Origin of the sequence: Martelella alba, from assembly GCF_006516955.1 — a bacterium.
Lineage (GTDB): Bacteria > Pseudomonadota > Alphaproteobacteria > Rhizobiales > Rhizobiaceae > Martelella > Martelella alba.
Window position 1 is genome coordinate 115343 of sequence record NZ_VHLG01000004.1, and the last position, 57105, is coordinate 172447.

Sequence of the window (57105 nt, forward strand, 5' to 3'; positions counted from 1 at the left end):
GGCTTCCGCGCCGAAGACCGTGGTGATGGCGCAGGCCATGAGGTTTTCCAGCTCCAGCGTTTCCACCAGATCGGAATTCCAGATCATCGAACGGTCAGTGACCTTGACATCCGGCAGTTCCTTCCAGATCTCGCTGATCCGGCGGCAGCCGGCTTCCAGCGATTCCTGGGTACGGAACACGGCTGCGTCTTCCTGCATGGCACGCTGCATCTTGTCGCGCAGCACCGCAGTCGGCTGGGAGCCGGCGGCGAAGCGAATGCGATCAAAGCGTTCCATGATCCTGTCGCAGGCGTCAACATTGAGCGCCGGAATGGGCGCATCTTTGTCGATCACCTGACCGGCGCGGATGGCGGCGGCACGGCCGAAGACAACAAGGTCGATCAGCGAGTTGGAGCCCAGTCGGTTGGCACCGTGAACCGATGCACAGCCCGCTTCGCCGACGGCCATCAGGCCGGGCGCGACGCGTTCGGGGTTCTCCGGATCAGCGTTCAGCACTTCACCCCAGTAATTGGTCGGGATACCGCCCATATTGTAGTGAACGGTCGGCAGAACCGGGATCGGCTCGCGGGTCACATCGACACCGGCGAAAATCTTGGCGCTTTCGGAAATGCCCGGAAGACGTTCGGCCAGAATTGCCGGATCAAGATGATCGAGATGCAGGAAGATGTGATCCTTGTTCTTGCCGACGCCGCGGCCCTCACGGATTTCCATCGTCATGCAACGCGAGACAACGTCACGCGAAGCCAGATCCTTGGCCGACGGTGCATAGCGTTCCATGAAACGCTCGCCCTCGGAATTGGTCAGATATCCGCCTTCTCCGCGTGCACCCTCGGTAATCAGGCAGCCCGCGCCATAAATGCCGGTCGGATGGAACTGAACGAATTCCATGTCCTGCAGCGGCAGGCCGGCACGTGCAATCATGCCGGCGCCGTCGCCGGTGCAGGTGTGCGCAGAGGTCGCCGAGAAGAAGGCGCGACCATAGCCGCCGGTGGCGAGAACCACCATCTTGGCGGAGAAACGATGGATCGTGCCGTCGTCAAGATTCCAGGCAACAACACCGGTGCAGACGCCATCATCGCTCATGATCAGATCGAGCGCGAAATATTCGATGAAGAATTCGGCATTGTTTTTCAGCGACTGGCCATAAAGCGTGTGCAGAATGGCATGACCGGTACGGTCGGCTGCAGCGCAGGTGCGCTGAACCGGTGGGCCATCGCCATAATTCTGCATGTGGCCGCCAAAGGGACGCTGGTAGATCTTGCCTTCCTCGTTACGCGAGAAAGGCACGCCGTAATGTTCCAGCTCGTAGACGGCCTTTGGCGCTTCCATGACCATATACTGCATGGCATCAACATCGCCGAGCCAGTCGGAACCCTTGACGGTGTCATAGAGATGCCACTGCCAGCAGTCCGGCGTCATGTTGGTCAGCGAAGCCGCGATACCGCCCTGAGCGGCAACCGTATGCGAGCGGGTCGGGAAAACCTTGGTGATGCAGGCGGTCTTGAAGCCCTGTTCGGCCATGCCGAGCGTGGCACGCAGACCAGAACCGCCGGCACCGACCACGATCACGTCATAGGAGTGGTCGACATAGGTGTAGGCCTTGCCGCCCTGTTCGTCAGATTTAGGTGTAGCCATTTGTGATCACCCCATAAATGCAATCTTCACGATGGACAGCAGACAGAGCGCGCCGATCAGAACCATGAAGCAAGTGTTTGCCATCAAGAGAAGAAACTTGATGAGATCGTTGTGAACGTAGTCGACGATGATTTCCTGCATGCCGATGTGAACGTGAAACAGTCCGGCAATAACCATCAGACCCATCAGGGTCGCGACAAACGGATTGGAAAGACCCGCAATAACCTCGGCATAGGGTGCCCCGGCATAGCGGATCAGGAAAATGAAGAAAAAGACCGTCAACGGCACGAGAGCCAGCGCCGTCATGCGCTGAACCCAGAAATGGTCAGTCCCCTTGCGCGAGGTCCCCAGACCGCGAACCTTTTTCAGCGGTGTGCGCATATCCATGGATAGATCCCCTCACTCAGATGGCCAGGCCAACGATCCAGATCACCAGGGTCAGACAGACCGAAGCAACCGGAAGCGCAACCGCGACCTTGGTGGAAAAATGCTTTTCAAGCCCGTAGCCCATATCCCAGCCGAAATGGCGGAGGCCACCGAGAAGATGGTGAACCAGAGCCCAGGTGTAGCCGAACAGGATCAGCAGTCCGAGCCACGAACCGAAGAACCAGTTGACGATGTCGAAAGCCCCCTCGCCCGACGCCGCGGCAATCAGCCAGGCAGCAAGCAGAATGGTGCCGAAATACATCGCCGCACCGGTAATGCGGTGCAACGTCGACATGATCATCGTCGGGATGAATTTGTAAACTTGAAGATGCGGCGACAAAGGCCGATTGCTGGTTGGACTGGCCATCAAAACCTCGCGGCGTTTTTAAAAGGCGCATTTCCGGGCATTCGCTAGCCAGATCAGCCGAACCGGACAGAACCGGGTGTCTTGGCGCGCGGTGCCAATGCTCTGTGGTGGTTTACTCATCACAAGCGCCTGCGACAAGCCCAATTGCCCCCCTCTGGCGATTTAATCGGTTTGACGGATGCCAGTTTCAGCTTGCAGGTTGGTACGGAGACGCGAGTTGAGACCAAAGTTGCACAAAAAAACGCCGAAATCCATGCGCATCGTTAAGTTTCAATGATTTAAGTTGCCTTTCGAAATCAAGATAAATCAGAGACTTGGATTGCCCATACCGACAATGCCATTTCTTTAGCCACTATGCGGAATTGCCCGCGACTCAGTGCCGATCCGGTCCAAACGCTCCGCCCGGCAGCGAAATCCAGGCGACGCAGACTGGCATTCGTCATTTCGGCCTCTCAACGATATCAGTGAAAGAATCCGATCATGATCCCCATGATCGCCGCCGAACCGAGCCAGTGACCGGCATCGAGCAGAAGCAGAAAGACAGGCCGATTGTAAGGAACAGGATGCGCGGCCATGGCCGTGACACCAAAACCGAAACCGACAAAGACCGACCAACCGATACCACCATAAAAGGTCAGCGCCGCAGGGCCCAGCCTGTAGAGCAGCATCGAAAGAAAGATGGCCATGACCAGTTTGGCGGTGAGATCCCGTATGAGGGTGACGCAACCAGTCTGCGTTCCACCCGCCGCCGAACCGGCCAGACGTGCCCGCAGGCGGCCGAAGGCCAGATGGTAGAGACAGCCGAACAACAGCGTTGCAGCCGTGGCCGCAACAATGCCGATGATGATCATGAAAAGCAGAGCCGCCCCCTTCAGAAAACAACCTTAGGACTACATTAAACCAAAGAAAGCAGCAAGTCATGCGTGTAATTCAAGTAAGGTTGCCCTGATCACAGTCCTGCCTGAGACGTGAATGCCCATACGGTGGTCTTCTTGATCTCGCTGTCCTCCAGCACCCGCGTCACCGGCACCTGATAGCTGGCAAGCGCGACCAGCCCTGTCTTTGGCAGATAGGCCCGCCCCGGATCGCCGATCAGCACCGTCATGCCGTCCGCCGCCAGATCGCGGAACCAGGGCAGAAGCCTTACGGCAAATTCCCGATCATAAAAGACGTCACCGGCGAGCAGGACGTCAGCGTCGGGACGCGTGCCGATCAGATCCATTGTGCAGATTTCCAGCGTGACAGCGTTCAGCGCGGCATTCAGCGCCATAGCGGCAGCGGACCAGCGATCGATATCGGCAGCCAGCACCGATGACGCCCCGGCCCTGGCCGCAGCAATCGCCACAAGCCCTGAACCGGAGGCAAAATCCACCACCCGCTTGCCTTCAACCGCTGCCGGATGATCAAGGATATAACGCGCCAGCCCCTGCCCGCCGGCCCAGGCAAAAGCCCAGAATGGCGGCGGCAGGCCGATTTCCTGCAGTTCCTCTTCGGTTTTCAGCCAGAGATCATGCACCTCACTCGCCAGCCGCAACCTGATCTCAGGCACATGCGGCGGGGTGAGGATCTCAGTATTGTCCAGAATGAAGCGGCCAGTGTCGCTCATCAGGGCATGAAACCTCAGTCACGATCAACGCGCGGCCAGCGCGTCGTCGCCATGACCCAAAGCCCGATAATATTGCCGAGCGGCACGAAGCAGAGCAGCACCCAGAAGCCGGAAAAGCCCATGCGCCGCAGGATCTTTGCCACCGGCCAGCCAAAGATCAGCCACCAGAAGACAAAGACGATTGCCAGCTGCCAGAGGCCGAAATGCGCCAGCATCCAGAAACTGTCGGAATATCCATGTCCGTTCACGGCCTTATCTCCCTGTCCGTCAGACTGAAAACCGGATCAGACGCTAGTCCGCCAGCGGCGGGTTGTCGAGACCGCCCATACGGCAGACTTCCAGCCATTCGTCCCTGGTTACCGGCTGTACCGAAAGCCGCATCGAGGTGACCAGCGACATCTCGGAAAGCTTCGGATTGGCTTTGACATCCTTCAGCGTCACGGGTTTTGGAACCTCGGTCACCGCGCGGATATCGACGCATTCCCAGCGCGGGTCATCCGTCGTCGAATCGTGGTGTGCAAGTGCGCAGACCTCGCAGATGCCAACGACTTCCAACCCCTCATTGGAGTGGTAGAAGAAGCCCTTGTCGCCGATTTTCATCGCTCGCATATTGTTGCGCGCCTGATAGTTGCGCACGCCATCCCATTCCTCGCCGTCAGCCCCCTTGGCCTTCAGCATCTCCCAGGAAAACTTGAACGGTTCGGATTTGAAAAGCCAGTAGGCCAAGAGATCACGCCTCCTCGGGATTGTTGTAGAGCCACTTGAAGGGGCGCACTTCCGTCTTCGCGAAAAGACCGGCCCTGGCATAGGGATCTTCAGCGGCAAGCGCTTCGGCATCGGCCTGGCTACCCGCTTCGATCAAAAGCATCGAGCCACAGGATTTGCCCTCATCATCCAGAAACGGCCCGGCAATCTTCAAGATGCCATCGGCATTGAGCTTATCAACCCAGGCGAGATGGGTCGGGCGTGTTTCCATGCGCATGGAAAGATGGTCGGGCTTATCGGTGCAGATAACGGCATAGATCATGACTGTTCTCCCTGATGCCTCATTCGGTGGTGATCGGGCGCGCCATCAATTCTTCAAGCGCTGCCGGAATGGACAGCTTGCCGTCGAGAATACGGGCGACCGCATTGCTGATCGGCATCTGGACGGAATGGCTGGCGGCAAGTTCGGCCGCGACAGAGGCAGAAAAGACGCCTTCGACCAGCGCAGAATTCTCATCCGTCCGCCCTTCGGCCAGCTGGACGCCATAGCGGAAATTGCGTGACTGGCGCGACGAGCCGGTCAACACCAGATCGCCGAGACCGGACAGGCCGCGCACCGTCTCCGCCTCGCCGCCCATGGCAACGGCAAGCCGCGACATTTCCGCAAGTCCGCGTGAAATCAGCGCCGCACGCGCCGATTCCCCAAGCCCTGCCCCTTCGACGATGCCGCAGGCAATGGCCAGCACATTCTTCAGTGCTCCTCCGATCTGCACACCAACCGGATCGCCGGAACCATAAATCCGGAAGGTCTTGCCTGACAGGATTTCAGCCGTATCACGCGCAATCTGGCGCGAGCGGAAGGCCAGCGCCATGGCGATCGGCTTGCCAGTGGCAAGATCACGGGCAAAGCCCGGCCCCGAAAGCGCTCCGGCGCTGTGATGCGGCAATTCTTCATTCAGAACATCGGTAATCAGCCGTCCGGTGGACCGTTCGATCCCCTTGGATGCTGAAATGATCACCGCATCTTCTTTGTAATAAGGGCCATAATAGCGAGCCGCTGCGCGCTGCGCCTGGGCCGGTACGGCAACCACCACCGTGTCGGCCGTGCGCAAAACCTCGGCATCATTGGTGAAGATCAGCGCTTCCGGCAGCTGCACGCCCGGCAGGGAGCGTTCGTGAATGCGGGTTTTCTTCAGCGTTTCGATCAGCGCCGCATCCCGGCCGAGCAGCGTCACCTGATCCTCGCCCTCACGCGCGAAAACCGCCGCCAATGCTGTTCCGAACGAGCCGGAACCGATCACCACAGTCTTTTTTGTCTCATTCATGCCTTGGCACCTTTCCGGCCGCTGCCGATCAGCGCAACCGCCTTTTGATCCAGCGGCCAGCGCGGACGCGGCGCAATCTTAAGCCCATCGGCGGGCTGCCCCGCCGCTTCCCGTTCCAGCCCCGCCCAGGCAATCATCACCGCATTGTCGGTGCAGAGCCTCAAGGGCGGCGCCACGAATCGAAAACCATATTCGCCGCATAATTCGGTCAATGTCTGGCGCAACGCCCGATTTGCCGCAACCCCGCCAGCCACCACCAGCGCCGGTTCACGCTGGCTATCGCCATATTCGGCCGCAAAACGCCTGAGCGAACGCGAAATCCGGTCGGAAAGCGTGTCGGCAACGGCCTTTTGAAACGAAGCGCAGAGATCCGCCACGTCCTGATCGCTCATCGGGGCGGCGGCCTCGGCCGCCTGGCGCACCGCCGTTTTCAGGCCGGAGAAGGAGAAATCAAGCCGGTCCTCGCCACGCATCGGCCGCGGCAGGCGAAAGCGGTCGGGATCGCCCGTTTCGGCCGCCTTTTCCACCGCCGGACCACCCGGATAGGGCAGCCCCAGAAGCTTGGCAGTCTTGTCGAAAGCCTCGCCCAGCGCATCGTCGATCGTGGTACCCCAGCGCTCGTAATCGCCGACACCCTTGACCAGCACGATCTGGCTGTGACCGCCGGAGACGAGCAGCATCAGATAGGGGAAAGAGACCCCATTGGTCAGCCGCGCCGTCAGCGCATGGCCCTCCAGATGATTGACGCCATAAAAGGGTTTGTCCGCGGCATAGGCGATCGCCTTGCCACTCATCGCACCGACAATCAGCCCGCCGATCAGCCCTGGCCCGACCGTTGCAGCAACACCATCGAGATCGGCAAGCGCGACGCCGGAACGCTCCAGCGCTTCAGCGATCAGCCGGTCCATCGCCTCGACATGGGCACGCGCGGCGATTTCCGGCACCACGCCGCCAAAAGCTGCATGTTCATCCAGCTGGCTCAGCACGACATCGGCCAGCACCGCGCCGCTGCCATCCGGCCGGCGCATGACAATAGCGGCTGCGGTTTCATCGCAGCTCGATTCGATACCGAGAAAGAGTTCGTTTTTATCCATGGTTCCAAGCGATGGTTTGCGGTCCGTCGCATTCCGGTTTACGAAACCCTCCGGTAACAACGGTGAGTGCAGGATGCAAATGAAACCTTTCCGGATCGGCACACGTGGCAGCCCGCTGGCGCTGGCGCAGGCCCATGAAGCCCGTGACAGGCTGATGGAAGCCCATGGCCTCGGCGCCGACATGTTCGAAATCGTGGTGCTTTCGACCAAGGGCGACCGGATCACTGACCGCGCCCTTGCCGAAATCGGTGGCAAGGGGCTTTTTACCGAGGAACTGGAAGCACAGCTTTCCTCCGGCGCACTCGATTTCGCCGTTCATTCCTCCAAGGACATGCCGACCGTCCTGCCGGATGGCCTCACCCTTTCGACCTTCCTGCCGCGCGCCGATCCGCGCGATGCCTTTATCGGCAGGACGGCAAAGCGTCTGATCGATCTGCCGCAAGGCGCCGTGGTCGGCTCGGCCTCGCTGCGCCGTCAGGCGCTGATCCGCAAGCTTCGCCCCGATATCAAGGTGGTGATCTTCCGTGGATCGGTGCAGACAAGGCTCGAAAAGCTGGCAGCCGGCGACGTTGACGGCACCTTCCTCGCTTTTGCCGGGCTCGCACGGCTTGGCCTTGGCGACAGGGCAACTGAAGTCCTTGATGTCGATGAATTTCCGCCCGCTCCAGCACAGGGCGCGATTTGCATCGAGCAACGTCAGAACGATGAGCGCGTCGCAACGCTTCTGGCAAAAATCAACGATCCCGCCACCCATGACGCGGTCATCTGCGAGCGGGCCTATCTCGCCGTGCTAGACGGCTCCTGCCGCACGCCGATCGCCGGTTATGCAACGATTTCCGGCGACCGGCTTGCCTTTTCCGGCATGATCCTGACCCCGGATGGCACCATCTACCATGAGGTCGCCACTGACGGCCCGCGCAGCGACGCCGAACGGATCGGCCGTGAGGCAGGCACGGAACTGCGCCGCCGCGCTGGCCCCGGCTTTCTTGACGGCTGGAGCTGACCGCCATGCGCGTGCTGCTGACAAGGCCGGAACGACGCGCACAGCAATCGCTTGCCCAACTTGAGGCCACCGGCCATGCCGGCAGGAACATCGCTCTTACTTATCCGCAGCATGATCCTGCTGCGGTGAGACTTGCGCTCGCAGCACCCTTCTCAGTGCTGGCTGTCACCAGCGTCGAGGCCATTCGCGCGCTGGCTCTGGCGAATATCAACAGCGACATCCTGTCGCGCTCGCTCTTTGCCGTTGGGGCGGCAACGGCTGCAGCGGCGCAGCAGGCCGGTTTTCACCGGATCATCACAGGGCCGGGCGACGGCCGCGGGCTGGCCGAAGCCGTTGCGGCAAGCGGCCTTGTTGCTAAAGACGGCCCGGCTCTTCTGTATCTTGCCGGTGAACCGCATACAAAAACCTTTGAAACAACACTGGAGCAAGCCAGGCTTCAGGCCAGAACAGTGACTGCCTATCGCATGATGCCTGTCGATTTTGGCGAACAGGACCTGATCACTTTACTTGATGGGTTCCAGCCCGATGCCATCGCCTTTTACTCGCAGGCAACTGCCGACCGCTTCTTTACTTTGTTCGGTCAGGAGATCGCAGGGCCAGATATGCAGAATATAATCTTTGCCTGTCTCAGCGCGACGGTCGCCGCCGCAATCCCGAAAGATCTGCCAAATCGGGTTCTGATTGCCGAAACACCGCACGAAACGGCGCTTTTTGCGCGTCTTTTCAAATGCGGATAAGCGGCGCTGCCGGAAACCAGGTCTGGAAAGATTACAAACAAAAACCTTTCTTTAACGCCAGTCGGACACTAACTTACAACCGACCAGCGCGAGAGAGGTTATCATGGTTCCGGACAATTCATCGCGACCCGAACAGAATGAGAAAAATGAGACGGGCGCCGGGCCCGCCCCGATGAAGCCGCGCGACAATGAGGAGGATGTGAAGGCCGCCATGGCCGATATTGCCGCAGCGATCCATCGCCACGGCAATGGTGATCTGGAGCCTTCGCCGACAAAACCTGAAACGGAGGAGACGGACATGCCCCGCCAAGCCGATGCGCCCACGGCAGATGAAGCCGCATCCGAACCGGAAAAAGCTGAAAGCATAGCGCCCACACCGCCTATGCCGGCAAGAGGGCCGGGTTCCGCCGGCTATCTTGCTGCAGGCATTGCCGGCGGGATCGTGGCTCTCGCCTGTGCTGGCGCCCTGCAATATGCAGGTTTCCTTGGCATGCCAGGCGGACGGCAGGCGGGAAGCGAAACCGCTGCCAGCATTGCGGCACTCCAGAGCGATCTGGCTCAGATGAAAGCCTCGCTTTCGGCAGCACCGGCCGAGGCTCAGACCGCCCTTTCCTCTCTTGGCAGCCGCCTTGACACGATGGATGCGAAGATCGCCGACCTATCGTCGCGCCCAACCGGGGAAAGCGGTGGTTCAAGCCAGGCTATCGACGCACTGAAGGCCGACCTCGCCACACTATCGACCACGGTTCAGGCCAATGCGACCAGCCTTGCCAATCAGTCTCAGGCAGAACAGGCACAGGGCGATGTCCTGAGCAAGCTTGAGGGCCAGGTCGCAGCGCTTGACAAGAAGGTGAATGATCCCGGCAAGGAACTGATGATCGCCCGTGCCATCGCCGCAGCCGGCCTCAAGGCCGCGATTGATCGCGGCGGCAGTTTTGCCAGCGAATTGCAGACCTATGCCAGCGTCGCGCCGGATGACCCGGCACTTGGCGCGCTGAAAAGCCTTGCTGCCAGCGGCATTCCCACCCGAGACGCGCTTCTCGCCCAGTTCGAAACGCTGGCAACGCCGATCATCAATGCCGCCGACGCACCGCCTGCCGATGAAAGCGTGACGACGCGGCTGTGGAACTCCGCCCGACACCTCGTCAGCGTTCGCCCTGTCGGCGATGTCGAAGGTACATCGACCGGCGCGATCGTCGCACGGATCGAGAATGATCTTGAAACCGGCAAGCTTCAGGCTGCCGCGAAGGAATGGTCGAGCCTGCCAGAGGCCGGTCAGGCCGTGTCAGTGGATTTCAAGACCGCCCTTGATGCCCGCATCAAGGCGGAAAGTCTGCTTGGCCAGATGCTGAGTGATGCCGCCACTGCCGGCCAGCCGGTCGATACCAGCGCAGGAGGCACAAACCCATGATCAGGCTGCTCGTCTTTGCCCTTGTTGTCCTGGGCTTCGGCCTCGGTTTTTCCTGGTTTGCCGATCGCCCCGGCGAATTGTCCCTGACATGGCAGGGACAATTGTTCCAGACCCCGTTGACGACAGCACTTGCCATGCTGGTGGCGCTGATCTTCGTCATCATGCTGATCTGGTGGCTGATCCGCGCCATATGGACCTCGCCGCATTCCGCGCGCCGCTACTTCCGCGCCCGAAAGCGCGATCGGGGTTATCAGGCGATTTCCACCGGACTGATCGCCGCAGGCTCCGGCAATCTCGTCATGGCGCGCAAGATGAGCGCGCGCGCCCATGCCCTTCTGAGCGCTGATCAGGAACCGCTGATCCACGTTCTCGATGCACAGGTCGCCCTGATCGAAGGAGACCACGACAAGGCCCGCAGCCTGTTTGAAGCCATGGTCGACGACCCGGAAACGGAAGAACTCGGCCTGCGCGGCCTTTATCTCGAAGCCCGTCGCGCCGGCGCCGATGAGGCAGCCCGCCAATATGCCGAACGCGCCGCCGACAAGGCGCCCTATCTGACCTGGGCCGCCAAGGCGACGCTTGAGACCCGCTCGCGCCAGGGTCGCTGGGACGACGCCTTGCGGCTGATCGACCAGCAGCGCGTCGCCAAGGTGATGGAAAAGGATGAAACCGCACGGCTGAAAGCGGTGATCCTGACGGCCCGTGCCGAAACGAAACTGAATGACGACCCGAAGGCCGCCATAGCCGATGCACTGCAGGCGCTAAAGCTCCGGGACGATTTTCATCCCGCCGCCATCATCGCCGCCAAGGCTTATCTCGCCCAGGATAATCTGCGCAAATCGGCGGGCGTGCTTGAAACGGTCTGGAAAAAGGAAGCCCATCCGCAGGTCGCCGCCCTTTATGTCCGCGCCCGTGGCGGCGACACGGCAACCGACCGGCTGAAGCGGGCAGAAAAGCTGGAAGCGCTGAAACCCAATAATGCGATTGCGATGATGGCCGTCGCCCGTGCAGCCCTTGATGCACGGGAATTTTCCAAGGCCCGTGAAAAGGCTGAAGCCGCTGCACGGATGTTGCCACAGGAAAGTGCCTTTCTGCTGCTTGCCGATATTGAAGAGGCAGAGACCGCTGACCAGGGCCGGATCCGCCACTGGATGGCACAGGCGCTGAAAGCATCGCGCGACCCGACCTGGGTTGCCGACGGGCTCGTATCGGAAACCTGGCGCCCCTTCTCTCCCACCAGCGGCAAGCTCGACGCCTTCCAGTGGAAAGTGCCCTATGGCGAGATCGATGGCCCGGTTGAGGAAGGCCAGGCATCGCGCCTTGATGCAGCGCTCAAGACTTTGCCGCCGGTCGGCGGGATCAGGGCCGATGCGGAAAAGGCCGGTGACGCTGATATCGGCGCAGCTGCGACAACACAGGAAGCCCTCGAAGAGACGCCCCCCGTTAGCCCGGAACCGCCAACAGAGCCCGTGCCCACAGAGCCCGTAATTGTCGAACATGAGAGCGAGGCAGAGGCTGCGCCCGCTCAAACCGCAGTGCAGAAGCCGCCGTTAACCATCGACGACACGCCTGCCAGTGCAACCCGGGCAGCCGAACCGTCAGCACCCGATATCGCGGGCGAAAAACACATTACCGACGATCCGCCGACAACGCCCTTTGGCGGCCGGGCACCGGATGACCCGGGGGTGAGGGCCGGGAAACCGCCTGAACCGGCGCCAAAGAAGAAACTGGGACTGTTCTAGTTTGACGAAAACCAAGAACTATATGAGAGAATGACAGGGTGAGAGCCGCTTTTTCGGCCCAATCGCGCTCTAGTTGATGAAAAACGCAGGACATGACCGGAATGTTTGAAAAGATCAGCCGCTTTCTCCAGGAAATGACAGGCGATGAAGGCAGCAGGCAACAACAGCCCGACGACGCCCGCATTGCCGTGGTCGCGCTGTGCTTTCAGGTCATGGAAGCCGATGGCCGGATCAGCGACAGCGAGCAGAAGCGGCTGCGCGATCTTTTGTCAGAAAAATACGGCATTGACGGCGAGAGCCTCGACAAGCTGATTGAAGCGGGTGAGGCAGCCGGCAGCGAGGCCGTCGATTTCTACCGCTTCACCTCCGATGTAAAACGCCATCTCGACGAAGAACAGCGCATCGGCTTGATCAGCCTCTTGTGGGACATCGCCTATGCCGATGGTACACGCAGCGAAATCGAAGACAATGTGGTCTGGCGGATTGCCGAACTGATGGGCGTTTCCGACCGTGACCGTGTGCTGGAACGCCAGGCCGCAAAGCAGCGCGCCGGACTAGAGACCGAAGGAGATATGCATGCCGGGGATCCCGGAGACAAGTGAGCATCGCCGACCGATCCTGATCGTCCTCCACCAGGAACGTTCGACGCCTGGCCGTGTTGGCCAGATTCTGATGCAGAAGGGTTATGCCCTCGATATCCGCCGCCCGGCGCTCGGCCAGAGCCTGCCTGACACGCTGGAACGCCACAGCGGCGCAGTGATTTTTGGTGGTCCGATGAGCGCCAATGACGGCGACGATTTCGTCCGCTCGGAGATCGACTGGCTGTCCGTCCCGCTGAAGGAAAACCGTCCCTTTCTCGGCATCTGCCTCGGCGCACAAATGCTTGCCCGCCAGATCGGCGGCACCGTCTGCGGCAATGGCGATGGTTCGGTGGAGATCGGCTGGTATCCGATCCGCCCGACAGAGAAAGGCCGGTTGATGATGAAATGGCCGAAAATGGTCTATCAGTTTCACCGTGAAGGCTTTGAGCTGCCCCACAGCGCAGATCTTCTGGCCGAAGGCGACATCTATCCCAACCAGGCTTTCCGCTATGGCGAGAAAGCCTATGGCGTGCAGTTCCATGCCGAACTGACCCGGATGATGATGCATAGCTGGGTCGTGCGCGGTTCCTCGCGCTTCACCCTGCCCAAGGCACAACCCGGCGCTCAGCATCTGGAAGGCCGCATGCTGCATGACCGTGCGCTCAAGGCATGGCTGTGCGATTTTCTCGATGTCATCTTCACAAAAGAAGAGGCGCCCGCGCAAAAACCGGTCCCGCTTGCCGCCTCCTCATAGCCAATCAGCATTATTGCTGGTGGCTGTGATCCGGGGCATCGAGGCTGTCAATGGTTCTGAGCTTGGTGAAATGTGCAGCCCAAAGCCCTGCCACGACCAGCGAGCCGATACCGCCGAAGACAACCGCAGGAACCGCACCGATCAGCGATGCCATGGAACCGGCGCGGAACTCGCCAAGCTCGTTTGACGCGCCGACAAAAACGGAATTGACGGCGTTGACGCGGCCGCGCACCTCATCCGGTGTCCACAATGCGATCAACGTTTCGCGGACATAGACCGACACCATGTCGGCAGCCCCCATGATCATCAGTGCTGCAATCGACAGCCAGACACTGTGCGACAGGCCGAAGACCACAGTCGAGGCACCGAACAGCGCGACACCGAAAAACATGAAGTGACCGGCATGATGGCGGATCGGGAAGGACGCAAGCATCAGTGCCACAACAATAGCACCGATGCCGGGAGCTGCCCTGAGCAGACCAAGCCCCCAGGGTCCAAGATCGAGAATATCGCGGGCAAAGATCGGCATCAGCGCGACAGCGCCGCCAAGGAGCACGACGAAAAGATCGAGCGAGATCGCCCCGAGCACGACCTTCTCCCCCCAAATGAAGCGGAAGCCCGCGAGAATGGTCTCCTTGGTCACAGCACCGGCAGCGGAACGCTGGACCGGCTTTTCAACGAGCAGCATCAAAAGCGCGGCACCACCAAAAAAGGCCAGCGCCACACCATAGGCGACAGAAGCTCCAATGCCATAGAGCAGGCCGCCAGCCACCGGACCGACAATCGATGCTGTCTGCCAGGAGGAGGAATTCCAGGCGATCGCATTGGCCAGATCCTTCGCCGGCACAAGATTGGGCGCCAGCGACTGCACCGCCGGGTTCATGAAAGCGCGTTCAATGCCGAACACCAGCAATATGGCAAAGACCAGCCAGGGCGAAAATGTCCCCGTCAGCGTAATCGCAAGCAGCACCGCAGCGCAGCCGGTTGAAACGGCAAAGCAGAGCGCGGCGATGGCGCGGCGGTTATAACGGTCGGCCACCGTTCCGGTGACAAGGGTCAGCACCAGCGCTGGCAGGAACTGGAACAGGCCGATCAGGCCGAGATAGAGCGCACTGCCGGTTTGGTCATACATCTGCCAGCCGACCGATACCGAAACAATCTGGATCGCAAAGGTCCCGAGAAAGCGCGCGAAGAAAAAGCGGGCATAGGATTTGTGCCTGAAGGCGGCAAAACGGGCACCTGGTTCGGAAGAATGCATCACATGGTCCATCACTGTCGGGCCAAAGGCGGCCGGGGCTGTTGCCGGGCGCACAAAAGACCAATCGAAACGGAATCGAAGCTAAAGGAACTGGCAACCCTTGTCCGTTAAGTCGCTAATGTCTAAATGACTGTCAAGCTGGAACCGGAGACCGATAAATGTTTGCGCTATTCAAGACGATTGATCTTGTGCTGAATCTCTACACCTGGATCATTATCGCCAGCGCGATATTGTCCTGGCTTTACGCCTTCAACATCGTCAATGCCTCCAACGGTTTCATCAACACCGTCGGCCGCATGCTCTATAATCTGACGGAACCGGTCTATCGCCCGATCCGCAATATCCTGCCCAATCTCGGTGGCATCGATATTTCACCGGTGATCGTGCTGATTGCCATCTATTTCATCCGCGTCTTGATGTGGAGCTCGATCTGGCCGATCTTCGCACGGATGGGCTGAACGCCATCACGCCTGCCGAAAACCATGTCGACATCACCATCCGGCTGACACCGAATGGTGGTCGGGACGAGCTTGCCGGTATCCGAGAGGATGCTGCAGGCTCTGCCTATCTGACCGCACGCGTCACGGCCGTAGCTGAGAAGGGCAAGGCCAACAAGGCGCTGATCGCCCTTGTTGCCAAGAGGCTGGGTATTGCCAAATCCTCCATCAGCATCATCAGCGGGGAAACAGCGCGCATGAAAAAACTCCGGATCGCGGGCGATCCGGAGTTTCTGATGGAAGCGCTGAACCGCGCAACGCCGTGACCGGCGGAAGGGCTCAGCCCTTGGTCTTGGCACGCTCAATTGCGTCAACGATCAGCTTCTTGGCTTCCTCGGCACCGTGCCAGCCGAAGATCTTGACCCATTTGCCGGGTTCCAGATCCTTGTAGTGTTCAAAGAAATGCTCGATCTGCTTCAACTGGATTTCCGGCATATCCTGATAATCGCGGATCTTGTTGAAACGGGCACTGACATTTTCCGACGGCACTGCAATAATCTTCTCGTCCTTGCCGGAATTGTCTTCCATCATCATCACGCCGATCGGACGGACATTGATGACGCAGCCGGGAACCAGCGGGCGCAGATTGCAGATCAGAACGTCGATCGGATCGCCATCATCGGAAAGTGTGTGCGGAACGAAGCCATAATTGCCGGGATACATCATCGGCGTGTAGAGAAAACGGTCGACGACCAGAACACCGGCATCCTTGTCCATCTCATATTTGATCGGCTGGCCGCCAAGCGGAACCTCGACGATGACGTTGATATCTTCCGGGGGATTTTCACCGATCTTGATGGCATCAATACGCATTAAGCTTCTCCATAGGGGATTGGAAATTTTGCCACTTGGATAATCAAAATCGCCCTATAAAGCAACCAGCCGAACTGACTTCGGCAAATTTCACCAAAGCGTCATCAGCAGCAAAAGATCAGAATTCCGTTTCAAACGATTAGCAGCGATCAACCCCAGGCGAATCCAACCTTGTCGAGGCGTTTCTCGCCGAAACGCTCGACGCTGAGCGCCTGCCTGCGCCCGCCAAGTGCGGCGAAAAACCCGGTCGCCTGATCGAGATCTTCCAGACACCAGGCGATCACGCCCTGGCAGCCAAGCGAGGCCAGAAGACGCTGAGCCTCGCGAAACAGCCGTCGCCCATAGCCCAGACCCTGATAGGTCGGCAGCAGATAGATCTCGTAGATCTCGCCTTCCTGCGGCAGCGAACGCGCACGGCTGAGCCCGACGGTCGCGTAACCGACCACGCGCGCATCGACTTCCAGCACGAGCAGTGTCGCCGGTCCGTCTATTGCCTTCAGCCACCACTGACTGTTGCGCCGTGTCAGCATATGCTGCAATGCAATATGCGGAATAATCCCAGCATAGCCATGCTGCCAGGCCTGCCAGTAAACACTGGCAACGGCTTTGGCGTCCGCCTTTTCTGCACGACGGACGTCACTCGAAAGGATCGTCATCGTTTTCCACCGGATCTGATACTGTTTCTGCCTTTTGATAATACGGCAATTGGCCGCAATTGCCATTCAATTTGGATTGAAACCGGTCTTTGAAGCGCCCATACGCCGGGAAAAGCGCTCAACTGCTGTGGCGACAAGCTCTTTTGCGGCTTCAGCTTCAGCAAAGACCATGTCAATCTCAAGCACATCTGCTGCAGTCGCCAATGCCTGCAGGGCCGGATCGGCTGCCCCTTCAAGACGCGCCATATCCTTCGCTGTCGTCACCACAGCGAGCCCGGTCGCTTCAGCATCGGCGCAAATGGCCCGGGCTGTGTCAGGCGCAATCGCCTGGTGATCGGCAAGCGGCACCGCTTTGACAATCTCAGCACCTGCAGCGCGCAGCGTATCGAAAAATTTCTCCGGATAGCCAATGCCGGCAAAGGCAAGGACCCGCCTGCCCGAAAAACGCGCGGCATCACGCGGACGGATCGCCGCATCAAGCGCGGCAAGCCCTGTCTGCGCGACAAGCGCCGCCGTGTTGCCCGTCTGGTCTGCCCCGACAAGGATCAGCCGGTCCGTCTTTTCCAGCTGGACGGCAAGCGAGGCCCGGAGAGGGCCGGCCGGCAAGACAAGGCCATTGCCAAGGCCGCGCTTTCGATCAATCACAGCCAGGGCCAGATCCGGCTTCAGCCGGCCGCTTTGCAACCCGTCATCCATGATGATCATGTTAACGCCGGCCTGAACCAGCAGATCCGCTGCATCATGCCGTCGAGGCGAAACCGCCACGGGTGCAACGGCGCTCAGCATCAAGGCCTCATCCCCGACATCGCCGCTTTTGTCACGGCCGGCTTCAACGATCTGCGCGGCACCGCCCTGCCCGCCGAAACCGCGCATGACAATGCCGGGCTTATGCCCGAGCGATCGCGCTGCATGGACCAGCGCTTCAACAGTTGGGGATTTTCCCGCACCACCGGCAGTGAAATTGCCGACACAAATCACCGGCACAGGCAGACTGGCTCCTTTGGCAGCGCGCATGCGCCTGTCAGCAATCGCGGCGTAAATCCACGACAACGGCATCAGCACCACGGTGAAGGGGTGATAACGCTTCTGCCAGAAATCGGGAGCCCTGAGCAGCGATGTCACATCCGCTCTCCCGTCACCACCAGCCCCATGCTAGCGCGACGCGCGCATGCGGCCATGCATCGGCGTATCCAGATCGCTGCCAGCCTGCGGTGCATTGCCGCCCTGCGCGGAGAGCCGCGCACTCAGCCGCGCCTCCAGAACCAGCGGCGAAAGATGCCGGTCAAGATGCTTCATCGTTTCGGCAAGCGCACCGCGCATGGACTCTACCGTGCGATAACCGGCGACAACCATCTCATCCCGGGCTTTTTCCACACTGAGAAGCTGGTAGACATTGCGCGCCAGCTGTTCGACCGTATCAGCCGTGCGCGCCGCGCCGGCTGCCCGCAGTTTCTGGTAGGTATCCTGAAAATTCTGCACATGTGGGCCGCTGATAATGGCAGCGCCCAGCATGGCTGGCTCCAGCGGGTTCTGCCCGCCCGTCGCCGTCAGTGACCGACCAACAAAGGCAATTCTGGCGAGACGCAGGTAAAGCCCCATCTCACCCATCGTATCGCCGAGCAGGATATCGGTCTCAGCGGTGATGGCCGCCCCCTCTGATCGGCGAACGACATTCAGCCCCTTGGCCTGAAACAGCGCAGTCAGCTGATCACAGCGCTCGGGATGACGCGGAACGATCACCGTCAGCAGGCCCGGCACGCGGCTTTTGAGTACGCGGTGCACGTTGGAGACCGCCTTTTCCTCACCCTCAAAGGTCGAAATGCCGGCCCAGACCAGCCTGTCGCCAATTTCACGGCGCAATGTCGCCAGCACCACCTCATCGGCGGGCGGCGGGTCGCGATCAACCTTCAGATTGCCCGTGACCGAAACGCGCATGGCGCCCAGCTCACGAAACCGTTCACCGTCAAGATCGCTCTGCGCCAGAACGCTTGCAATCTGGGAAAACAGGCTGCGGGCGAAATCGCGCCGCTTCAACCAGCGATCATAGGACTTGTCGGAAATCCGTCCATTAACGAAAATCTGCGGAATGTTCCGCTTCGATAGCTGACCCATAATGGTTGGCCAGATCTCGCTTTCGACATTGATGGCGACGTCAGGCCGCCAGTGATCCAGAAAACGGCTCACCGCACGCGGCACATCGAAGGGAACATATTGGTGGATCACCTGATCGGGAAAACGCTCTGCGGCAAGCTTTGCCGAGGTGACCGTTCCCGTGGTCAGCAGCACGTTAATGCCAAGCGCCGCGATTTTCTCCATCATCGGCGCGACGGAAAGCGTCTCGCCAACACTTGCGGCATGAATCCAGACCAGTGGCCCATTCGGTCGCGCGACGCGCGTGCGACCGAAGCGTTCGGCCTTGCGGGCCCGTTCTTCCTTGCCCCGGCGCGCGCGTCGGCGATAGATGAACGGCAGCAGTGGATAGACCGCCACCCCGGCAAACCGGTAGCCTTGCGTCGCCAGCCATGTCGAAATACGCGCCGTCATCGTCAAAACCAGATGCACTCCAGAAATTCGTCCGTCCGAAACGAACCGCTTCGTCAGGTTACCACTTAATCAGCTGATTGCACACGCAATGATGGCACGGCTGACTGAAGGCCCGCACCACGAAAAGAAGAGGCGTAAAATCAACAATTTACGCCATCATATTGCGGGCAGAAGAACCTCTAGACTGCTCTTAGCCGTAAACAGCGGCCGAATTTGGACCTTTGATCGCACGAATCAGTCTTCGGGATCGAGCAGGCGATGCAGGTGGACGATGAAATAACGCATATGGGCATTGTCGACAGTCTGCTGAGCCTTGGACTTCCATGCCGTATGCGCCGCAGCGTAGTTGGGATAGATGCCGACAATGTCCAGCTGGTCAAGATCGGAGAACTTGACGCCGTCCAGCTGCTCCAGTTCGCCGCCGAATACCAGGTGCAGAAGCTGTTTGTTTTCAACCGTATCGATCATGAGAAACCTCGCTTGCAAAAATCGTTGCAGATGCGTCCACTCGTGTCGCGGTAATTGATGCGGATGTCAAGCAAAGGGTTTGCGATCAAAGTGCCGCAGCAGCATATCAACCAGATCCGATGATCCGGCAAACAGCGTTTCTTTGGAGACATCCGCCAGATTATAGCGCGGCGCGACGCCGTCTCCATCGACCAGCTTTGCCCCGGCACAGCGCAGGATCAAATCAGCAGCTGCGATATCCCAGTCATGGGAATCCGTCCTGACCAGCGTGCCGTCAAGCCGGCCCTCTGCCACCATGGCCAGCCGATAGGCCAGCGAAGGAACATGGCCGGCGCGGTGAATACGCTTTTGCATGGCAGGCGCAAGCCGTTCCACCAGATTGCCCGGCGCAGCAAAATCGAGCATATCCCCGGCGCCCGCGAGGCGGCAGGCAATATCAGCGCCGTTTTTGGCGGCGGGTCCGCCCTTGCAGGCAGTAAAGAGCTCGTCCAGCGCCGGAGCGAACAGAACGGCGGCAACGGGCTCCCCCCGGTTGACCACTGCAACCGACACGACCCAACGCTTGTCTCCGGCCAGGAAGCCACGGGTTCCATCGATCGGATCGACAACGAAAGCGCGTTCACAGGAAAGCCGGGCCGGGTCATCCTCGCTTTCTTCGGAAAGCCAGCCATAATCGGGCCGGGCATGGCGCAACAGTGCTTCAAGCCGGCGATTGGCGGCGAAATCCGCCTCGCTGACCGGAGAGGCGCCATTATTCTTCCACCAGGTCTGCGGCGCCTGACCGAAATAGCCAAGCGCGACGCCGCCAGCATCGCGGGCCGCCGCTTCAATCAGCGCCAGATCATCCAGCCAGCGGTCATGCTCCGTTGCGTTGATCATCGTGTCAGGCACCATTTCAGCGCCCTGCCAGCGTCAGTCCCTCGACCAGAAGGCTGGGCGCTGCAATCGAATAGCGACGATCAATATCGCTGGCCGGCGTCATGTTGAGATACATGTCCTTCAGATTTCCGGCGAGCGTCATCTGCGAGACGGGATAGGCAATCTCGCCATTTTCGAACCAGAAGCCGGACGCGCCGCGCGAATATTCACCAGTGACCATATTGACGCCATGACCGATCAGCTCGGTCACCAGGAAACCCGAACCGAGCGCCTTCATCATGGCTTCCGGCGTGTCCGCACCCGGCTCCAGAATGAGATTGGTACCCGTGGCCGAGAGCGAATTGCCGGATCGCACCCCGCGACCATTGGTCACAAGCCCCAGCTCCCGCCCGAGTGCTGTCGACAGGAACCATTGCTTGAGAACGCCATCACCGACCATGGTCAATTTCTGGCTTGCCACGCCTTCGCCGTCGAAAGGCTGGGAACCGGACCCGCGAAGGATGCTCGGATCATCGATCAGGCTGACCCCGGCCTTCAGCACCTGCTTGCCGAGACGGTCTTTCAGAAACGACGTTTTGCGCGCAATCGCACTGCCGGAAATGGCACCGGCAAGGTGACCGACAAGGCTGGTGGCAACACGCTGATCGAAGATGATGCCAATACCGTGCTGCGTCTCGAGCTGGCGCGGATTAAGGCGCGCGACGGCGCGTTCACCCGCATTGCGGCCGATCTCTTCGGGTGTCGTCAGATCGGCATCAAAGGCGCGGGCCTCGGAATCATGATCGCGCTGCATCGCCGTACCGTCCCCGGCAACCGCCGAGGCCGAAACGGAAAAATAGGATCGCCGGTAGCCACCGGCAAAACCGCCGCTGGTGACAAGCGCGAAGGCAATTTCGCCGCTGGAAGCACTCGCCCCGGAGCTTTTGCTGACACCGGGAACCGCAAGGGCTGCCGCTTCCGCTGCAAGCGCCCGCTCGGCCAGCCTTTCCGGTGAAACACCGGTCGGATCGTAAAGCTGCAGATCGGGCGTTTCATCGGCCAGCCGATCGGCATCCGCCAGACAGGCGTAAGGGTCTTCCGGCGATACCTTCGCCATGGCGATGGCACGTTCGACAAGAGCCGACACATCGTCAGCGGAATTGGTCGACACGCTGGCAATACGCTTGCCGATAAACACGCGCAGCGACAATCCCCGATTTTCGGAAGCCTGTGCATTCTCACGTTTGCCATCGCGAACAGAGATGGCGTTGGAGACACCTTCCGACACAACCACATCTGCGGCATCGGCACCCGCCGCCTTCGCGGCATCGACAATCCTGGAAGCGTTCCTGATCAATTCACTGCTTGCGTCATTCACAGACATGGCATGGCCTTTCCTTGCGCTTCCATTTATTGTTCGCTTTGTATTCCATCAAGTGCCGTTTTGATGACGCTCGATTTTTATTAACCTATAGGGGGCTATCCACATTATGGCGAGCGAGGCGAGCATGTTTTCCGAATTGCTGTGGATGCTGGGAGGCGCTGCCATCGCCGCCCCTGTTTTCAAGCGCCTCGGTCTCGGCACCGTTCTGGGTTATCTGGCCGCCGGCGTGATCATCGGGCCCGTGTTCAAGCGCATCACCAATGGCGAGGAAGTCCTCAGCGTCGCCGAACTCGGCGTCGTCTTTCTCCTGTTCATGATCGGACTGGAACTGAAGCCCGCCCGGCTATGGACCATGCGCAAGGATATTTTCGGCCTCGGCTTTGCCCAGGTGCTGCTGACGGGGGCGATCCTGACGCCACTGGTCATGCTGACCGGCAAGTTCGACTGGAGCGCCGCCATCATTGCCGGCTACGGCCTGGCGCTGTCTTCCACCGCCTTTGCCATGCAGATCCTCGACGATGCCGGTGACGTCAACACCCGTTACGGCCAGCGCGCCTTTTCCATGCTGCTGTTTCAGGATATCGCCATCGTGCCATTACTGGCGCTGCTGGCCATTCTGTCCGGCGGTGCGGAGGGAACGTCGGGAAGTGACATGCTGGCGAACGCTGCGCTTGCGCTGATGGTGATCGCGCTGATGATTGCCGCAGGCCGCTATGTGCTGACGCCGGTCTTCCAGATCATTGCCGCCACAGGCGCGCGCGAAGTGATGATCGTTGCCGCCCTGTTCATTGTCATCGGCGCGGCAACCGCCATGCATCTCGTCGGCCTTTCCATGGCCATGGGGGCATTTCTTGCTGGGGTGATGCTGGCCGAATCCTCCTATCGTCATGAGCTTGAGGCCGATATCGAGCCCTTTCGCGGGGTCATGCTCGCCATTTTCTTCATCGCCGTCGGCCTGTCACTGGAACTGGATGTGCTGTGGGAAAATATTCTCCTCATCATCCTGGCCGTACCGGTGCTGGTCGCGATCAAGGCAGCGGTGATCTATCTGCTCTGTCGCATCAGCGGCTCCTCGCATGCCGACGCAATCCGCATCGCCGCCCTTTTGCCGCAGGGCGGTGAATTCGGCTTTGTCATGTTCTCGACGGCGGCAGCCGGCGGCCTGTTTACCAATGCCACCGCCTCCCTGCTGATCACCATTGTCACGCTCTCCATGGTGGTCACGCCGCTTTGCGTACGGCTTGCCGCAAGACTTTACCGGACAGAGACCCATCACGAGGAGATGGAGGAGGATTTTGCCGGCGCCGGCGCCGATGTGCTGATGGTTGGTTTTTCCCGTTTTGGCCAGATCGCCGCGCAGATCCTTCTGGCAAGCGGCCGCGATGTCACCATCATCGACTATTCCGCCGAACGCATTCGCCAGGCATCGGCCTTTGGCTTTCACATCTATTTCGGCGACGGTACCCGCAAGGACGTGCTGATTTCAGCCGGTATTGAAAAGGCCAAGATCGTTGCGGTCTGCACCCAGAAGCGCGAAATCACCGATCAGGTGGTCGCCATGATCCAGGAGAACTTCCCCCGTGCTCACATCTATGCCCGTTCTTATGATCGCGGCCACACGCTGGCGCTCAGAGCCCGCGGCGTTGAATATGAGCTACGCGAAACACTGGAATCCGGCCTCACCTTCGGCCGCGAGACCCTGATTGCGCTCGGAACCAGCGAGGAGGACGCCCAGGCGATCACCGACGATATCCGCAAGCGGGACGCCAAGCGGCTGGAAATTCAGGCGGTCGAGGGCATTCTGGCCGGGGCGGACATGCTGCATACCGAACCTGTGCGCCCCGAACCGCTGATGCGCCCCAAGCGGCGTCTCGCCGCCAATGATATCGATGTAACCGGCCGCGACATGGCGTGAGGGGACAGTGCGGGCGGATCAGGCGGGCCGGCGGCCGTGACGCAGAACAAGAGCACATTCAAGCACCGCAGCAACGGCATAGGCACCAGCCAGGAACAGCAGGCCAACCGGGTCTGTCTGAAAGGTGTGCCAGACAAGGACGAGGAAACTCGCGAAACAGAGCAGGCAACCTGCCAGCGGTACAACCGGCTTGATGGCGATTCGCCGCGACAGCCTGAAGGCCGCCAGATTGACCGCAAAAAAGATCAATAGAAATGTGGCGCTGGCAAAGAGAGAAATCTCTTCAAGCGGCGCGAGAACCGCAAAGGCGAGAGATAGAACTGTCAGCACGATCAGTGCCACGTAAGGTATCGGCCGGTTGCGTTCGCGCATCGAGAAAATCGCCGGCAAGGCTCTTTCGCGCGCCATGACCATGGCGAGCCGCGCTGCGCCGAAAAGCGTTGCATTGATCGCCGACGCCGTTGACAGGAGCGCGGCGGCCGCGATCAGCGTGAAGCCGAACTGTCCGAGCATCGGCCGAGCGGCAACAGCGAGAACATATTCCTGATCCTTTGCGATTTCCGCCGGTGTCAGATTGCCCAGCGCCACGACCGCCACAGCCACATAAATCAGCGTGGTGAGGCAGATGGCAATCACGATCGCTCGTTTCAGGTTCCGCTCGGGCGACGCCATCTCGTCAATGGCGTTCGGGATAAGCTCAAATCCCTCATAGGCGACAAAGATGAGCGCCACGGCGGAAAGCGCCGCCGGAAAGCCGTGATCAAAAACCGGCGTGAAATGCGACGCCTTGATGCCCGTGGCGGCAATCACTGCAAAAAGCGCCAGAATGGCAAGCTTGATGGCAACCACCCCAAGCTCGACGCCGCCCGACAGCTTGGCGCCAACGAGGTTGATCACCAGAAAACCGGTGAGCACCACGGCCGCCAGCACACCAGCATTGACTGCACCTTCAGGCAGAAACGTCGCGCCATAGGCGCCGAAAGCCGATGCGTAAAGCGCCAGGGTGCCGACATAGCCTGCGACCAGCAGCCAGCCGGCGAAACCGGCAATGCCCGGTGCCGTAAAGGCTTTTTCGATATAGGTGAAACTGCCGCCGTCATTTCTGAATTCAAGCCCGAGATGGGCATAGGAAATACCGGTCAGAAGCGCGATCACGCCACCGGCAAGAAGGGCGAACGCCACAGCATGGCCAGCAACGGCTATGGCAAGACCGAGCACGGCGAAAATGCCGCCACCGATCATCCCGCCAATCCCGATTGCCGTTACCTCGGCCAGGCTGAGTTTTTTCTGCACGGTGTAAACCTCTCGCAATGAATGAAGGAGAGATACCGGTCAGCATGCAACCTTTTCAAGCCTCAAGTGGAAAGGAAGCGGCCGCAGACTGTCAATGTTCGGCGACCATGCGCCGTCTTTTCGCAAAAGCATGCGCTTCCGATGGCGTAGCGGCCGCATTGCGCTCCATAAGGACAATCTGGTCACGACCATGCATTTTGGCCTGGTAAAGGGCACGGTCGGAAAGCTCCAGCGCCGTCTCCATCGGCAGGCAGGCGTGGCTCCAGCACACCCCGATGCTCGTCGTGATGGCGAGCGCATCAGCATTGTCCGGGGCAGAAATTTCCGCCATGGCGCTGCGCGCCCGCTCGGCAATTTCACGCGCTTTCTCGCGCCCGGTATTGGGTAGAAAGACAGCGAATTCCTCGCCACCTAGCCGCGCTGCCAGGTCCGTGCCACGCAGGCTTTCGCGCAGCAGCTCGGCCACGGCGACGAGAACCCTGTCGCCGACGGCATGGCCATAGGTGTCGTTAACCTTCTTGAAATGATCAAGATCGATCAGCAGAAGCGCCGCTCCGCGCGGTGTCTGGCGCAAGGCGGCAACGCGATAGGCTTCCTCAAAGGCGCGGCGGTTGAAAAGCCCGGTCAACGGATCGACGGATGCCTGAACGCGCAGCGCCTTTTCCCGCAGGTCCCGCCGGCGTTCACGCTCCAGAAAGCCACCCAGGACAAAGGCGCCGATGATATTGGTGACGACGAGGAAGGGAATGGCATATGAAAAGACCGGCGCCCAGTCCGAACGCGGCAGCAAAAAAGTGCAGACAAAGGAAAGGCTGATCGCCGGACCGAGCAGCAAGAGATGGATCCTGGTCATCTGACCGGAACGGCTGACCATCAGGCGCCAGACGAGGCCAAGACAGGTGGCGAGGAACAGCGAAAGCACGCAGACATTGGCAGACGGCCCCTCTTCAAGATAGCGCGTCGCTGCCGCCATGGTGAAGCTGATCAGGCCACCAATCGGCCCGGCAAAGGCACCAGCACAGCCGACAAACAGGTTGCGCGGATCGATCTGCAGCCCGTTGATGTGCATGACCGGCTGAAAGGATACCAGCGTGGCCCCCAGCCCCAGAATGAAACCGAGGAGAACCTGTCTTGCGTAGGCGACCGTCACCGAACGCATAACAAATGCGAAGGCGATGGCTGTCAGCGCCATCATTCCCGCAAAATTAACGATCAGAATCAGGTATTGCGACATCGTCTGGTTTTCTTTTCTTCAAAACCGCCGACAACGGCATTTCCAGCGCAGGGTGCTTCGCTTTTACGTTTTGATCAAGCCTATTGGCGCGAACCGGCCGAAAACACAATCATCACAAGTGCAAAATCGCCCGGATTTGCGGTCATTTTCTGACCGAAAGCAAAATTTTACCGTTTGATAAAATTTTCAAACCGGGTTAGGCTTTTCCCAGAAACAAAAAAGGGGAACCCTATGCAAGACACCGAACCCGCCCGCGCGGGCGGGCGTCTGACGCCTGCCGATTACGAGCGCAACTTCTCTGACCTGCATCCGCCGTTGCAAAAGCATGAGGCAGCCGTTGAGGCTGACCGCTGCTACTTCTGCTATGATGCGCCGTGCATGACAGCCTGTCCGACGGCGATCGACATTCCGCTCTTCATCCGCCAGATATCCACCGGCAATGCCAGCGGCGCGGCGAAGACGATCCTTGACCAGAACATTCTCGGCGGCATGTGCGCCCGCGTCTGTCCCACCGAAACGCTGTGCCAGGAGGCCTGCGTGCGCAATACGGCGGAGGAAAAGCCGGTCGAGATCGGCCTGCTGCAGCGCTACGCGACCGACACCGTCATGGTCGAAGGCACGCAGTTTTATGGCCGCGCTGCCGCCACCGGCAAGACGGTCGCCGTGATCGGCGCTGGCCCGGCAGGCCTTGCCTGCGCCCACAGGCTTTCCATGGCCGGTCATGATGTCGTGATCTTCGAGGCCAGGGCCAAGGCCGGCGGCCTCAACGAATATGGCCTTGCGGCCTACAAGACCACCGGTGATTTCGCCCAGCGCGAGGTTGAATATCTGCTGGAGATCGGCGGTATCGAGATCCGCAACAATATGGCACTTGGCCGCGATTTTGCTCTTGGCGACCTTACCCGCGATTATGACGCTGTCTTCATCGGCATCGGTCTTGGCGGGGTCAACGCGCTCGGCATCCCCGGCGAGGATCTGGACGGCTGCGAAAACGCCGTCGACTTCATCGAGACGCTGCGCCAGGCCGAAGACAAGGCCTCCGTCAAGGTTGGCAGCCATGTGGTTGTCCTCGGCGGCGGCATGACCGCCATCGATGCTGCCGTGCAGGCAAAGCTTCTCGGCGCCGCCGAAGTGACGCTTTGCTATCGCCGCGGTGCAGAGGCCATGGGCGCATCCACCTTCGAGCAGGAGCTTGCCGCCTCGAAGGGCGTCTTCATCCGCCATTATCTGGCACCGAAGGAAATCCTCGGTGAGAACGGCGCCGTTTCCGGGGTGCTGTTCGACAACACCGCCAGCGAGAATGGCAAGCTAATCGTCACCGGTGAGACCGGCATTATCGCCGCAGACCATGTGCTGAAGGCCATCGGCCAGACCTTTGTCACCGACCATCTGGAAGGCCTGAAACTTGAAGGCGGCCGCATTGCCGTAGACGAGGACGGCCTAACATCGATTGCCGGCGTCTATGCCGGCGGTGACTGCATCAAGCGCGGTGAGGACCTGACTGTCACCTCCGTTGCCCAGGGCCGCGACGCGGCTATTGCCATCAACAGGATGCTTGCCGGCGAAACGCGCGCAAGCGCCGTCGCCTGAAGGGAGGGTTGAAACATGGCTGATCTTTCCAATAATTTCGTCGGTATCAAATCGCCCAACCCCTTCTGGCTCGCCTCCGCACCGCCAACCGACAAGGCCTATAATGTCGAGCGCGCCTTTCGCGCCGGCTGGGGCGGTGTCGTCTGGAAGACGCTCGGCGAGGAAGGCCCGCCGGTCGTCAATGTCAACGGTCCGCGCTATGGCGCCATCTGGGGCGCCGACCGCCGTCTTCTCGGTCTCAACAATATCGAGCTGATCACCGACCGCGATCTCTACACCAATCTGCGCGAGATCAAGGAAGTCAAGCAACGCTGGCCGGACCGGGCGATCGTCGTCTCGATCATGGTGCCCTGCGAGGAAGAGGCCTGGAAGGCGATCCTGCCGCTGGTGGAAGAAACCGGCGCCGACGGCATCGAGCTCAATTTCGGCTGTCCCCACGGCATGTCGGAACGCGGCATGGGCGCCGCCGTCGGCCAGGTGCCGGAATATGTCGAGATGGTGGTGCGCTGGTGCAAGCAATATACCCGCATGCCGGTGATCACCAAGCTGACGCCGAATATCACCGATATCCGCCATTCCGCCCGCGCCGCTTTCCGCGGCGGCACCGACGCTGTGTCGCTGATCAACACGATCAACTCGATCGTTTCCGTTGATCTCGATGCCATGGCCCCCGTTCCGACCGTTGGCGGCAAGGGCACGCATGGCGGCTATTGCGGCCCGGCCGTCAAGCCGATTGCGCTCAACATGGTTGCCGAAATCGCCCGCGATACGGAAACGCCGAACCTGCCGATCTCCGGTATCGGCGGCATCACCACCTGGCGTGACGCAGCGGAGTTTCTGGTTCTCGGCGCCGGTAATGTTCAGGTCTGCACCGCCGCCATGACCTATGGCTTCAAGATCGTCGAGGAGATGATCACCGGGCTTTCCAACTGGATGGACACCAAGGGCTACCGCACGCTGGACGATATTTCCGGCCGCGCGGTGAAGAATGTCACCGACTGGCAATATCTCAACCTCAACGCCATCGCCAAGGCCAATATCGATCAGGACGCCTGCATCAAATGCGGCCGATGCCACATTGCCTGCGAGGACACCTCGCATCAGGCAATCACGGCGATCGTCGATGGCGAACGGCGCTTCGAGGTGAAGGAAGAGGACTGCGTCGGCTGCAATCTCTGCGTCAATGTCTGCCCCGTCGCCGACTGCATCACCATGGTGCCGCTCGAACCCGGCGCCATCGACAAGCGCACCGGCAAGGTCGTCTCTGCCGACTATGCCAACTGGACCACCCATCCGAACAACCCGATGGCCCCGAAGGCCGCCGAGTAATACCCGCCTTTGTTCCTTTTCTCTGGTAACTCGCCCCGGCTTCGTCCGGGGCTTTTTTTGCGCGATCACGCCCGCAGCCATGACGTCGCTTGCCTAAGGGTTGCAACAAATAGGCTTATCACCCTATTGATTGAAAAAACATCCTCTTTGTGAATACTACAGCAGCAGATGAATGGAGACGTGCACATGGAGCCCGCCATCGATGATGAGCCTCAGAAGCACAAATGGTGGCAGCCGACATCCGGTGACCTGCTGGCGCTTGCTGTTGTCATCCTCGTCGCCATTGCAGTCATCTATTTCGACCGCATATCATCGCGCGACTATCGCAACAATCTCCGGCTCGAGGTCGCAGAAACCTCCGCGCTCGTCAGCACCCGGCTTGCCGGGCAGATTACGGCCAATGTTGCACTCGGCCAGGGACTGGCATCGGCAATTTCGACCAACCCGGCGATTGACGAAGCCGCATTTTCCCGCCTCGCCAAAAGCATGCTCGCCACGCCATCAGCCATTCTGTCCGTGGCCATTGCCCGCAACAACAGGATCGAGATGGTCTATCCGCGGGCTGGCAATGAAGCAGCTATCGGCCTGAACTACAACGACCACCCAGAACAGGCAGCGGCCGTGGCGCATGCCATCGCGACCGGCGCACCCGTCGTCGAAGGGCCGATTGCCATCGTTCAGGGCGGTTCGCAGCTGATCGCCTATTATCCCCTCATCGACGGCACAGACCACACGGTCTGGGGCGTGATGTCGACGATCATCGACTTTGAACGCATCCGCAATGACAACCTCGCCCACCAGCTCAAGACCCCGCTGCGTGTCAGCATTATCAGGATGAACCCGGTCACGCAGGAGGCAGAGCCTATCTTCGGCAGGCCGGAGGTCGTGGCAGAAAACCCGGTGACGCAATCCATCGACTTCACACAGCGAAAATGGATCATGGCAGCAGTTCCGGCCCTTGGCTGGGAAGAACCCGTGACCCATTCGCTCGCGCGCCGCATCCTTGTCGGCTCGATCGGCGCCATTCTTGTTATCAGCGTGATTGGTATTGCCATGCTGATGCGCGAACGGCTGGTCCATTTCAGAACCTTATGGCACCGCGAACGGCAGCTTGAGCGCCTGTCGACCCGGATGCAGCTCGCCCTCGATGCCTCGAGCATCGGCGTGTGGGAATATGACCTCGACAGCGGTGTAGTCGTCTGGGACCAGCGCATGTATGCGCTTTACGGTATCAGCCCTCAGGAAAGACCAAAGGACATCTCGCTGTGGCGCGACAGTGTCTACCCTGATGATATCGACCGGGAGCGGCGGGCATTCGCCCGCATCCTTCAGGGCGAAAGCAATGAATATCACTCAACCTTCCGGGTCACAGGTCGCGATGGCACGCTGCGCCACATCCGCGCTTTCGGCATGCTGAGCACGCTCAAGGATGGCACACGCAGGGTAATCGGCGCCAACTGGGATGTTACCGAAGACATCCGCCTTCAACAGGCGCTGCGCGACGCCAATCGCGAGACGAAGGAACAGAATGCGGCCCTGGAACGTGCCCGTCGCGGGCTGGAATACCGCGCCCTTCATGACGGGCTGACCGACCTGCCCAACCGCCGTTATCTCGAAGATCTCCTGTCAGGCGCGCGGCGCGAGGCTTCGTTGACCGCGCCCTTTTTGTTGCTGCATATCGATCTCGACAGGTTCAAGGAAATCAACGACACGCTCGGCCATGAAGCAGGAGACAGCATCCTCCGGCATACGGCGCGCACCCTGAAATCCCTGGCACGCGCTGGAGAGTTTGTCGCGAGAATCGGCGGCGACGAATTCGCGATCCTGTCGCATTGGGACGGCAATGCCGAGGGCGCGGCAAGGCGGGCCCGCTCCATCATTGCAGCGCTGAGCCGCCCCGTCCGCCTCGGGCTCCATAACTGCCGCACCGGCGCCAGCATTGGCATTGCCTGGGCCGATCAGGAAAGCAGCGATGTCCTGGCCAATGCCGATATCGCCCTCGACGGCGCGAAGAAGGCCGGCCGCGACCGCTTCACGGTTTTCAACGCCTCGCTTCGCAGCGCCGCCGTTGAAAGCCGCCGCATCGCCGATGAGATCCTGGCCGGTCTCGATCGCAATGAATTCGTGGTATATTATCAGCCGCAGCTCAATGCCAAAAGCCTCGCCCTTGAAGGCGTCGAGGCGCTGGTGCGCTGGCACCACCCGACCCGGGGCCTGCTGGCGCCGCAACATTTCCTCACTGCCGCTGAAACCGTCGGCGCCATATCCCGGATCGACAGAGCCGTCATGGTAGAAGCTGCCAGACAGTACCACCGCTGGAACAATAGTGGCATCATTGTGCCTCATATCGCCGTCAATATCTCCGCTCAGAGACTGAGCGACGGCAGTATTTTCGAAGGCCTCGACGCGCTCGACATTCCGCCGGGCGCACTGTCCTTCGAACTGGTCGAATCGATCTCCTTCGATACATCGGACGGTGTGTTTGAGAAGATCGTCCGGCAGCTCAAACGCTATGGTATCGACATCGAAATCGACGATTTCGGCACCGGCTATGCGTCAATCATTTCGCTGCTGGCCCTGTCACCGAAACGTCTGAAAATCGACCGGCAGCTCGTAACCCCCATTGTCCATTCACAAAGCCAGCGCCGGCTGGTCAGTTCGATTGTCGAGATCGGCCGGGCGCTGGGAATCGAGATCATTGCCGAAGGCGTGGAAACCTCCGAGCATGCGCGCATTCTCGCTGAACTCGGTTGCGACGCGTTGCAGGGCTACCTCTTCTCCGAGCCGCTTCCTCCGGCGGATTTCGAACGCTGGGTGAGGCAGCGTAACATGCCTGTGCGAGACTAGACCTGCCCGGGCGGAATGGAGCAAGGATCGACAGGATCATGCGGCGGCAAAACGGCAAATCAGAGCAGGATTGCGCGAAACCGGGGCGCTGCCGCGCCACTGTTCAGCGGGCGCGCTGCGAGGGGGAAAACTCGGCAACCAGCGTGTGCATGTCACCGGGATAGGTCAGCCGGACATGGGTGATGGCGCCGGCGGCGTTCCAGGTGCGGCGGCTGATGATGAGACAGGGCGTGCCAGGCGCAAGTTCAAGTGCTGAAGCCGCCCTGCCCTGCGCACCGATCGCGCGGATGCGATGTTCGGCAGCACTCCATGGCACCTGTTCCAGAAGCCATGTACCGGGCGGCGTCAGGTCAAAATCAGCCTCCCGCGCGGCCGGCACAACATCGAGATTGATCAGCCGCTCTTCGTAACAGAAAAGTCGCTCACCGGCCTTGTGCAGGCTGGTGACGCAAAGAACCGGAACCGGCCTGTCGATAGACAGACGTGTCACATCCTCAACACTGGCAAGACGTTCCAGCTGCGCAAGCCGCCGGAAGGAATAATGCAATCCGAGAGCGGTCACCTCCCGGTCAAGCTGATGGATCTCCATCACTGCTGACAGCACTTCCGGCTGACAGACGAAGGAACCGGATTTGCGGCGACGCTCAATCAATCCCTTTTTTGACAATTCGCTGAGCGCCTTGTTCACGGTCATGCGCGAACAGCCATAGGTATCTGTCAGCTCATGTTCGAAGGGAATCCGAAAGCCAGGCGGCCATTCGCCCGACATGATCTTGCTTTCGACATCATGCTGGATCCGCGCATGCAGCGGCAGTTTCTCGCCCTTTTTGCCGTTCTGCCCCCCAGCAACCATGTCCTGCCCCTTTCAGCCCATGATCAGCCGCGCGCAACGGCAGCGATAACCTCGGCACGGATCTCTTCCGTGAGCTTCAATCTGAGCCGCGCAAATTCCGGATCCGCCTTCAGCGTATAGTCACGCGGATGGCCGAAATTGACCGGTGTAATCGAAGATATACGCCCCGGCCGGGCCGACATTGTGACAACCCGCGAGGCCATGAAGACCGCTTCCTCGATGTCGTGGGTCACGAAGATGACCGTCTTCTTTTCCCGCTCCCAGATGCCGAGCAGAAGCTCCTGCATCAGGCCGCGGGTCTGGTTGTCAAGCGCGCCGAAAGGTTCATCAAGCAGCAGGATCTTGGGATCATTGGCAAGTGCGCGGGCAATCGCCGTGCGCTGCTGCATGCCGCCGGAAAGCTGCTTCGGCCAGTGATCGGCAAAAGCGGAAAGCCCGACACGATCGAGATAGTGATCGACGATCGTCCGGATCTCCTTGTCCTTCATGCCCTTTTCGCGCAGGCCGAAACCGACATTCTGGCGGATCGTCAGCCAGGGAAACAGCGTGTAGGACTGAAACACCATGCCGCGATCGGCGCCAGGCCCGGTGACGACATTGCCATCCAGCAAGACGCGCCCGGTGGTGGGCTTGTCAAGGCCGGCAACAATGCGCAAAAGCGTGGACTTGCCGCAGCCTGACGGACCAAGAATGGTGACGAAATCATTCTTTTCCAGCGTCAGATCGGTCGGCGCCAGCGCCTGAACCGGCTCACCGCCGCGATTGCCGGCAAAGACGCGCGACACGCCTTCGATGACGAGCTCAGACGCGCTCATGCGAACCTCCATGCAAAAAGCCTGCGATTGATCATCTTGAAGGCAACATCGGAGATGAGGCCAATCACGCCGATGACGATGATGCCGAAAATGATCTGGCCGGTTGCCATCAGCGACTGGGAATTGATGATCATATAGCCGATGCCGGAGGAGGCACCAATCAACTCGGCGACGATGACATAGGTCCAGGCCCAGCCGAGCACGAGACGCAGCGTTTCGGCGATATCAGGCGCACTTGCCGGCAACAGAACCCGCCGCACGACGCTGGAATTGGATGAGCCGAGCGTATAGGCAGCCTCCACCAGATCACGCCTGGTATTGGCGACATAAACAGCGATCATCAAGATGATCTGAAACACCGACCCGATGAAGATGACGAGCAGCTTCTGCATTTCGCCGATACCGGCCCACAGGATGAGCAGCGGCACGAAGGCAGAGGCCGGGAGGTAGCGCGCGAAGGATACGAAAGGCTCGAGAAAGGCCTCGATCGGCTTGTAGGCGCCCATGGCAATGCCCACCGGAACAGCGACAATGGTGGCCAGCACGAAGCCGCCGACAACACGCCAGACAGTCATGCCGATATCGCCAAGGAAATGCCGCTTGGTCAAAAGCCACCAGCCATCGCTGAGCATGGTCAGCGGATCGGCCAGGAAGGTCTTCGAAACAAAACCGCCGAATGTGGCAACGCCCCAACCGGCAAAAAAGATGACGAAGAACAGTATGCCGAGGGAAATCCTCAGCTTCGGATCGATAGGTTCGAGGGGTTTCATCGCACTTCCGTTTCAAACGGCAACGGACGGGGGCTGACCGCAATCAGCCCCCGCCGGTAGGATCTTGAATTACTGCTGGATATAGCTCGGATCGGCCAGAACCGTCAGATCCGGAATTTCCTTGATGACACCGGCGTCGAGCAGAAGCTGGGCGGCATCTTCAGAAAACTGCTTGTAGGGACCATCGAAGAAGGCAATCGCAGCATCACGGTCCTGCCATTCCAGATATTCTGCCGAAGCCTTGAACTCGTCGGCCGTCTGGTTCACATCGGCGCCCATGATTTCATAGGATTTTTCCGGTTCTGCAGCGATCATGTCCAGCGCCTGATAATAGGACGTGGCCAGCGCCTTGGCAGCATCCGGATTGTCGGCGAGGAAAGACGGCGTGCAGCCGAATGTGTCAATCACGGCCGGGTAATCAACGGTTGTCGCCATGATCTTGCCGGCGTCGCCCGCATCACGAACCGAAGAGAGATAGGGCTCATAGGTCATGGCCGCATCATTCTGGCCGGCAAGGAAGGCCTGGGCTGCCGGGCCCGGCTCAAGGTTGACGACCTTGACGTCATCCATGGTCATGCCGTTCTGCTTCAGCATGTAAGCGAGCAGGAAGTAAGGCGAGGTGCCAGGGGCGGAGGCCGCGATGGTCTTGCCCTTCAGATCAGCAAAGGAGGAAATGTCGTTGCGCACGACAATGCCGTCAGCACCGTGGGACTGATCAAGCTGGAAGATCTGCGTGGTGGGAACACCGGCTGCAGCCCAGACGATAAAGGTCTCGGTGGTGGTGGCCGCGCACTGGATATCGCCGGAGGCCAACGCCAGATGGCGGCTTGCCTGCGGGATCTTGACCAGCGTGACATCAAGACCGTTCTTCTCGAAAATGCCGGCTTCCTTGGCCAGTGTCAGCGGTGCAAAACCGGTCCAGCCGGAAAAGCCAATCTCAACCTTGGTATCGGCGGCATGGGCGGCGGTGGCCGCCATGAAACCGCAAAGCGAGGCTGCGGCAATCCACTTCATGTTCATATTCGAACCCCTCATTCTGTGAAATTTTATGCAGGCGGGCATTCTGCCCCTTCCATGGGCATACTAGCCATGGCCTATATATTTTGTCTAGACAAATTACAGGAAGTTTGTGCGCTGCGATGCCATCACATCATGTGTTGTCATTTGCGGTACAAAGTCATTTTATGTATATACAAAATAAGACAATGGGGATGAGGCCGATGACACGGATCTTTGCCGAGACGATATTGACGCGAAACGGCCTGGTGAGCAATGCCCGGCTGACGGTTCGCGATGGGCAGATCGACACGATCGCAACAGGCGTTGCGGCCGAGCCGGTCGACGAGCGGCACAGCCTGATCATTCCCGCCATTCCCAACCTTCACAGCCACGCCTTCCAGCGCGCCATGGCCGGGATGACCGAGCGGCGCGGCATGACGGCTGACAGCTTCTGGAGCTGGCGCGAGCTGATGTATCGCTTCGCGTGGAAAATCCGGCCGGACGAGGTCGAAGCCATCGCGGCACAGCTTTACATGGAAATGCTGGAAGCCGGATTCGGCCGGGTCGGAGAGTTCCATTATCTCCACAACGACGAGGATGGCACCCATTACGACAACATTGCCGAGATGGCCGAGCGCATCGCAGCGGCAGCCAGCACGACCGGCATCGGATTGACACTTCTGCCGGTCTTCTACGCCCAATCCGGCTTTGGCGGCCTCGCCCCGCATGAGGGGCAGCGCCGTTTCATTCATGACACGGAAAGTTTTGCGCGGCTGATGGCGGCGGCCCGGCAGGCGCTTTCCCCGCTTCCCACATCACGACTGGGTGTCGCACCGCACTCTCTGCGCGCCGTCACGCTTGAGGATCTGGGCAGGGTCGCCGCGCTTGCCGGCGATGGACCGATCCACATCCATATCGCCGAACAGCTGAAGGAGGTCGAAGACTGTATCGCCTGGAGCGGTACGCGCCCGGTCTCGCTGCTGTTTGACCATGCCGACGTCGACGCGCGCTGGTGCCTGATCCACGCCACCCATATGAGCGCGGAAGAAACCGCCCGCTTTGCCCGCTCGGGCGCGGTTGCCGGTCTCTGCCCGGTCACAGAGGCCAATCTGGGCGACGGCACCTTCCCGGCCGCCGCCTTTCTGGCGCAAGGCGGGCGGCTTGGCGTCGGCTCTGATTCCAATGTGCTGATCGGCCTTGCCGATGAATTGCGCCAGCTTGAATATTCAGCACGCCTTGCCGAACATGCCCGCAATGTGATCGCCCCGGCGGGTGGCTCCACCGGGCGCCACCTCATCGATCTCGCTGTCGATGGTGGCGCGCGCGCCCTTGGTGCTGCGGCGGCTATCACCGAAGGCAGCGCTGCCGATTTCGTTTCCCTCGATACTTCTGAAGCCCCGTGGCTTGCGGGTGACGCAGCCCTTGACGGCTTCATCTTTGCCAATGCGGTGAAGGTTGACGGCGTCTGGATCGCAGGCGAGAAACTGGTGGAAAATGGCCGCCATCGCGACAGGGGTGCCATCACCGCACGCTTCCGCCGGGCCATGACGGCACTGACGGCCGATTAGGGACATCAGGCACTTCCAGCCTGCCAGCCCGGCGTGATAACAAGACGGCAATTCCAGCCCTGCCGCCGGGAGCTCCTGTCCGGACGGCTTTTTCAGGAGGTCTGCCTTGTCCGAGGAAATCCGCCGGCCGCGTGCCGATGAACTGCCCTATCGTCCCAATGTCGGCGTCATGGTGCTCAATCGCGATGGCAAGGTCTGGGTTGGCCGCCGCCTTTCGGAAAACAATAGCGAAAGCGATGGCAGCCCGCAGCTCTGGCAAATGCCGCAGGGCGGCATTGATGCCGGCGAGGCGCCATTGCCTGCCGCCATGCGCGAGCTTTACGAAGAGACGGGCATGAAGACCGTAACGCTTCTGGCCGAGGCCTCGCGCTGGATCAATTACGACCTGCCGGAAGCGCTGATCGGTATCGGCCTGCGCGGCAAATATCGCGGCCAGACCCAGCGCTGGTTCGCCTTCCGCTTTGAGGGTGATGAGAGCGAGATCGCGATCGATCCGCCACCTCAGGGCCACATGCGCGAATTTGATGCCTGGCAATGGGTTGATATGGAGACACTTCCCGCGCTGATCGTCGAATTCAAACGCGCCGTTTATGAAGACGTTGTCTCCGAATTCCGCCACCTGGTGGCCTGACGAAAAACCCCGGCCTCATGCGGGCCGGGGCTCTCTTCTATCAATGATCCGGCTGCACTGCAGCATAGATGATCAGTCTTCCGCCTCATTGGTCGCGGCAGCATTGAGCATGGCGTATTTCTTGTCGCCAAGCGTGTCCAGAAGCTCAAGCTGGGTTTCGAGGAAGTCGATATGTCCTTCCTCGTCGATCATCAGCTCTTCAAAGAGCTTCATGCTCACATAGTCGCCAGCTTCGTGACAGACATCGCGGGAAGCCTTGTAGGAATTGCGGGCTTCGTATTCACCGGCAAGGTCGGCTTCCAGCACTTCCTTGACATTCTGACCGATGCGCAGCGGCGCAAGCGTCTGCAGATTGGGATGACCTTCGAGGAAGATGATGCGGTCTACCAGCTTGTCGGCGTGTTGCATTTCCTCGATCGATTCGGCGCGCTCCTTGGCGGCGAGCTTGGTTAAGCCCCAGTCCTCCAGAAGACGGTAATGCAGCCAATACTGATTGACCGCACCAAGCTCAAGAAACAGTGCTTCGTTCAGCCGCTCGATGACTTTTTTGTCGCCTTTCAATGTCCGCTCTCCTGTTTTGTTCATGGAACTGTTTGAGGCGGCTCATAAAATCAAAAATCTCCGCCTCGGTCGAGTCACGTTTCAGATGATACGCCTCTGTCGTGCGGATGATAATGTCGACGACATTCGGAAAGCAACCGCAGCAGCGACCGCGTTTCGCCATACGATGATAGACTTTCGCCGGTACGATCAGCTGCCAGCAGTCTTCTGCGAGGAGCTCGTTAACCGTGTCCTCGATTTCCTTTTCAGTGATGAAATTGCAGCTGCAGACAAGCATGACCTTAACCGACGACAGTTAAACCTTCCTTTTCCAGGTGACTTTGCAGAAAGAAGGTGATCGTTGTCAAGATTTTTCTGGAGTATGAAAGTTCACATTTAGGCGACGCAGTGTTCATGTGGACGCGGCCGATGACGCTTAAGCGGCTTTTCAGCGACCGGGCGACATGCTGCCCGCCAGGCCTCCCTCCTCTCAGACGCGCGACAAAATACCGCATGCCCCATGGCAGCGGATTTTACATGCAGAGCAGGAAGAAGGGAGGAAATGTTCTGTTCCGATCCGCCCCCAGATCAGAATTGATCAGTGAATTGCTGCAGTCGCACAAGGATCGATGCCATAGGCCGGTGCACAGCCATCCTTGCCGGCAGCGACCGTACCTGGCGCAGCTAGCGAGGCGGCGATGATAACCAGCGCAGCACCAACAAAGAGGAAGGCAATCGATTTACCCATCGCGAAAGACCTTTCAGTATCTGATCGCTCAATCATGATCACGCCCAACATGTCAACAAAGCGTAAACGACGTTACCTTTGTGACAGCAGTATCACTACGTCTATGACGCAGAGGTGAAAATTTTGTTCCAATTATGATGCCACGAAGCGCATTTTGCCCTCAGGCGACGCGCCCGAACTGACCGTGCTCGCGGTACTGCACCAGATAGCCCGGCAGGACCGAGCCAAGCACAACCGGGGTAATGCCCGCCGCCTCAAGTGTGCGTCCTTCCGCAATCGCCTCGGCAGATACGACACTGTCTTGCTTCAAAAGCCGAACCTGATCCGGCGTCACCGGCGGTTTGATCAGCGGGATCGCCGAAGCAATACCGGCAAACAGCGAGGCCAGCCCGAAAGGTATCGACACAAGCCGCCGCTTGCGGCCGGTGATCTTGAGGATCATTTCAAGACACTGGCGGAAATCGACAACATCGCGACCGCCAAGCTCATAGATCGCGCCCTTGACGAGCTTGCCCTCGACAGACAGCGCAACAGTCTCGGCCACATCGCCGACATAGACCGGCTGAAACTTCGTCCGGCCGCCGCCAATCAGCGGCAGGAAAAGCGAGGAAAGGGTCATGGCCGCAAATTTGTTGAAGAACTGGTCTTCCGTGCCAAAGACAAGCGACGGCCGCAGGATAACGGTATCGCTGAGCGCATCCTGCACCGCCTTTTCGCCTGCAGCCTTGCTGCGCGCATAGGAAGACGGTGATCCGGCGCTGGCGCCGATGGCGGAAATATGGGTGAGCCCAGCACCTTCATCCCGCGCAGCCTCAGCGACAAGTGCCGCGCCTCTGGCCTGAACGGGATCGAACTTGTTCTTGCCGCTCTCAAACATGAGGCCGACACAATTGACGACATGCGAAGCACCGGAAACGGCATTTTTGACCGAATCGGGATAACGCAGATTGGCCTGAACAAACGTGATCTGTCCGACATTGCCGAGCGGCTGCAGGAAACCGGCCAGATCCGGCCGGCGCACGGCAACACGAATGCGATAGCCACGCTTGGCAAGCGCACGCACGACATAGCGCCCGAGAAAACCCGACCCACCGAATACCGTCACCAACGGGGGAATATTCGAAAGCGTCATGGCTCGCTCCTGACTGCACACATGTTCATGATAGATTGCAATTCCCTTAGCCCAATCCGGCAGCAAGGTGAAGTGCCTAACGCCGCTGCGGCCCAAAAGGCAGTGTTTTTTCCGCCTCGTGGCTTTGCCGTCACAGATAGTTAATGGCTGACTTACCGGTTGGCCGGCCAGATCGCCGTTTCAACTTCTCCGAGAATGGCGCGGGCTGCAGCCTTCGGGTCTTCTGCCCGGACCACAGGACGGGCGACGACCAGATGGGAGGCACCGGCCTTGACGGCGTCATACGGGGTGACAACCCGCTTCTGATCCCCCTGATCCACGCCGAGCGGACGGATGCCAGGCGTCACGACCGCCATGTCCGGCCCGACGATCTGGCGCACAATGTCAGCCTCCGCTGCCGAACAAACGATCCCGCCCATCCCCGCTTCAGCCGCCTGGGCCGCGCGCTTTTCCACGAGGCTTTTCGCATCGACCGCATAGCCGGCCTCGACCAGATCCTCGTCATCCATGGAGGTGAGGACGGTAACGCCGAGCAGGCAGAGCCCGGAGCCCTCGGCGGCGGCAACGGCGGCGCGCATCGCCTTGGGATAGGCGTGCAGCGTCAGCATCGTCATGCCCATCTTGGCAATATTCTCGACACCCTTGGCAACCGTGTTGTCGATATCGAGAAGCTTCATATCAAGGAAGATCTTCTTGCCATCGGCGGCGAGCTCGCGGGCGAAATCCAGCCCGCCTGCGAAAACCAGCTGATAGCCGATCTTGTAAAAATCCACCGCATCGCCCAGCAATGTGACCATGGCTTCCGCCTCGGCCACCGTCGGAACATCAAGCCCGACAATCAATCGATCCTTCGCACTCATTTCGGCCATCCTTCCCACAATTCCATCGGCGTCCAGTCGCATAAAAGCGCGCAATCGGAAAGGCTGAAGCAGAAAATATTACCGCCACCACCCGGCTGATCCTCATCAGCACTGATCGCGCCCCCTTTCAGATGGCATTTCAGCAGTGTTCCAACCGCTCCATGGCCGACAAAGGCAATGGGACGCTCCCACTGCCGAAGCGCAAGCACGGACTGAACGGCCTTGACGATGCGCGCTTGCGCATCCTCAGCCCGCTCCCAGCCGCGATAGGAGACATCCGGCTGGCCGAGAAAGGCGAGCCGTGCAGCCTCGAACTCACCACCAGCCAGATAGCCGGTGGCCGAGCGGTCATTTTCATGGGTTTCTGCAACAATCTCGACACCAAGCCCCGTCGCAGCCGCCAGAATGCCTGCGGCCTCAACCGCCTTGGTTTCAGCACTCGAGACGATATGGCCGAGGTCCTGCACGACTGAGCGCGCGGCAAAGGCCGCCATGCGCTGGCGCCCGAGAGCCGAAAGCGGCCATTCAGGCACCGGCACGGCCGGATCCTGCGCCACCTGGGGATGGGTGATGTAGAGTGCGTAAATCCTTCCCTCCCCGGTGGTCGGCCTAAACACGCATCGGCATCAGAACATAGAGCGCTTCGGCGCTGGCCGTATCGCGGATCAGCGTCGGCGATCCGGCATCGGCAAACAGGAAAACAGCATCCTCGCCGGTCAGCTGCGAGGTGATATCGAGCAGATATTTGGCGTTGAAACCGATATCCATCGGCTCGCTGTCATAGGAGACGGCGAGTTCATCAGTGGCGCTGCCCGAATCGGGATTGTTGACGGTCAGCGTCAGCTGTCCTTCGGAAAGCGAAAGCTTGACGGCGCGGCCGCGCTCCGACGACACGGTCGAGACGCGGTCAACGGCCTTGGCAAAGCCCTGGCAGTCGATGCGCATTTCGCGGTCATTATTGGCCGGGATAACGCGCTGATAATCCGGGAAGGTGCCGTCAATCAGCTTCGACGTCATGACGATCTCGCCAATGGTGAAGCGGATCTTCGCATCGGAAACCTCGACCTTGACGCTTGCTTCCGGGTCATCAACCAGCTTCTGGATCTCGCCGACCGTCTTGCGCGGAATGATGACGCCGGGCATGTTTTCGCACCCCGCAGGCGCCTCGATCTCGGCGCGTGCCAGACGGTGGCCATCGGTGGCAACCGCGCGCAGTTTCAAGGACGATCCCTCGCTCATGGCGTGGAAGAAGATGCCGTTCAGATAATAACGGGTTTCCTCGGTGGAGATCGCGAACTGGGTCCGGTCGATCAGCATCTTCAGCTCGGAGGCCTTGATGGTGAATGCATGGCTGAAGGTGCCGGCGGTCAGATCCGGAAAATCGGCTTCCGGCAGGCATTGCAGCGAAAACTTCGACCGGCCCGAGGCAACCGAAATCGACGCCCCGTCGGGATCGGTCGCCAGCATGACTTCCGAACCGTCTGAAAGCTTGCGGACGATTTCATAAAGCAGATAGGCAGGCACGGTGGTCGCACCGGCCTTTTCCACCATGGCAGCCGTTGCCTCGGTGATTTCAAGATCCAGGTCGGTCGCCTTCATGGTCAGGCTGTTGCCCTCTGCCTTCAGCAGCACATTGGAGAGAATCGGTATCGTGTTGCGCCTTTCGACCACGCGATGAACATGGTTCAGGGACTTCAACAGGTTGGACCGCTCCAGGGTGATACGCATGACTTTCGCTTCCACTCAATCTCCGCCGCATGGGCGTTTGGAACCCGCAGCCGCCCAAAATGGCCTGCGGGTTTGGGGGCTCAAATTGACAGGAAAGCCGGGTGAAAGGCAAGGGGCGGTTTTCACGCCATACCCATAATTCACATGAGGACGGCTGCAATATCCTTGTCGCCAGGGCAAAGCCGTGATCATAAGAAGGCATGAACAGGGACAAGAACCATGCAGGATGACGCCAGCGCACCAACCTTCGAGATATCGGGGCGCAAACTTGATGCCCGGCCGCTTGCGCCTGGCCTCTATCTGGTGGCAACGCCGATCGGCAATCTCGGGGATATTACCCTGCGTGCGCTGGAAACGCTCGCCGCCGCCGATATCCTCGCCTGCGAGGACACCCGCGTGACCCGCAAGCTCATCGACCGCTATGTCATCCGCGCCCGCCCCTTTGCCTATCACGAGCATAATGCCGAAGAGGCCGGTGAAAAGCTGCTGGCAGCACTGCGCGAGGGAAAATCAGTGGCGCTGGTGTCCGATGCCGGAACGCCGCTGGTCTCCGACCCCGGCTACCGCCTTGCAAAGCTGGCCATTGCCGAAGATTTGCCGGTCTTTCCGATCCCTGGTGCCTCGGCGCCGCTGGCAGCCCTTGTCGGCGCCGGTCTTCCCAATGACGCTTTTTTCTTCGCCGGCTTTCTGCCCTCCAAGGACAAGGCACGGCGCGACCGGCTTGCAGAACTCAGCGCCGTCCCGGCAACGCTGATCTTTTTCGAATCACCGCACCGGATCGCAGCAACGCTTGTTTCAGCCGCCGATGTGCTGGGCGCCGAACGCCCCGCCGCCGTCTGCCGGGAGCTGACCAAGACGCATGAGGAATTTTCCCGCGACACGCTCGGCCTTTTGGCCGACGCCTTCGCAACACGCGATGTGAAGGGGGAGATCGTACTGGTCATCGGCCCGCCACTGCCAAAGGGAGCCCCGGCAGAAGAAGATGTCGATGTGCTTTTGAAGCGCCTCGTCGCCGAAATGCCCGCAGGCAAGGCAGCGAGTGAGGCCGCGCAGATGACCGGCCTCGCCCGCCGCGACCTCTATCAGCGACTGCTAGCCCTGAAGGACAGCGATGACGCGTGAGCCCGCCCCGTCCCGCGTCAAGGCAGAACGCCGTGGCCGGCGGGCGGAATGGATCGCCGCGCTTTATCTGACATGTAAAGGATACCGCATCGTCGCCATGCGCTACAAGACGCCATCGGGTGAGATCGACCTGATTGCCCGCAAGGGAGATCTGGCGATTTTCATCGAGGTCAAGGCGCGCAAAAGCCGCGAAAGCGCCATTGATGCGGTGTCCTATGAGGCCATGCGGCGCATCCGCGCGGCGTCCGACTTATGGCTCAAGCGCCAGAAGAACTGGCACGCGATTTCCTCGCGCTTTGACATTGTCGCCGTTACACCCGGCAGGCTTCCCCAACATATCCCCAACGCATTCTGACAAGCATCAGGCCAAGGCGGCCATTTTACAATTCTGCCACAAATCCGTAGCGGCACCGTCATGAAGACCCGCTAACCGTCCCGCATTCGAAATTGCAGTTTTCCTACTCTTCGAACGGGGACATTCATGATCAAGAAAATCGCTCTCGCCGCTCTGGCTCTCGGCCTGTCGGCTTCCGTCTCGCAGGCGGCAACGCAGATCCAGTGGTGGCATGCCATGGGTGGCGAGCTCGGCCAGAAGCTCAACGAGATCGTTGCAAATTACAACGCATCGCAGGACCAGTATGAGGTAGTTCCCACCTACAAGGGCAACTATGCTGAAACCATGACCTCAGCCATCGCTGCTTTCCGCGCCAAGGAACAGCCTGCCATCGTTCAGGTCTATGAGGTTGGTACCGGCACGATGATGGCCGCCAAGGGCGCGATCTATCCGGTCTACCAGTTGATGAAGGATAGCGGCGCCAACTTCGACCCCAAGGCCTTCCTCCCGGCCGTTGTCGGCTACTACACCGATACCGATGGCAACATGCTGTCCATGCCGTTCAACTCTTCGACGCCGATCCTCTATTACAACAAGAATGTGTTCGAAAAGGCCGGGCTTGACCCGAACCAGCCGCCCAAGACCTGGGAAGATATGGAAGCCTATTCGAAGAAGATCGTTGAAAGCGGTGCTGCGCCCTGCGGCTTCACCACCGGCTGGGTGTCCTGGATCCAGACAGAAAACTTCTCCGCCTGGCACAATGTTCCACTCGGCACCGAACAGAACGGTTTTGGCGGTCTCGATACCGAACTGACCATGAATGGTCCGCTGCAGGTCCGCCACTGGGGCAATCTGAAGAAATGGGCTGACGAAGGCCTCTACCGCTATGCCGGTGCAGAAGGCGGCGCCGATGCCCAGCCGATGTTCTACGCCCAGACCTGCGCCATGATGATGAACTCGTCCGCCTCGCGCGCCGGTGTCATGGCCAATGCCAAGGATTTCGACGTCGGCTTCGGCATGCTGCCCTATTACAGCGATGTTGAAGGCGCACCGCAGAACTCCATCATTGGCGGTGCAACGCTGTGGGTGCTGCAGGGCAAGGATGACGCTACCTACAAGGGTGTCGCCGACTTCTTCTCCTACCTGTCCTCACCTGAAGTTCAGGCCGACTGGCACCAGTTCTCCGGCTACCTGCCGATCACCACGGCAGCCTATGAGCTTGGCCAGAGCCAGGGCTATTATACCGAAAACCCGGGTGCTGATGTCGGCATCAAGCAGATCACGCTGAACCCGCCGACGGAAAACTCCAAGGGCCTGCGCTTCGGCAATTATGTCCAGATCCGTGGCATTATCGACGAAGAATTCGAAGCCATGCTGGGCAATGAAAAGACCCCGCAGGAAGCGCTTGATGAGCTCGTCTCGCGCGGCAATGCGCTGCTGCGCGAATTCCAGGCTGCAAATCAGTAAGCCTTTCTTTTCCGGTCTCGGGGTCCGCGCAAAACTGTGCGGACCTCCTTTGTATTTCCGGCTGGCGACTGCCGCCCAAACGAAGTCCGTCATGACGACCAAGCGCACCATATTCAAAAATCAGCTGCTGCCCTATCTGCTTCTGGCGCCACAGCTGGCGATCACCATCATCTTCTTCCTCTGGCCGGCCGGTCAGGCCGTATGGCAATCCTTCCTTCGCGAGGACGCCTTCGGCATTAAGACGACGTTTGTCGGGCTCGACAATTATGCCCGCCTGTTCGCCGATCCGACCTATCTCAATTCTGTGGGCGTGACGGCAATCTTCGCCATTTCGGTGACGATCCTATCCATGGGCACCTCGCTGCTTTTCGCCGTCACCGTTGACCGCATGGTCCGCTCGGCCTCCACCTATACCACGCTGATCGTCTGGCCCTATGCCGTCGCACCTGCTGTTTCCGGCCTGCTCTGGTGGTTCATCTTCAATCCGACCATCGGCATCGTGCCCTATCTGCTCGATCTGGTCGGCTATCGCTGGAGCCATACCTCATCCAAGCTCGATGCCATGATCCTGGTGGTGATTGCCGCAAGCTGGAAGCAGATCAGCTACAACTTCCTGTTCTTCGTTGCCGGTCTCCAGGCGATTCCGTCATCGCTGCGCGAGGCAGCCGCGATTGATGGCGCGGGCCCGTTCAAGCGTTTCTTCACCATCACCTTCCCGCTTCTGGCGCCCACCACCTTTTTCCTTCTGGTGGTCAATGTCGTTTACACCATGTTCGACACATTCGGCGTGATCGACGCGACGACCCAGGGCGGCCCGGCCCAGGCGACCAATATTCTCGTCTACAAGGTGTTCCGGGATGGCTTCATCGGCCTCAATCTCGGTTCGTCGGCGGCGCAATCCGTCGTGCTGATGATCATGGTCATCGCGCTGACCGTGGTGCAGTTCCGCTACATCGAACGCCGCGTGGAATATTAGGAGCCCGTCATGGTCGAAAATCAGCGCTGGCTCGACATTCTGTCCCATGCCATTCTCATCCTCGGCGTCATCATCGTCGCCTTTCCGCTTTATATCGCCGTCATTGCCTCCACCCATGAAACATCGGATTTCATGACCGGGACCATTCCGCTTCTGCCGGGCGGCCATGCCATCGAGAATTATTCGACAATCCTGTTTTCCGGGTTGAAGAACAACGGCACGCCGCCGATCGCCATGATGATGCTGAACAGCCTGATCATGGCGCTGATCGTGGCCCTCGGAAAGATCGCCATCTCGATCACCTCGGCCTTCGCGATTGTCTATTTCCGGTTCCGCTTCCGCATGCTGGCTTTCTGGCTGATCTTCATCACGCTGATGCTGCCGGTAGAAGTGCGCATCATGCCGACCTTCAAGGTGGTTGCCGATCTCGGCCTGCTCAATTCCTATGCCGGCCTGTCAATCCCGCTGATCGCTTCGGCAACGGCGACCTTCTTGTTCCGGCAGGTGTTTCTGACCATGCCGGACGAGTTGACGGAAGCCGCCCGCATTGATGGCGCAGGGCCGCTGAAATTCTTCCGCGACATGCTGCTGCCGCTGTCGCGCACCAATATCGCGGCCCTATTCGTCATCCTCTTCATCTTCGGCTGGAACCAGTATCTCTGGCCAATGCTGGTGACGACCGACCAGCGCTTCTACACCGTGATCATGGGGATCAAGCGGCTCGCTGACGTTGTCGACGGCCGGCCCACCTGGCATCTCGTGATGGCGGCGGTCACCCTTGCCATGCTGCCACCCGTGCTCGTGGTGATCTTCATGCAAAAGCTCTTCGTCAAGGGCCTCGTCGAAACGGAGAAATAAGAAAATGGCTTCGATATCGCTTCAAAACATCTCCAAGACTTATCCCGGCGGAACAAAAGCCGTGAGCAATGTCGATCTCGAAATTGCCGATGGCGAATTCATTGTACTTGTCGGCCCGTCAGGCTGCGGCAAGTCAACGCTTCTGCGCATGGTGGCAGGCCTTGAGACTATCACCGATGGCAAGGCCCTGATCGGTGACCGGCTGATCAATCAGGTTGAGCCCGCCGACCGTGACATCGCCATGGTGTTCCAGAATTACGCGCTTTACCCGCATATGACGGTCTATAACAACCTCGCCTATGGGCTGAAAAACCGTGGAACGCCGAAAGCGGAAATCGCCGCACGCGTTGCAGAGGCGGCGAAAATGCTGGAGATTGAGCAATATCTCGAGCGCAAGCCGCGCGCGCTTTCCGGCGGTCAGCGCCAGCGTGTGGCCATGGGCCGCGCCATTGTGCGCAAGCCGGCAGCCTTCCTCTTTGATGAACCGCTATCGAACCTCGATGCCAAGCTGCGCGTGACCATGCGCGGCGAAATCAAGCGTTTGCAGAAACGCCTCGGCACCACCTCGCTCTATGTCACCCACGACCAGCTTGAGGCCATGACGCTGGCCGACCGGCTGGTCGTCCTGAATGCCGGGCGTATCGAACAGATCGGTACACCGCTCAAGGTCTATCACGAACCGGCATCCACCTTCGTCGCCAGCTTTATCGGCTCGCCGGCGATGAACCTCATGCAGGGCTTGATTGAGGGTGACAGTCTGAAAATCGATGGCCAGATGATCAGTCTTGGCGCCAGCGCACCCGGCATTTCAGGCCCTGTCACGGTTGGCATTCGCGCCGAGGACCTGCAGCCCTTTGCCGGAGAAGGCGCTACACTCGATCTCAACTTCGATTATGCCGAAGAACTCGGTGCACTGCGGCTTGCCCATTTCAGCCTTGACGGCAAGACATTGACGGCAGCGCTTTCACCGGCCCTGCCCCTCACCGACCGGATGACCCTTGGAATTGCTGCTGAAAAACTGCATTTCTTCGATGCCACCAGCGGCAAGCGGATCTCGTCTGTGAAATCTGCCGTGGCAGCGTGAATGTGCAAAAGGCCGGATCAGCGGCATCCGGCCTTGCCTGCCCCGTTGCCAAGCAGCAGGACCACCATTACATATCTTCCCGTTTGAATGACATTAACGCGGAAACAGTGCTCTCATGGCCAATATCAGGAATGTCGCGGTCCAGATGGACCATATCTCCACGGTGAAGATCGCAGGCGATTCCACCTTTGCCATGTCGCTGGAAGCCCAGGCGCGGGGCTATAATCTTTTCCACTATACGCCCGACCGGCTTTCCATGCGCGATGGAAAGGTGTTTGCCGAAGTCGAAGCGATGACGCTGCGCGATGTCGAGGGCGATCACTATGATCTGGGTCCCCGCGAACGCGTCGATCTTGCGACCATGGATGTCGTGCTTCTGCGCCAGGACCCGCCCTTTGACATGGCCTACATCACCACCACCCACATGCTGGAGCGCATTCACCCGAAAACACTGGTGGTCAACGATCCCGCCTGGGTGCGCAATTCACCGGAGAAGATTTTCGTCACCGAATTTGCCGATCTGATGCCGAAGACACTGATCACCAAGGACCCTGGTGAACTGGCCCGTTTCCGCGACGAAATGGGTGACATCATCCTGAAGCCGCTTTACGGCAATGGTGGTGCCGGCGTCTTCCATTCCGCCCGGGACGACCGCAACTTCACATCGCTTCTGGAAATGTTTGGCCAGATGTTCCGCGAGCCCTATATCGCCCAACAATATCTGCCGGCCGTGCGCAAGGGTGACAAGCGTATCATTCTCATTGATGGCGAATTTGCCGGGGCGATCAACCGCGTCCCCGCCGAAACAGACAGCCGTTCCAACATGCATGTCGGCGGACGGGCGGAACCGACAGAACTCACGAAACGCGAAGCGGAAATCTGCCGACGGATCGGTCCCGCTCTCAAGGAGCGCGGCTTCATTCTGGTCGGCATTGACGTCATTGGCGACTATATGACCGAGATCAACGTCACCTCACCGACCGGCATCCGCGAGGTCCAGAAATTCGGCGGCGCTGATATCGCTGCGCTCTTCTGGGATGCCGTTGAAAAGAAACGCGGCTGAGCAACACCAGCATTCCCTGAAAGCAGGACTTGCAAAGGCTTCCCCACTCTGTGGGGAAGCCTTATCTGTGACGTGCCCGGCTGCCGCTGCACGGCAGCACAACCTCATTACATCCGACAACAACCATACCGGACAATGCAAAATACGGCCCGGGCGCGATACCCCGAAATTACCGACGGAAATGATCCGCGTTTGTTCCAGGCACACAACCAAACACAACCCATACACAACCCATAACAGGCAAAAGTTCTATATTTGTTCTTGCGCAAGGGTGATATTCATGCAAGAGTTGCAGCATAATTTTGTTTCGCGCAGGCTTCGGGGGCGGCGGGCTTATGGTTTCGAGGGTAAACACGGTTGCATTTCAGGGGATAGAAGGCGTTCCGGTGGATGTTCAGGTGATGGTCGCCCCCGGCAAGCTCGGCATGCAGATTGTCGGCCTGCCGGACAAGGCGGTGGCGGAGAGCCGGGAGCGCGTTCAGGCGGCGCTGCATGCCTCGGGTCTTGCCCTTCCCGCCAAGCGCATCACCATCAATCTTGCACCGGCAGATCTGCCGAAGGAAGGGTCGCATTTTGACCTCGCAATAGCACTCGGACTGATGGCCGCTCTCGGCGCGATCCCTGCCGATGTGCTTGCCAGTTTTCTTGTCATCGGCGAACTTAATCTAGACGGCACGATTGCCGCCGTCGCTGGTGCCCTGCCCGCCGCCATGACCGCCAATGCCCTTGACAAGGGGCTGATCTGCCCGGCCGATTGCGGCCCTGAGGCAGCCTGGGCGGGCGGTGACCTCGATATTCTTGCACCGCGAAGCCTCATCGCCGTTGCCAACCATTTCAAGGGCACGCAGGTGCTTTCCAGACCGCAGCCGGCGATCCGTCAACCTGGCGGGCTTCCGGGTGACTTCTCCGAGATCCGCGGCCAGGAGAGCGCCAAACGCGCCCTGGAAATCGCTGCTGCCGGTGGCCATAACCTGCTGATGATCGGCCCGCCGGGCGCCGGAAAGTCGATGCTGGCCTCACGGCTGTCCTCCATTCTTCCGCCGCTTTCCCCGCCGGAACTGCTCGATGTATCGATGATCCACTCGATTGCCGGACAGATAGCCGGCGGAAAGCTGTCCGACCGTCGGCCCTTTCGCGCGCCTCACCACTCCGCCAGCATGGCGTCACTCGTCGGCGGCGGACTGAAAGCACGGCCGGGCGAGGCCTCACTCGCCCATCATGGCATCCTCTTTCTCGATGAATTGCCAGAGTTTTCACCCCAGGTTCTCGATGCATTGCGGCAGCCGCTCGAAACCGGCGAATGCGTGATTGCCAGGGCCAATCATCGCGTTTCCTATCCCGCACGGTTCCAGCTGATTGCCGCCATGAATCCCTGTCGCTGCGGCATGGCAGGCGAGCCGGGCTACAGCTGCGCGCGCGGTGACCGCTGCGCCAGTGACTATCAGGCCCGGATTTCCGGACCGCTTATGGACCGCATCGATATCACCATCAATGTACCGGCCGTTTCCGCCCTCGACCTGATGGGACCACGCAGCAGCGAGCCAAGCAGCGAGGTTGCCCGCCGTGTGGCCCGGGCCAGATCGGTTCAGACGGAGCGCTTCAGCAAGACCGACCCGACCGGAACCAATGCCCGCTGCAACGCTGGGCAGATCGAAGAGATCGCCCTGCCTGACCGTGCCGGCACTGCATTGCTTCAGGAAGCAGCCGAAAAGCTTCAGTTTTCCGCCCGGGCCTATCATCGCATCCTGAAAGTGGCGCGCACCATCGCAGATCTGGACGGCAGTGAGCAGGTCGGAAGGGCTCATATCGGCGAAGCAATCGCCTACCGGATGGCAATGCGTCAGCCAGCTACATTGCAAACAGCATAAAGCGCCTGAGCCTTGAAGGCGGGTCATCCACGACCAGCAAAGATAGTTTGGCGGCGATCCACGTTGCGGCAAAGCTATGGTCGCGCAGTCGCAAAAGGCCTTTGCAAAACAGCGAAGCCTCACAATGCACAGTATCAGACTATTGTCTGATCTTGGAAACAAACACTGCACCAGCTGGGCAATGTCCGCCAGCGGTAAGGAAAGCCATAGCCGTCCCGCTGCAGACAGGCGGGAAAATCTCACCAACCTTTATCCCCGGCTCCACCGAGCCGTTTAAGCTTGGCCCTGAAACGATTTCTCAATGGAGACGGCCATGTCGGATAACACTGCCAATCTTGCACTCCCTTTCATCTTGCCCGCGCAGGCGCAAAAACATGTGACCCATAATGAAGCGCTCCAGCGGCTTGATACCGTTGTACAACTTTCCATTGTGTCGACAGCTGCAACGCCGCCGTCGGCCCCGACAGAGGGTGACCGCTATCGTGTTGGCCCCGGAGCAAGCGATGGCTTTGCCGGTAAGGACGGCAAAATTGCCGTCTATCAGGATGGCAACTGGGTCTTCATCACGCCAGCATCTGGCTGGCTGGCATGGTTCCAAGATGACGAATGCCTGCTTTGCTATGACGGAGCCGCATGGACAGAACCACCAATGCCCTCGGCTGCCAGTTGCAACATGCTGGGCGTTAACGCAACGGCCGACAGCACCAATCGCCTGGCCGTTTCCAGCGCGGCCACACTCTTGAACCATATAGGCAATGGCCACCAGCTAAAGATCAACAAGGCGGCCAGCACTGACACCGCGTCACTGCTGTTCCAGACCGGATGGTCCGGCCGCGCTGAAATGGTCCTTGCGGGCAACGACGACTTTTCAGTCAAAACCAGTGTCGACGGCAGTTCATGGGTTGATGCCCTGGAGATTGCCGGCAATGGCACCATATCCATGCCGCAGCGCCCCATCGTTCGCGCAGCCCCCGCGCCTTCATCGGGCGTGATAGCAGATGGCAGCGAGACTGGATTTGACACGCTTCATCTGCATCAGACCGGTTTTTCGCTGGGAAGCGCCTGTGCGGGTGGCGGCTATGCATTGCAGGTGAGCGAAACCGGCTATTATCACCTCTCCCTTTTGATCACCGCATCGGCAACGGCTGCCCATTCGGTGGATCTGCGCAAAGACAGCTCGGAAACGGTCTTCGCTCTGGCGGGCGCTGCCAGCAGCGGCGTATCCTCCAGCCAGGCAGGCAGTACGATCGCCTATTTGAGCGCAGGTGATACATTAACGCTTCTGCACCATGGTGGCGCCAGCTATGACCTTGGTTACGGAAAAACGGAGATCTCCATTTTTCGCCTCTAATGCATCGGGCAAAACCCGGAGACCGCTTAGCGACCCCCGGTCGTATCAGGAAGAAAAGTCGAAATCATCACATAAACCCGACCAGAGGCCCGCAGCCGTCTGCTGCGGGCCTCTGTCCGCCCTCGAGAAAGGCCTGCTCACGACGCCGGGTCACGGTTGAAGGCATCGCCAAATGTGGCAAGTTCGCCACATTCGAAGCTATGCATTACACGCATATCTCCCATTCACATTTAGTGATCGTCGGTAGGAGCCGCATCCCGAGCAGTTTATCACCATAAATACAATATGTTAAAACTTGGTTGCCAGGTTTCAGCATGGTGCAGGCGCTCCTCTCGCCGGAGAATGACGTTAATCATTTTTCGCATCACACAGGCCGCCTCTTGATTTGAGGCTTTTTCTTGGTGACAAAGATATCGGAAGATATTAAAACACTTCCACATCAGGAAATTCTAATACAATTTTTATTGAGGGTATTTCCTTGACCGTGACAGATTTTCAAAATTCGATCTATTTTTCAGATATCAATACATTGCCAACTCGCGCCTTTGGACACGAGGTTTGTGTTGCAACGTCATCGAAGAAACGGACCGCCCAGTTGATGGTCAAGCGTGTTTTCGATCTCGCTGTCTCGCTCTCCGCTCTCATCGCTTTGTTCCCGCTGTTCCTGATCGTCGCAACGCTGATCAAACTGGACAACCCGGGGCCCGTTTTCTTTACGCAGACCCGGTGGGGCCAGGGCGGAAAGAAGATCAACATCTTCAAATTCCGCTCCATGCGGACCGATCTTGGCGACAAGAGCGGCGTTCAGCAGACCATTGCCAATGATCCGCGTATCACCAAGATCGGCGCATTCATGCGGCGCACAAATATTGATGAGCTGCCGCAGCTGATCAATGTCGTGAAGGGTGACATGTCGCTGATCGGACCGCGCTGCCACGCAGTCGGCATGCTTGCTGGCGGCATGCTCTATGAAGAGCTGGTCCCGGAATATCACATGCGCCATTTGATGAAGCCGGGACTGAGCGGGCTGGCACAAATTCGCGGCTGGCGCGGACCGACGACACGCAGAGGTGAAGCCCGCGCAAGAGTGATGTGCGACCTCTATTATGTTTCGAATTTCAATCTTCTGCTCGATGCCAAGATCTTTTTTGCAACCATCCGCTCCGAAGTGGGCCGCGGAACCGGTTTCTGACGTCGATCTCACGCACCGCCATCCCTACCTGAACGGCTCGCACCCCGGGCCGTTCTTGCTTTGCTTTCGACACACACTCACGGAAAGCCGTCAGATAAAGCTTTCGGCACCAAGTCCGCATTGCCCCCTCCATGAACATACCCAATTTACCGGCCATCCGACGCGGTGTCTGGTTACCGGAAGATTACCGCCCCCTTAGGTAAATCTTAAAAATGTGGCGCTAGCGTCTCTCATGTTGGTTGTGAGTTTATGTAGAGAGTACGATGACCGAACTAGTCCGCTCCCGCGCGAAGTATGTTATAGGCCCTGACGGAAGCCCGCTGACTGTTGCCGATCTTCCACCGGCCAATACCCGCCGCTGGGTCATCCGCCGCAAGGCAGAAGTTGTAGCCGCAGTACGTGGCGGCCTGCTCAGCCTTGAAGAAGCCTGTGAGCGTTACAGGCTGACGGTGGAAGAGTTTCTATCCTGGCAGACATCCATCGATGATCACGGCCTGGCCGGCCTGCGGACTACACGGATCCAGCAATATCGAAACTGATTGAGTGCGCGCCATCGCCAAAGGACCTTCAGGCGCGTCGCCCATTATTTGATTCGCGTGATCAGGGGACCTGTATCAGCGCGACGCTTCCAGAACTTGAGGGCAGTGGCAACGAAGACAAAATGTTGCCATGCACCGGGCTTTAGCCATTCCGCCGCATCGACCGCCCAGCCTCCCCTTTGCCAACACAGCAGGCGGCGCGGTGAGCCATCGCACCTTTGGGACCACGCAAACGGCTCAGTCCAGTTGGGCACCACACCAAATACTGACGAAAAAGGGACCGCATCATATCAATGCGGTCCCTTTTTTCCTGGTCCGGATGCCAAACGCCTCAGGCGCGTTTCCGGCTCGCCCCGTCACGATCCTCCAGCGCCGCGAGACGCTGATATTCCGTGTCGAGCTCAAGAAGCTCACTTTCGCCGACTGCCCTTTGCTCCAGAAGGTCACGGACAGAAACGTTCAGGTTATCTGCCCGCTGCCGCGCTGATTTGGCGAAGGTGGAATAGGCGAAATGCGTGGGATCCGAGATCCCCGTCTTCTGCTCTTCCGCGTCAATCTGTCGCTTCAGCTCATCGGACATACGCTCGAACTCGTCGATCATAAGCTGCAGCTGCTGCAGCTGCCGCTTTTTTTCTTTCACCTGAAACGCCTTTAGGCGCAACAGACTGTTTCGTGCCTTCATACGCAATACTCCCCGGCTGACGAACGCATATCCGAAAGGGTCCCCCAACATTTGATTCGCTCCCACGTCAGCCGGATATGCTTAACGAAAAACGAATGCTGGTAACCTTTCGTTTACAGCCATGGCAGATCATAGGCGACATGACTTAAGGGTCGGTAAACCCGGAGCGCGGAAACAGACGAAAACTTGCGAGTCTATTGAATCACTTAGCGATATTTTCTCACCTGTTTTCTCGGCACTCAGGCACCTGAAATATGTGTAAAATCATAAGGCTGACGAATAAAATTAATAAAATCTGACCATCTTGCCAGAGAGAATCAGAATTTGTTAACCATTAGCTGTCAGCTTCACGTCAGGTCATCACTGAGTCCGTATCGCGTCCGGGGCGAGATCAGACCTTTTAATAGCGGCGGTTTAAGGGGAAAGACATGCGGGTTCTTTTAATCGAAGACGACAGCGCTACGGCTCAAAGCATTGAGCTGATGCTCAAGAGCGAAAATTTCAACGTCTATACGACGGATCTCGGCGAGGAGGGTGTCGACCTCGGCAAGATCTATGATTACGACATCATCCTTCTGGATCTCAACCTTCCGGATATGTCTGGTTATGAGGTTCTTAAAGCCCTTCGCGTTGCCAAGATCGCAACGCCAATCCTCATCCTCTCCGGCATGTCCGGTACGGATGACAAGGTGCGCGGCTTCGGCTCGGGTGCAGACGATTATCTGACCAAGCCGTTCCACAAGGAAGAACTGGTCGCGCGCATTCATGCAATCGTGCGTCGTTCCAAGGGCCATGCCCAGTCGGTGATCACCACCGGCGATCTGACGGTCAATGTCGATGCCAAGACTGTGGAAGTCGGCGGCCAGCGCGTGCATCTGACCGGCAAGGAATATCAGATGCTGGAACTGCTCTCGCTGCGCAAGGGCACGACGCTGACCAAGGAAATGTTCCTCAACCACCTCTATGGCGGCATGGACGAACCCGAGCTGAAGATCATCGACGTCTTCATCTGCAAGCTGCGCAAGAAGCTGGCCAATGCTGCTGGCGGCACCAATTTCATCGAAACGGTTTGGGGACGCGGCTATGTGCTGCGCGATCCTGAACAGCAGGACATTCAAAAGCGCGCCTGACCGGTCACTTTTGAGGGCTTCAGGCAAAGAGCGTCGCGAGCCAGCCGGCTTCCGGCGCTCTTTGCCTTTGTGCTGACACGGCCTTCTTCCTACCGCCCCGGCGGCGGCAATGTCAGGCCTATCGGTTTCCTTCGCGGATGACCGGCGCCGCGCCCGAAAAGAGGACGCCAGCTTTTCGGGCAAGGTACAGAAGCGGGAAATGTGAAACAGCGGGCGACTGCCCGCACAGATTGCTGACAAACCCTGTCCCCTTCTCTAACGTCATGCCTGTGCTTGTCACAGGCATCCAGCCGACGCGCGTCCGCGCGGCGAAAGAACCTGCTTATTCAAATTCTTAAGAATATGGATCCCCGTGACAAGCACGGGGATGACGACGGAGGCGATGGCTATTTCACCCCAAACAGACAAGCTGAATGACTTTGTCAGCAGCCAGAGCGGGCGACTGCCCGCACATTTCAGCTGAAATCACCTTAGCCGGCAGTTTTGCCCTCAAACAGCACCTCACCCTCATTCAGGGTGAAACGGATATCCGTGCCGGTCAACTCGGCAAGAAGTGCCGTGTAATAGGGCTGCACATTATGCGAGGTGACGGGCTGATCCATCACGCCGGAATGAATGCGGGCAAATTCGGAGGGCGGCTGAATGTGGCCACCGCGCGCGCGAATGGAAAAATGGAAGGGCGCATCGACTGATTGCAGCGTCACCTCGATCGTGCCGCCGCGC

General features: G+C 59.3%; 59 protein-coding genes (2 of these 59 only partly in view). 26 read left to right on the forward strand and 33 right to left on the reverse strand.

The window, feature by feature from the left end; genetic code table 11:
* The 10 genes from sdhA to tsaD form a co-directional block, all read right to left on the reverse strand.
* Positions 1-1635: the 5' portion of a succinate dehydrogenase flavoprotein subunit gene (gene sdhA / locus FJU08_RS09230; RefSeq protein ID WP_141148719.1), read on the reverse strand. The gene continues 207 nt to the left of window position 1, outside the view; only the first 1635 of its 1842 coding nucleotides appear in the window; it begins with the start codon at positions 1633-1635; the stop codon falls past the left edge of the window.
* A gap of 6 nt (positions 1636-1641) precedes the next feature.
* Complete coding sequence (sdhD, locus tag FJU08_RS09235) at positions 1642-2022, reverse strand: succinate dehydrogenase, hydrophobic membrane anchor protein (protein WP_141148720.1); 381 nt, start codon at positions 2020-2022, stop codon at positions 1642-1644.
* 16 nt (positions 2023-2038) lie between these two features.
* On the reverse strand, positions 2039-2428 hold the full coding sequence (sdhC, locus tag FJU08_RS09240; protein ID WP_141148721.1) for a succinate dehydrogenase, cytochrome b556 subunit: 390 nt from the start codon (positions 2426-2428) through the stop codon (positions 2039-2041).
* Positions 2429-2889: 461 nt separating this feature from the next.
* Positions 2890-3279, reverse strand: a complete 390-nt coding sequence (locus FJU08_RS09245) for a DUF1761 domain-containing protein (RefSeq protein WP_141148722.1) — start codon at positions 3277-3279, stop codon at positions 2890-2892.
* A gap of 98 nt (positions 3280-3377) precedes the next feature.
* Complete coding sequence (locus tag FJU08_RS09250) at positions 3378-4037, reverse strand: class I SAM-dependent methyltransferase (protein ID WP_141148723.1); 660 nt, start codon at positions 4035-4037, stop codon at positions 3378-3380.
* Between the two features lie 11 nt (positions 4038-4048).
* Complete coding sequence (locus FJU08_RS09255; RefSeq protein ID WP_235890641.1) at positions 4049-4282, reverse strand: hypothetical protein; 234 nt, start codon at positions 4280-4282, stop codon at positions 4049-4051.
* Between the two features lie 43 nt (positions 4283-4325).
* Entirely contained in the window at positions 4326-4760 is a 435-nt protein-coding gene (locus FJU08_RS09260) for an EVE domain-containing protein (protein WP_141148724.1), read from the reverse strand.
* A gap of 4 nt (positions 4761-4764) precedes the next feature.
* On the reverse strand, positions 4765-5061 hold the full coding sequence (locus tag FJU08_RS09265; protein ID WP_141148725.1) for a YciI family protein: 297 nt from the start codon (positions 5059-5061) through the stop codon (positions 4765-4767).
* A gap of 19 nt (positions 5062-5080) precedes the next feature.
* Positions 5081-6064 carry an NAD(P)H-dependent glycerol-3-phosphate dehydrogenase gene (locus FJU08_RS09270; protein WP_141148726.1) on the reverse strand — a complete coding sequence of 328 codons (984 nt, stop codon included), beginning with the start codon at positions 6062-6064 and terminating at the stop codon, positions 5081-5083.
* Positions 6061-7158: a tRNA (adenosine(37)-N6)-threonylcarbamoyltransferase complex transferase subunit TsaD gene (tsaD, locus tag FJU08_RS09275; protein ID WP_141148727.1), complete on the reverse strand. Its 1098-nt coding sequence runs from the start codon at positions 7156-7158 to the stop codon at positions 6061-6063. Before tsaD ends, FJU08_RS09270 begins: the two co-directional genes overlap by 4 nt.
* A gap of 73 nt (positions 7159-7231) precedes the next feature.
* Between tsaD and hemC the strand changes: the two genes are divergently transcribed.
* From hemC to FJU08_RS09305, 6 genes are all read left to right on the forward strand, one after another.
* Complete coding sequence (gene hemC / locus FJU08_RS09280) at positions 7232-8161, forward strand: hydroxymethylbilane synthase (RefSeq protein ID WP_141148728.1); 930 nt, start codon at positions 7232-7234, stop codon at positions 8159-8161.
* A 5-nt stretch (positions 8162-8166) separates the two neighbouring features.
* Positions 8167-8898: a uroporphyrinogen-III synthase gene (locus FJU08_RS09285; protein WP_141148729.1), complete on the forward strand. Its 732-nt coding sequence runs from the start codon at positions 8167-8169 to the stop codon at positions 8896-8898.
* Between the two features lie 103 nt (positions 8899-9001).
* A complete protein-coding gene (locus FJU08_RS09290; RefSeq protein ID WP_141148730.1) occupies positions 9002-10309 on the forward strand; it encodes a mitofilin family membrane protein in 1308 nt (435 codons plus the stop codon).
* Positions 10306-12051 (forward strand): heme biosynthesis protein HemY, encoded by a 1746-nt coding sequence (locus FJU08_RS09295; RefSeq protein WP_235890642.1) that lies wholly within the window; start codon positions 10306-10308, stop codon positions 12049-12051. The genes FJU08_RS09290 and FJU08_RS09295 overlap by 4 nt, the downstream gene beginning before the upstream one ends.
* Positions 12052-12152: 101 nt before the next feature.
* Positions 12153-12653 (forward strand): tellurite resistance TerB family protein, encoded by a 501-nt coding sequence (locus FJU08_RS09300; protein ID WP_141148731.1) that lies wholly within the window; start codon positions 12153-12155, stop codon positions 12651-12653.
* Positions 12628-13386, forward strand: coding sequence for a glutamine amidotransferase (locus FJU08_RS09305; RefSeq protein ID WP_141148732.1), 759 nt, complete (start codon positions 12628-12630; stop codon positions 13384-13386). Before FJU08_RS09300 ends, FJU08_RS09305 begins: the two co-directional genes overlap by 26 nt.
* Before the next feature lie 10 nt (positions 13387-13396).
* Here FJU08_RS09305 and FJU08_RS09310 read toward each other — a convergent pair whose 3' ends face one another.
* Positions 13397-14644, reverse strand: a complete 1248-nt coding sequence (locus FJU08_RS09310; protein WP_141148733.1) for an MFS transporter — start codon at positions 14642-14644, stop codon at positions 13397-13399.
* 158 nt (positions 14645-14802) lie between these two features.
* On the opposite strand from FJU08_RS09310, the gene FJU08_RS09315 reads away from it, so the two are divergent.
* Both FJU08_RS09315 and FJU08_RS09320 read left to right on the forward strand, forming a co-directional pair.
* Positions 14803-15102 carry a YggT family protein gene (locus FJU08_RS09315; protein WP_141148734.1) on the forward strand — a complete coding sequence of 100 codons (300 nt, stop codon included), beginning with the start codon at positions 14803-14805 and terminating at the stop codon, positions 15100-15102.
* Positions 15099-15407: a DUF167 family protein gene (locus tag FJU08_RS09320; protein WP_141149018.1), complete on the forward strand. Its 309-nt coding sequence runs from the start codon at positions 15099-15101 to the stop codon at positions 15405-15407. The genes FJU08_RS09315 and FJU08_RS09320 overlap by 4 nt, the downstream gene beginning before the upstream one ends.
* Before the next feature lie 13 nt (positions 15408-15420).
* Here the strand turns inward: FJU08_RS09320 and ppa are convergent, their stop codons facing one another.
* The 7 genes from ppa to FJU08_RS09355 form a co-directional block, all read right to left on the reverse strand.
* On the reverse strand, positions 15421-15954 hold the full coding sequence (ppa, locus tag FJU08_RS09325) for an inorganic diphosphatase (protein WP_141148735.1): 534 nt from the start codon (positions 15952-15954) through the stop codon (positions 15421-15423).
* A 149-nt stretch (positions 15955-16103) separates the two neighbouring features.
* Positions 16104-16610 (reverse strand): GNAT family N-acetyltransferase, encoded by a 507-nt coding sequence (locus FJU08_RS09330; RefSeq protein ID WP_141148736.1) that lies wholly within the window; start codon positions 16608-16610, stop codon positions 16104-16106.
* Between the two features lie 66 nt (positions 16611-16676).
* A complete protein-coding gene (gene lpxK, locus FJU08_RS09335) occupies positions 16677-17732 on the reverse strand; it encodes a tetraacyldisaccharide 4'-kinase (RefSeq protein ID WP_141148737.1) in 1056 nt (351 codons plus the stop codon).
* A 30-nt stretch (positions 17733-17762) separates the two neighbouring features.
* Entirely contained in the window at positions 17763-19154 is a 1392-nt protein-coding gene (gene waaA, locus FJU08_RS09340; protein ID WP_141148738.1) for a lipid IV(A) 3-deoxy-D-manno-octulosonic acid transferase, read from the reverse strand.
* 234 nt (positions 19155-19388) lie between these two features.
* Entirely contained in the window at positions 19389-19622 is a 234-nt protein-coding gene (locus FJU08_RS09345) for a DUF4170 domain-containing protein (protein ID WP_141148739.1), read from the reverse strand.
* Positions 19623-19688: 66 nt separating this feature from the next.
* Positions 19689-20498, reverse strand: a complete 810-nt coding sequence (locus tag FJU08_RS09350; RefSeq protein WP_141149019.1) for a 3'(2'),5'-bisphosphate nucleotidase CysQ — start codon at positions 20496-20498, stop codon at positions 19689-19691.
* A 19-nt stretch (positions 20499-20517) separates the two neighbouring features.
* Positions 20518-21864, reverse strand: a complete 1347-nt coding sequence (locus FJU08_RS09355; protein WP_141148740.1) for a TldD/PmbA family protein — start codon at positions 21862-21864, stop codon at positions 20518-20520.
* A gap of 106 nt (positions 21865-21970) precedes the next feature.
* Between FJU08_RS09355 and FJU08_RS09360 the strand changes: the two genes are divergently transcribed.
* On the forward strand, positions 21971-23779 hold the full coding sequence (locus FJU08_RS09360; protein ID WP_141148741.1) for a monovalent cation:proton antiporter-2 (CPA2) family protein: 1809 nt from the start codon (positions 21971-21973) through the stop codon (positions 23777-23779).
* An 18-nt stretch (positions 23780-23797) separates the two neighbouring features.
* On the opposite strand, the gene FJU08_RS09365 is transcribed toward FJU08_RS09360, so the two are convergent.
* Positions 23798-25072, reverse strand: a complete 1275-nt coding sequence (locus FJU08_RS09365) for an APC family permease (RefSeq protein ID WP_141148742.1) — start codon at positions 25070-25072, stop codon at positions 23798-23800.
* A 91-nt stretch (positions 25073-25163) separates the two neighbouring features.
* Complete coding sequence (locus tag FJU08_RS09370) at positions 25164-26306, reverse strand: diguanylate cyclase (protein WP_141148743.1); 1143 nt, start codon at positions 26304-26306, stop codon at positions 25164-25166.
* Between the two features lie 231 nt (positions 26307-26537).
* Here FJU08_RS09370 and FJU08_RS09375 point away from each other — a divergent pair, with 231 nt between their 5' ends.
* The 3 genes from FJU08_RS09375 (at position 26538) to FJU08_RS09385 (ending at position 32072) form a co-directional block, all read left to right on the forward strand.
* On the forward strand, positions 26538-27896 hold the full coding sequence (locus FJU08_RS09375; protein ID WP_141148744.1) for an NAD(P)-dependent oxidoreductase: 1359 nt from the start codon (positions 26538-26540) through the stop codon (positions 27894-27896).
* Between the two features lie 15 nt (positions 27897-27911).
* Positions 27912-29225, forward strand: coding sequence for an NAD-dependent dihydropyrimidine dehydrogenase subunit PreA (gene preA / locus FJU08_RS09380; RefSeq protein ID WP_141148745.1), 1314 nt, complete (start codon positions 27912-27914; stop codon positions 29223-29225).
* A 186-nt stretch (positions 29226-29411) separates the two neighbouring features.
* Positions 29412-32072, forward strand: coding sequence for a bifunctional diguanylate cyclase/phosphodiesterase (locus FJU08_RS09385; RefSeq protein WP_181409793.1), 2661 nt, complete (start codon positions 29412-29414; stop codon positions 32070-32072).
* Positions 32073-32175: 103 nt separating this feature from the next.
* Here the strand turns inward: FJU08_RS09385 and hutC are convergent, their stop codons facing one another.
* The 4 genes from hutC to FJU08_RS09405 all read right to left on the reverse strand — a co-directional run bounded on the left by hutC (position 32176) and on the right by FJU08_RS09405 (position 35530).
* Positions 32176-32925 (reverse strand): histidine utilization repressor, encoded by a 750-nt coding sequence (gene hutC, locus FJU08_RS09390; RefSeq protein WP_141148747.1) that lies wholly within the window; start codon positions 32923-32925, stop codon positions 32176-32178.
* A gap of 23 nt (positions 32926-32948) precedes the next feature.
* Positions 32949-33740 (reverse strand): ABC transporter ATP-binding protein, encoded by a 792-nt coding sequence (locus tag FJU08_RS09395; RefSeq protein ID WP_141148748.1) that lies wholly within the window; start codon positions 33738-33740, stop codon positions 32949-32951.
* Positions 33737-34510, reverse strand: a complete 774-nt coding sequence (locus FJU08_RS09400) for an ABC transporter permease (protein WP_141148749.1) — start codon at positions 34508-34510, stop codon at positions 33737-33739. The genes FJU08_RS09395 and FJU08_RS09400 overlap by 4 nt, the downstream gene beginning before the upstream one ends.
* A gap of 69 nt (positions 34511-34579) precedes the next feature.
* Positions 34580-35530: an ABC transporter substrate-binding protein gene (locus FJU08_RS09405; protein ID WP_407943694.1), complete on the reverse strand. Its 951-nt coding sequence runs from the start codon at positions 35528-35530 to the stop codon at positions 34580-34582.
* A 200-nt stretch (positions 35531-35730) separates the two neighbouring features.
* Between FJU08_RS09405 and FJU08_RS09410 the strand changes: the two genes are divergently transcribed.
* Entirely contained in the window at positions 35731-37077 is a 1347-nt protein-coding gene (locus FJU08_RS09410; RefSeq protein ID WP_141148750.1) for a formimidoylglutamate deiminase, read from the forward strand.
* Positions 37078-37183: 106 nt separating this feature from the next.
* Complete coding sequence (locus FJU08_RS09415) at positions 37184-37708, forward strand: RNA pyrophosphohydrolase (RefSeq protein WP_407943695.1); 525 nt, start codon at positions 37184-37186, stop codon at positions 37706-37708.
* A gap of 72 nt (positions 37709-37780) precedes the next feature.
* Here FJU08_RS09415 and bfr read toward each other — a convergent pair whose 3' ends face one another.
* The 7 genes from bfr to dnaN all read right to left on the reverse strand — a co-directional run bounded on the left by bfr (position 37781) and on the right by dnaN (position 42716).
* The gene (gene bfr / locus FJU08_RS09420; protein WP_141148751.1) at positions 37781-38269 is read right to left on the reverse strand and encodes a bacterioferritin; all 489 of its coding nucleotides are present in this window, start codon (positions 38267-38269) and stop codon (positions 37781-37783) included.
* The gene (locus tag FJU08_RS09425; RefSeq protein ID WP_141148752.1) at positions 38217-38546 is read right to left on the reverse strand and encodes a (2Fe-2S)-binding protein; all 330 of its coding nucleotides are present in this window, start codon (positions 38544-38546) and stop codon (positions 38217-38219) included. Before FJU08_RS09425 ends, bfr begins: the two co-directional genes overlap by 53 nt.
* A gap of 300 nt (positions 38547-38846) precedes the next feature.
* Positions 38847-38996: a hypothetical protein gene (locus FJU08_RS22735; RefSeq protein ID WP_176082556.1), complete on the reverse strand. Its 150-nt coding sequence runs from the start codon at positions 38994-38996 to the stop codon at positions 38847-38849.
* A gap of 160 nt (positions 38997-39156) precedes the next feature.
* Positions 39157-40128: a complex I NDUFA9 subunit family protein gene (locus tag FJU08_RS09430; protein WP_141148753.1), complete on the reverse strand. Its 972-nt coding sequence runs from the start codon at positions 40126-40128 to the stop codon at positions 39157-39159.
* A 152-nt stretch (positions 40129-40280) separates the two neighbouring features.
* The gene (gene pyrF, locus FJU08_RS09435; RefSeq protein ID WP_141148754.1) at positions 40281-40988 is read right to left on the reverse strand and encodes an orotidine-5'-phosphate decarboxylase; all 708 of its coding nucleotides are present in this window, start codon (positions 40986-40988) and stop codon (positions 40281-40283) included.
* Positions 40985-41575, reverse strand: coding sequence for a histidine phosphatase family protein (locus FJU08_RS09440; RefSeq protein ID WP_141149022.1), 591 nt, complete (start codon positions 41573-41575; stop codon positions 40985-40987). Before FJU08_RS09440 ends, pyrF begins: the two co-directional genes overlap by 4 nt.
* Positions 41576-41597: 22 nt before the next feature.
* The gene (gene dnaN, locus FJU08_RS09445; RefSeq protein WP_141148755.1) at positions 41598-42716 is read right to left on the reverse strand and encodes a DNA polymerase III subunit beta; all 1119 of its coding nucleotides are present in this window, start codon (positions 42714-42716) and stop codon (positions 41598-41600) included.
* 219 nt (positions 42717-42935) lie between these two features.
* On the opposite strand from dnaN, the gene rsmI reads away from it, so the two are divergent.
* The 11 genes from rsmI (at position 42936) to sciP (ending at position 54570) form a co-directional block, all read left to right on the forward strand.
* On the forward strand, positions 42936-43838 hold the full coding sequence (gene rsmI, locus FJU08_RS09450) for a 16S rRNA (cytidine(1402)-2'-O)-methyltransferase (protein WP_141148756.1): 903 nt from the start codon (positions 42936-42938) through the stop codon (positions 43836-43838).
* A complete protein-coding gene (locus FJU08_RS09455) occupies positions 43828-44193 on the forward strand; it encodes a YraN family protein (protein WP_141148757.1) in 366 nt (121 codons plus the stop codon). Before rsmI ends, FJU08_RS09455 begins: the two co-directional genes overlap by 11 nt.
* A gap of 126 nt (positions 44194-44319) precedes the next feature.
* Positions 44320-45639: a sn-glycerol-3-phosphate ABC transporter substrate-binding protein UgpB gene (gene ugpB, locus FJU08_RS09460; protein ID WP_181409795.1), complete on the forward strand. Its 1320-nt coding sequence runs from the start codon at positions 44320-44322 to the stop codon at positions 45637-45639.
* 91 nt (positions 45640-45730) lie between these two features.
* Positions 45731-46615 carry a sn-glycerol-3-phosphate ABC transporter permease UgpA gene (ugpA, locus tag FJU08_RS09465; RefSeq protein WP_141148758.1) on the forward strand — a complete coding sequence of 295 codons (885 nt, stop codon included), beginning with the start codon at positions 45731-45733 and terminating at the stop codon, positions 46613-46615.
* 9 nt (positions 46616-46624) lie between these two features.
* Entirely contained in the window at positions 46625-47473 is an 849-nt protein-coding gene (gene ugpE, locus FJU08_RS09470) for a sn-glycerol-3-phosphate ABC transporter permease UgpE (protein WP_141148759.1), read from the forward strand.
* A 4-nt stretch (positions 47474-47477) separates the two neighbouring features.
* The gene (locus FJU08_RS09475; RefSeq protein ID WP_141148760.1) at positions 47478-48557 is read left to right on the forward strand and encodes a sn-glycerol-3-phosphate import ATP-binding protein UgpC; all 1080 of its coding nucleotides are present in this window, start codon (positions 47478-47480) and stop codon (positions 48555-48557) included.
* A 115-nt stretch (positions 48558-48672) separates the two neighbouring features.
* Positions 48673-49620, forward strand: coding sequence for a glutathione synthase (gshB, locus tag FJU08_RS09480; RefSeq protein WP_141148761.1), 948 nt, complete (start codon positions 48673-48675; stop codon positions 49618-49620).
* Positions 49621-49955: 335 nt separating this feature from the next.
* Positions 49956-51488, forward strand: a complete 1533-nt coding sequence (locus FJU08_RS09485) for a YifB family Mg chelatase-like AAA ATPase (RefSeq protein ID WP_141148762.1) — start codon at positions 49956-49958, stop codon at positions 51486-51488.
* A gap of 313 nt (positions 51489-51801) precedes the next feature.
* On the forward strand, positions 51802-52839 hold the full coding sequence (locus tag FJU08_RS09490) for a DUF2793 domain-containing protein (protein ID WP_141148763.1): 1038 nt from the start codon (positions 51802-51804) through the stop codon (positions 52837-52839).
* A gap of 529 nt (positions 52840-53368) precedes the next feature.
* A complete protein-coding gene (locus tag FJU08_RS09495) occupies positions 53369-54031 on the forward strand; it encodes a sugar transferase (protein ID WP_407943699.1) in 663 nt (220 codons plus the stop codon).
* A 263-nt stretch (positions 54032-54294) separates the two neighbouring features.
* Positions 54295-54570 (forward strand): CtrA inhibitor SciP, encoded by a 276-nt coding sequence (sciP, locus tag FJU08_RS09500; protein WP_141148765.1) that lies wholly within the window; start codon positions 54295-54297, stop codon positions 54568-54570.
* Between the two features lie 331 nt (positions 54571-54901).
* On the opposite strand, the gene FJU08_RS09505 is transcribed toward sciP, so the two are convergent.
* Positions 54902-55252 carry a flagellar export protein FliJ gene (locus FJU08_RS09505; protein WP_141148766.1) on the reverse strand — a complete coding sequence of 117 codons (351 nt, stop codon included), beginning with the start codon at positions 55250-55252 and terminating at the stop codon, positions 54902-54904.
* A gap of 428 nt (positions 55253-55680) precedes the next feature.
* On the opposite strand from FJU08_RS09505, the gene ctrA reads away from it, so the two are divergent.
* Positions 55681-56382 (forward strand): response regulator transcription factor CtrA, encoded by a 702-nt coding sequence (gene ctrA, locus FJU08_RS09510; RefSeq protein WP_141148767.1) that lies wholly within the window; start codon positions 55681-55683, stop codon positions 56380-56382.
* A 470-nt stretch (positions 56383-56852) separates the two neighbouring features.
* On the opposite strand, the gene FJU08_RS09515 is transcribed toward ctrA, so the two are convergent.
* Positions 56853-57105, reverse strand: partial view of a histidine phosphotransferase family protein gene (locus tag FJU08_RS09515; RefSeq protein WP_141148768.1) — the final stretch only. The gene runs 392 nt beyond the window's last position; 253 of the gene's 645 nt are visible here — the last part of the coding sequence; its start codon lies beyond the right edge, outside the window — the gene reads right to left on this strand; it ends in the stop codon at positions 56853-56855.

Bases quoted from the DNA above. Each gene is read 5' to 3' on its own strand.
- hemC (WP_141148728.1), top strand. From the start codon at position 7,232: ATGCAAATGAAACCTTTCCGGATCGGCACACGTGGCAGCCCGCTGGCG.
- FJU08_RS09370 (WP_141148743.1), bottom strand. From the start codon at position 26,306: ATGTCGCAATACCTGATTCTGATCGTTAATTTTGCGGGAATGATGGCG.
- hutC (WP_141148747.1), bottom strand. From the start codon at position 32,925: ATGGTTGCTGGGGGGCAGAACGGCAAAAAGGGCGAGAAACTGCCGCTG.
- FJU08_RS09355 (WP_141148740.1), bottom strand. From the start codon at position 21,864: ATGTCTGTGAATGACGCAAGCAGTGAATTGATCAGGAACGCTTCCAGG.
- sciP (WP_141148765.1), top strand. From the start codon at position 54,295: ATGACCGAACTAGTCCGCTCCCGCGCGAAGTATGTTATAGGCCCTGAC.
- FJU08_RS09285 (WP_141148729.1), top strand. From the start codon at position 8,167: ATGCGCGTGCTGCTGACAAGGCCGGAACGACGCGCACAGCAATCGCTT.
- FJU08_RS09270 (WP_141148726.1), bottom strand. From the start codon at position 6,064: ATGAATGAGACAAAAAAGACTGTGGTGATCGGTTCCGGCTCGTTCGGA.
- ugpE (WP_141148759.1), top strand. From the start codon at position 46,625: ATGGTCGAAAATCAGCGCTGGCTCGACATTCTGTCCCATGCCATTCTC.
- FJU08_RS09475 (WP_141148760.1), top strand. From the start codon at position 47,478: ATGGCTTCGATATCGCTTCAAAACATCTCCAAGACTTATCCCGGCGGA.
- FJU08_RS09295 (WP_235890642.1), top strand. From the start codon at position 10,306: ATGATCAGGCTGCTCGTCTTTGCCCTTGTTGTCCTGGGCTTCGGCCTC.
- FJU08_RS09410 (WP_141148750.1), top strand. From the start codon at position 35,731: ATGACACGGATCTTTGCCGAGACGATATTGACGCGAAACGGCCTGGTG.
- FJU08_RS09330 (WP_141148736.1), bottom strand. From the start codon at position 16,610: ATGACGATCCTTTCGAGTGACGTCCGTCGTGCAGAAAAGGCGGACGCC.
- FJU08_RS22735 (WP_176082556.1), bottom strand. From the start codon at position 38,996: ATGGGTAAATCGATTGCCTTCCTCTTTGTTGGTGCTGCGCTGGTTATC.
- FJU08_RS09360 (WP_141148741.1), top strand. From the start codon at position 21,971: ATGGCGAGCGAGGCGAGCATGTTTTCCGAATTGCTGTGGATGCTGGGA.
- tsaD (WP_141148727.1), bottom strand. From the start codon at position 7,158: ATGGATAAAAACGAACTCTTTCTCGGTATCGAATCGAGCTGCGATGAA.
- FJU08_RS09245 (WP_141148722.1), bottom strand. From the start codon at position 3,279: ATGATCATCATCGGCATTGTTGCGGCCACGGCTGCAACGCTGTTGTTC.
- FJU08_RS09490 (WP_141148763.1), top strand. From the start codon at position 51,802: ATGTCGGATAACACTGCCAATCTTGCACTCCCTTTCATCTTGCCCGCG.
- ppa (WP_141148735.1), bottom strand. From the start codon at position 15,954: ATGCGTATTGATGCCATCAAGATCGGTGAAAATCCCCCGGAAGATATC.
- pyrF (WP_141148754.1), bottom strand. From the start codon at position 40,988: ATGAGTGCGAAGGATCGATTGATTGTCGGGCTTGATGTTCCGACGGTG.
- FJU08_RS09400 (WP_141148749.1), bottom strand. From the start codon at position 34,510: ATGAAACCCCTCGAACCTATCGATCCGAAGCTGAGGATTTCCCTCGGC.
- rsmI (WP_141148756.1), top strand. From the start codon at position 42,936: ATGCAGGATGACGCCAGCGCACCAACCTTCGAGATATCGGGGCGCAAA.
- FJU08_RS09305 (WP_141148732.1), top strand. From the start codon at position 12,628: ATGCCGGGGATCCCGGAGACAAGTGAGCATCGCCGACCGATCCTGATC.
- FJU08_RS09300 (WP_141148731.1), top strand. From the start codon at position 12,153: ATGTTTGAAAAGATCAGCCGCTTTCTCCAGGAAATGACAGGCGATGAA.
- FJU08_RS09385 (WP_181409793.1), top strand. From the start codon at position 29,412: ATGGAGCCCGCCATCGATGATGAGCCTCAGAAGCACAAATGGTGGCAG.
- FJU08_RS09455 (WP_141148757.1), top strand. From the start codon at position 43,828: ATGACGCGTGAGCCCGCCCCGTCCCGCGTCAAGGCAGAACGCCGTGGC.
- FJU08_RS09315 (WP_141148734.1), top strand. From the start codon at position 14,803: ATGTTTGCGCTATTCAAGACGATTGATCTTGTGCTGAATCTCTACACC.
- FJU08_RS09425 (WP_141148752.1), bottom strand. From the start codon at position 38,546: ATGCTTGTCTGCAGCTGCAATTTCATCACTGAAAAGGAAATCGAGGAC.
- ugpA (WP_141148758.1), top strand. From the start codon at position 45,731: ATGACGACCAAGCGCACCATATTCAAAAATCAGCTGCTGCCCTATCTG.
- preA (WP_141148745.1), top strand. From the start codon at position 27,912: ATGGCTGATCTTTCCAATAATTTCGTCGGTATCAAATCGCCCAACCCC.
- FJU08_RS09375 (WP_141148744.1), top strand. From the start codon at position 26,538: ATGCAAGACACCGAACCCGCCCGCGCGGGCGGGCGTCTGACGCCTGCC.
- dnaN (WP_141148755.1), bottom strand. From the start codon at position 42,716: ATGCGTATCACCCTGGAGCGGTCCAACCTGTTGAAGTCCCTGAACCAT.
- FJU08_RS09505 (WP_141148766.1), bottom strand. From the start codon at position 55,252: ATGAAGGCACGAAACAGTCTGTTGCGCCTAAAGGCGTTTCAGGTGAAA.
- FJU08_RS09405 (WP_407943694.1), bottom strand. From the start codon at position 35,530: ATGAACATGAAGTGGATTGCCGCAGCCTCGCTTTGCGGTTTCATGGCG.
- FJU08_RS09265 (WP_141148725.1), bottom strand. From the start codon at position 5,061: ATGATCTATGCCGTTATCTGCACCGATAAGCCCGACCATCTTTCCATG.
- FJU08_RS09485 (WP_141148762.1), top strand. From the start codon at position 49,956: ATGGTTTCGAGGGTAAACACGGTTGCATTTCAGGGGATAGAAGGCGTT.
- waaA (WP_141148738.1), bottom strand. From the start codon at position 19,154: ATGACGGCGCGTATTTCGACATGGCTGGCGACGCAAGGCTACCGGTTT.
- ugpB (WP_181409795.1), top strand. From the start codon at position 44,320: ATGATCAAGAAAATCGCTCTCGCCGCTCTGGCTCTCGGCCTGTCGGCT.
- sdhC (WP_141148721.1), bottom strand. From the start codon at position 2,428: ATGGCCAGTCCAACCAGCAATCGGCCTTTGTCGCCGCATCTTCAAGTT.
- gshB (WP_141148761.1), top strand. From the start codon at position 48,673: ATGGCCAATATCAGGAATGTCGCGGTCCAGATGGACCATATCTCCACG.
- FJU08_RS09290 (WP_141148730.1), top strand. From the start codon at position 9,002: ATGGTTCCGGACAATTCATCGCGACCCGAACAGAATGAGAAAAATGAG.
- FJU08_RS09310 (WP_141148733.1), bottom strand. From the start codon at position 14,644: ATGCATTCTTCCGAACCAGGTGCCCGTTTTGCCGCCTTCAGGCACAAA.
- sdhD (WP_141148720.1), bottom strand. From the start codon at position 2,022: ATGGATATGCGCACACCGCTGAAAAAGGTTCGCGGTCTGGGGACCTCG.
- FJU08_RS09395 (WP_141148748.1), bottom strand. From the start codon at position 33,740: ATGAGCGCGTCTGAGCTCGTCATCGAAGGCGTGTCGCGCGTCTTTGCC.
- FJU08_RS09430 (WP_141148753.1), bottom strand. From the start codon at position 40,128: ATGACGCTTTCGAATATTCCCCCGTTGGTGACGGTATTCGGTGGGTCG.
- FJU08_RS09345 (WP_141148739.1), bottom strand. From the start codon at position 19,622: ATGATCGATACGGTTGAAAACAAACAGCTTCTGCACCTGGTATTCGGC.
- ctrA (WP_141148767.1), top strand. From the start codon at position 55,681: ATGCGGGTTCTTTTAATCGAAGACGACAGCGCTACGGCTCAAAGCATT.